Raw genomic sequence first — 55,956 nt, forward strand, 5'->3', positions numbered from 1 at the left:
GTCGGATATCCTGTGCGAGCATCTGATGTCGGGCAGGATCGACTTTGCAATCGGCCGCCTGCCCGAGGGTGCCAGCCCGGACCTTTACCAGATGACGCCGATTGCAACCGAACCTGTGGCGCTGGTCGTGCGGCGGGGTCACCCCCTGACGCGGCAAAGATCCCCGGTGCCCAGCGCGCTGATGACCTATGACTGGGTGATGCCGCCGGAGGATTCGATCCTGTCCCGTGCCGTTATGGCGCGGCTGCGCGCGCATGACCTGCCGCTTCCGCCGCTGCGGTTCTCCACCGCCTCTTTCTTGCTGACCTTTGCCCTGTTGCAGCAATCCAATGCCATCGCACCGCTGGCGCGGGCGGTGGCGACCAGCTTTTCGCAATATCCGGCCTCACCCTATGTCGAACTGCCGATCGACTTGGGAATCGAGGTGGAAACCTTCGGCCTTGTCACCCTTGCCGGGGCAATCCTGCCGCCTGTCGCGGCCCGTCTGGCCGAAGAAATCCGGCTCTGGACCCCCGCCGGCCCGGGCTGAACCGGACCGCCCGCAGGGCGGCCCGGCCTGCGGCAGTCAAAGCTTGCAGCCAAGGGCACCCAGCGTGCGGTCGATCCAGCTCCGGTCTACCCGGCCTGCCAGAATCTCTTGCAGATGCGCGGTTTCCTGCGCGTGTTTCTGCTCGGCCTCGGCGCAGATTGCTTCGGCCTCGGCGCGGGGCACGGCGACCACGCCGTCATCATCGCCCAAGATCAGGTCTCCCGGCATCACGATCATCCCCGACAGCGACACCGGAACGTTGATTTCGCCCGGCCCGTTCTTGTAGGGGCCGCGGTGGGTGACACCCGCCGCATAGACCGGAAAGCTCTTGGTGCGGATCGAGGCCAGATCGCGGATGGCGCCGTTGATCACCACCCCGGCAAGGCCGCGCGTTTCGGCATGGGCCAGCATCATCTCGCCCAGCATGGCATTGGTCAGATCGCCCCCGGCATCCACCACCACCACATCTCCCGGGCTGGCAAGGTCCAGCGCCTTGTGCAGCATGAGGTTATCGCCCGGCCGCGACTTTACGGTAAAGGCGGGCCCGGCAAGGATGCCCCCCGCGTGCAGCGGGCGCAGTTGCGGCCCGGCGGCCACCATGCGCGACATCACATCGCTGACATTGGCCACCGGCAATTCGGCGAACCGGCGCACCAGAGACGGGTCCACCCGCTGCTCGACCGGCAGAATCCTGAAACCGTTCATGGCTTGACTTCCCTTGCTGTGATTTCGTTGTTCAGAAGAAGACGGGCTTCACCCACCCCGCCGCCCCGCGCGACAAGCTGGCGCCCCGCGGGCAGCGGCATCGGCCCAAGCCGCGAGCCGGTGATGATCACCTGCCCCCGCCGCAGCGGCAGGCCCCGGCCTGCGGCATGGCCCGCCAACCAGATCACCGCCTCGGCCACCTGCGCGCTGCTTGCACCGCCGGGGGTTTCGGCCACGACCTGACCATCGCAGAGCAGGGTCAGCGGCACCTGCGCCATCTCGACCGCCGCCCATGGCAGGCCGGCCTCAGCGGCGGAAAAGGCCCGGTTGCTTTGCGCATCGGCCAGCGCCGAAAACGGCGAGACCGCCTTGCGATCGACAAAGCGCGAGTCGAGGATTTCAAACGCCATGCCGACCGTGCCGATGGCGGCCAGAACCTGTTCCGGCCCCGCCCCCTCCGGCACATCGGCGGCCAGACGCAGCGCCAGCTCCACCTCAAGCAGCGGCGCCTGCATGGGGTGCGGCAGCGCGCCGCCGTCGGCAATCCACCGCGAGGCGCCCAGCGGCGCGCAGCGGATCACCCCGTCACGGGCTGGCGCAACCTTCCAGCCGGCCACCGGCTCGCGGCCCAGAACGGCGGTCTGCACGGCATAGGCTTCGGCCTCGTCACGGGGCGCGACCTCGGGGGCAAGCCCGGGCAACAGCGGGCCGTGAAAGGCAGCCGTCAGGGCGGCGGCGGCTTGGGTGATGCGGTTGGTCATAGCCGTTCTCCTGCCCGGCGCTGCGGGCGATGTGTGGGGTCCGCCTTGGGGCTGGCGGCAAGCAGGGTGCGGGTGTAATCGGCCTGTGGCGCGGTAAAGACAGCGCCGGTCGGCCCCTGTTCAACGATCTGCCCCCGGTGCATCACCAGCACCCGGTCGGCAAAATCGCGCACCACCGGCAGGTCATGGGCGATGAAGATGAAGCTCAACCCGTATTGCTTCTGGATGTCCTTGAGCAACTCGATCACCTGCGCCTGAACCGACACATCCAACGCCGACACCGCTTCGTCGCACAGGATGACCTCGGGTTTCAGCGACAGCGCCCGGGCGATGGCGATGCGTTGCCGCTGCCCGCCGGAAAACTGATGCGGATGGCGGCGGGCATGGGCCGGATCAAGCCCGACCTGAACCAGCAGCTTTTCCACCGCGGCGCGGCGGCCCTCGGCGGGCAACGCCTCGGGGTGGATGGCCCAATGTTCGCCGATGATCTCTTCCACCGTCATGCGCGGGTTGAGCGAGGCGGTCGGATCCTGAAACACCACCTGCACCCGGCGGCGAAAGGCAAAGACCTGCTCTTTCGACATGGCAAAGACATCCTGCCCCCGGTAGCGGACGCTGCCCGACGACGGCTCCATCAGCCGCAAAAGCACACGGGCCAGCGTGGTCTTGCCCGAACCGCTTTCGCCGACGATGCCCAGCGTCTCGCCCTTGCGCAGGGCAAAGCTCACCCCGTCCAGCGCCCGCACCTCGCGCGCGGCTTCGCGCAGGAAGCGGCCCCGCAGATGGAAGCTTTTGACCAGACCCTGCACTTCAAGCAGCAGCTCGGCGGCCTCATCGGGAACGCGGAACGGCAACTTGCCCGGCGCCGCCCCCAGCAGGCGGCGGGTATAGTCATGTGCGGGCGCGCGGAACACATCGGCCACCCGGCCGGTTTCCACAACCTCGCCGTCTTTCATCACCACCATGCGGTCGGCATGTTGCGCCACCACGCCCAGATCATGGGTGATCAGGACAAGGCCCATGCCGGTTTCATCGCGCAACTCTGACAGCAGGGTCAGAATCTGTGCCTGCACCGTGACATCCAGTGCCGTCGTAGGTTCATCCGCAATCAGCAGATCGGGCTTCATCGCCACGGCCATCGCAATCATGATCCGCTGCCGCTGACCGCCCGAAAACTCATGCGGATAGGCATTCATCCGGGCGGCGGCATGGGGGATGCCCACCCGCTCCAGCAGGGCCACGGCGCGGGCGCGGGCCTCGGACGGCGGCACGCCATGCACGCGCATCGCCTCGGCCACCTGCCAGCCCACGGGATAGACCGGGTTGAGATGCGCCAGCGGATCCTGAAAGATCATCGCAATGCGGCGGCCGTTGATCTCGCGCCGTTCATCCTTGGTCAGGGTCAACAGGTCTTGGCCCTGAAACAGCGCCCGCCCCGCGGTGATATGCCCCGGCGGGCTGTCGATCAGACCCATCACGGCAGAGGAGCTTACGCTTTTGCCCGAGCCGCTTTCGCCAAGGATCGCCAAGGTCTCGCCCCGGTTCACCTGCCACGAGACATTGCGCACCGCCTGCACGATCTTGCCGCGCGCATGAAATTCGACGCTGAGGTTTTCAACCGTCAGAAGGGCGGGTTCAGCCATTGGAAGGCATCCTTCTTTCAAGGCGCCAGCGCTGGACCGGATCGGTCACCACGCGCAGCCAGTTGGACAGGAGGTTGAGCGACATGGTGACCAGCGTGATCGCCAGCCCCGGCCAGAAGGCCAGCCACCAGGCATTGGCCAGATAGTTGCGCCCCTCGGCCACCATCACGCCCCAGGTCACCTCGGGCGCCTGAACGCCCAGCCCCAGGAACGACAGGCTCGCCTCGGCCAGCATCACGAAGGCGAAATCCAGCGTGGCGATGGTCAGCAGCGTCGGCGCGATGATCGGCAGGATATGGCGCAGGATGATCCGCAGCGGCCCGGCCCCGGCCACCAGTGCCGCGGTGACGAACATCCGCGTGCGGACCTCCAGCACCTCGGCCCGGGTGGTGCGCAGGTAGATCGGAATGCGCGTCAGGGCCAGAACGAAGATCACATTGCCGATGGACGGATCAAAGACATACAGCACCACCATCGCCAGCAAGAGCGAGGGAAAGCTCATCAGGATATCGGTCAGGCGCAGGATGACATCGCCCACCCAGCCGCCGCGATAGCCCGCAATCAGGCCCAGAACGGTGCCGATCACCAGCGAACTCAGCACCGCCGAGGCGGCAATCATCATGGTGTTCTGGGTGGCCACGATGATGCGCGGCAGGATCCCCCGCCCCAGCGAGTCGCCGCCAAGGATATAGGCCAGCCCGCGTGCCATCTCAAACGGCGGCGCATTGCGGGCGCGCAGGTTCATCGTCGTGGCCGCCTCGGTCAGAAAGGCCGGGCCGATCAGCGCGGCAAACACCGTCACCAGCAGGATCAGCGCGGCGCAACTGGCGAATTTGTCACGCCACAGCATGGCCAGAAGGGGGGCAAGGCGGCCGGGTTCCGGGGCGGCAAGGGTCATGGCAGCAGGGCCCTTCATATCGGTTGAGGTCAGGGCCATCATGCGGCCCTCGTGCGCGGATCAAGCAGCGCATAGGCAATGTCGATCAGCACGTTCAGCAGGAAGATGGCGATGGCGGTGATCATCACCCCGGCCTGGATCACCGCGAAATCGCGGTAGCTGATCGAGTCGATCATCAGGCGGCCCACGCCGGGAAAGCCGAAGATCGTCTCGACGATCACCGCGCCGTTGATGATGCCCGCCGCCTGATCGCCGGCCACGGTGATCACCGGCAGCATGGCGTTGCGCAGCGCATGGACAAAGATGATGGCGCGGCGCGGCACGCCCTTGGCCTCGGCGGTTTTCACATAGGGCGCCGACAGGACCGAAATCATCGTGCTGCGCGCGACCTGCACGATCAGCCCGCAAGGCCGGATCGCCAGAACCGCAACCGGCAGCACCCATTGCACCACCGTCCCGGTGCCCGAGGTGGGAACCCAGCGCAGTTGCACGGCAAAGACCAGCACGCCGACGATGGCGACCCAGAAATTCGGCAGGCTGGCCCCGATCAGCGACAACAGCGTGGCGATGCGGTCAAAGATGCCGTTGGGCCGCCAGGCCGCCAGCGCCCCTGTGATCACCGCCACCATCAGCGCGATGCCGATGGACCAGAAGGCCAAGAGAAGCGTGGTCGGCAGCGCCTCAAGCACCAGATCAACCGCCGGGCGGCCCTGACGCAGCGAGTCGCCGAAATCGAACACCAGAAGGTCGCGCAGGAAGTTTGCGAACTGCTGCCACAGCGGCAGGTCAAACCCATGCAGCCGGGCAAATTCCTCGCGCATTTCATTGGGTGCGTCGATCGGAAGATAAAGATCGGCGGGCGAGCCTGTCAGCCGCGCCATGAAGAACACAAGGATCACCAGACCGATCAGCGATCCGGCACTCCACAGCATCCGTTTTCCCAGAAATCCGGTCATCGGGTTTCCTTTCCCAAAGGGACCGCGCCGGGCAAACGGGCGCCCGGCGCGGTGCAGGTCTTATTTCGGCGCGATATCCGCCAGCTCGATCAGGCTGCCGCTCAGGCTGTTGGGCGCATAGGAAATCCGCTCACCCACCCGCATGAAGCTGACCATGTGATACATCGGCACGGCGGGAACGATCTCGTCGGCGATGATGCGGTTGGCTTCCTGAAAGGTCTTGGTGCGCTCTTCGCCGGTGGCGGCCAGCGCCTTGTCCAGCAGGGCGTCGATTTCCGGCACAGCCATTTCTGATTGCTGCCCGGTCGAGTGATAGCGGAACTGCATGGTAAAGGCCGCGTCGCCGTTGTTGTTGTCATGCATCTCCTGGATCAGCATGGCCGGGCGGTCGTCGGCATAGGGCTTGTTCGCCAGTTTCAGCCATTCCGCCGATTCCATCATCTCGACCTTGACGTTCAGACCGATGGCCGCCCACATCTGCTGCATAGCCTGAAGGGCTTCCAACTGGTTGGGATAGAAGCCGATCCGCCCGACCAGCCGCAATTCCTGATCCACCGGCACCCCGGCTGCCCGGGCCTCGTCGATCAGCGCCTTGGCCTGTTCCGGGTCATAGGGCCAGACCTTGAGATCGGGGTTGTAGCCGTTGATCTTGGGCAGGAAATGCTGGGTCGAAAGCAAGACCTTGTCGCTGAAGAGCGTGCCGACCAGCGCCTCGCGGTCAAAGGCAAGGTTCAGCGCCTTGCGCACGCGGATATCGTCCAGCGGCGGCTTCATCACCATGCGGATGCGGGTGGTTTCACCGTTCAGGAAGGCGATGTCGGTTGCGGGGTTCACGGCATCCTGCGGCGCGATATCGGCGGCGATGTCGGCTTCGCCGATTTCCACCATCGAGGCCCGCAGCGCGCTTTCGCCACGGAAGATGTATTGCGCGGTCTCAAAGGCGGGTTTCTCGCCCCAGTAGCTGCCGCTTTGCGCCACGGTGATGCCGGCAGCATCCCATGCGACGAACTTCATCGGCCCGGTGCCGACCGGCGCCCGGCTCAACTGATCCGCCGGAGTATTGGGCGAGCCGACCCCGATGAACGACAGCAGCGTCGGCATCAGTACCTGCGGCGGGTCGGCGGTGATGTCGATGGTCAGGTCATCGACAACCGCCGTCTTCAGCGTGATGCCGCGGATCTTGGTGCGGTCGCGGCAGGCGATGGCTTCGCTTTGCAGCCGGGAGATCGAGTTGGCAACCGCTTCGGCGTTGAAGGCGGCGCCGTCATGGAAGGTCACCCCTTCGCGCAGGGTCACGCGCCAGGTGCCGTTGCCCTGATCGGTCCAGCCGGTGGCCAGCCGGGGTTGCACGGCGCTGTTTTCAGGGTTCAGCGTGGTCAGCGTCTCGACCACGTTTTCCTTGATGATGATGCCGATGTTGCTGACGGTCGTATTGCAGGCGTCGATGTCTGCCGGTTCGGACGGCAGCACGATGCGCAGCGGTGTATCCTGGGCTTGCGAGGCCGTTGCGAACAGGCAAGTGGCCATCGCCACCGCCCCCAGAAGTCTTGCCTTGGTCATTGCTCTCTCTCCCTTTGTCCGACAAGACAAGCCGAAACCACGCGCCGAAAGCACACCGCTTTCGACTGCCCGTCCTGCATATGCCTTGCCCAGTTGCAGAGGATCCGAAGGGGTTGCCCTTGGGCCAGCCCCCTCCCCCCGAACGCGCCCTCCCCCGGGCTGTTCTGGGGTTCCCTCATCTCCTCCTGCCCCCGGTTTAGGCGAGTGCCGCGACCGAGACTACTACAGAGAATTGATCCGTCCATAAATCCGTTGTATGGTTCAGGCCATGCGCATGGGGTTCCTCGATCTTCGCAGGCTACGCTACTTTGCCGCGATCACCAGACTGGGCTCGCTGTCGGCCGCTGCGCGCGAATTGAACATCGCGCAGCCTGCGCTGACCCATCATGTTGCGGAAATCGAACGGGATCTGGGCGCGCCGGTGCTGGTGCGGCACCAGTCGGGGGTGCGCCCGACCAGACTGGGCGAATTGCTGGCCCGCCATGCGGCAGAGGTCCTTGAGCGGGTGGCACAGGCCGAACGCGCGCTGATTGCCGAAGCCCGCCGCGACAGCCCGTTCGAGACGCTGCATCTGGCGATCATCCCCTCGCTCGCCTCGGCGCTGACGCCGGCACTGATCAAGGGATTCGCCCGCGCCATGCCCGGGCTGGACCTGCATCTGATCGAGGCGCGCAGTGGCTTCGGTGACCGGCTGATCGAAAGCGGCAAGGCCGATATCGCCATCCAACTGGTCAATCCCGAAGAGATGGAGGGCGAGGCGCTGATCTGGGAGACCCTGTTCTGGATCACCCCGCGCGCCGATTTTCCGCAATCGGTGCCGGTTGCGCTGGAAACCGTGCTGAAGACCCGGATGATCCTGCCCTCACCCGGCAACCCGCTGCGCCGCTGCCTTCAGGCCGAGGCGGATGCCCGTGGCCTGACACTGGAAGTCGCGCGGGAGGTGGACGGGCCGGACCCGCGGCGGCAGGCCGTTCTGGCGGGGCTGGGCACCACGGTCTTCGGCGCCCACAGCGTGGCGGCGGATTTGCTGGGGCCGCAACTGGTGGCCCATCCCATCGTGGACCCGGTGCTGACCCGGCCCATCGTAATGACCGCGCGGAAGGATTTCGACGCGGGCCTTGCCGCGCGCATCCGCGCCACACTGGTCGAGGTTCTGGCCGCCACCCCGCAGGTGAGCGCGCCGAAGTAGCACGCCGGGGTGCCCGGCGTGCTGTGGGCTCAGAAGGCCGCGCGGCTGTCGTGCCGGGCGATCCGCGACAGAAGATAGTCCACTTCGGCCCGGGCTGTGGGCGAAAGCGCGGGCCAAGGCTTGCGCTGGGTGTCCGAGGCGATCACCCCCCGCCGCATCAGCACATGTTTCCGCACCGCAAGGCCGATGCCCGGCTGCTGTTCATAACGGATCAGCGGCAGGTGCAGATCGAACAGGTCATGCGCGGCATCGCGGGCGCCCTGCCGGTGCAGCGCGTCCAGTTCCACCAGCATGTCGGGAAAGCCATAGCCCGTCATCGCCCCGTCCGAGCCGCGCTCCGGCTCGAAGTCCAGAAACAACCCGCCATTGGCCGTCAGGATCGAAAACGGCCGCAACCGCCCCTCTGCCTGCGCCTTGCGCAGCGCCGACAGCTTCTCCAACCCCGGCCAATCCTCGGCCTTGAGCATCACACAGCTGGGGTGGTCGCCCATGATCCGGCTGATCACCGAAACCGACATCTGCACGGTCAGCGTCAGGGGATAATCCTGCAACGCCCAGGGCACATCTGCACCCACCGCCTCGACCGCCTGCGCGAAATAGCCGGTGATCTGGTCATCGGTGCGCAGATGCGGCGCGGGGGCGATCATCACGCCAGCCGCGCCGGCCTCCATCGCCTCGCGCGCAAGGCGGCGCATGGCGGCAAAGCCCGGGGCAGAAACCCCCACCACCACCGGAATGCGCGACCGGGCCACCACCTGCCGCACGATGGCCAGCGACTCTTCCGGCTCCAGCTTGGGCGCCTCGCCCATGATGCCAAGGATGGTCAGCCCCGCTGCCCCGGCCTGATGGTAGAAATCCACCATCCGGTCGATGCTGGCGGTGTCCAGCGCGCCATCGGCATGAAACGGCGTGGCAGCAATCGGATAGACGCCCTTGGTGTCGATGCCGAAACTCATCTTGCCGCCTTCCACGCCGCATAGCGCACCTTGGTTTCTTCGTTCATCGGATAAAGCCCCGGCAAGGGCACACCCCGATCCACCTCGGTCATGATCCATGCCTCCATCTGTTCCTGCTCGGGCGCCTCGGCCAGAACCTGATCGAGGAAGGTCGCCGGGATCAGCACTGCACCATCCTCGTCCACCACGACCACATCGTCAGGAAACACCGCCACGCCGCCGCAGGCAATCGGTTCCTGCCAGCCGACAAAGGTCAGCCCCGCGACCGAGGGCGGCGCCGCCACCCCGTCGCACCAGACCGGCAGGCCGGTGCCCAGCACGCCAACCGCATCGCGCATAACGCCATCGGTCACCAGTCCGGCCACCTTGCGCTGCACCATCCGGGCGCAGAGGATGTCACCAAATATCCCGGCATCCAGCACGCCCATCGCATCAGCCACCGCCACGCAGCCCTCTGGCATCGCCTCAATCGCGGCGCGGGTGGAAATGGGCGAGGCCCAGCTTGCTGGCGTGGCCAGATCCTCACGCGCCGGAACGAAGCGCAGGGTGAAGGCGCGGCCCACCACGCGTTTCTGTCCGGGGCGGATCGGTTTGGTGCCGCGCATCCAGACATTGCGCAGCCCCTTTTTCAAAAGGATCGTGGTCAGCGTCGCGGTGGACACCGCCTGCAAGGTTTCGATGGCTTTCGGGTCAAGAGTCATGGCGGTCTCCTCAGATGCTGGCAATCAGGCCACCGTCGATGCGCAGCACCGATCCGGTGATGTATGAGGCGCGGGCGCTGGCCAGAAAGGCCACCGCATCGCCGTATTCGCGCGGCTCGCCGTAGCGGCCAACGGGAATGCTGCCGGTGCTTTCCGCCGTCACCTCGGCCACCGGGCGGCCTTCGCGGGCGGCTTTCTGTTCGTCCAGAAACACGATCCGCCCGGTGGCGATGCGCCCGGGCAGCACGATATTGGCGGTGATGCCATGGCGGCCCACCTCACGCGCAAGCGTCTTGGACCAGCCGACCAGCGCCAGCCGCAGCGCATTCGAGATGCCCAGATTGGCAATCGGCGCCACCACGCCGGAGGAGGTGGAGGTGATCACCCGCCCCCAGCCCCGCGCCTTCATGCCGGGCAGGACGGCATCGGTCACCGCGATGACCGACCGCACCATGCTGTCGAAATGTTTCGACCAGATTTCGGGCGGCTGGCCGTGGGCCAGCGTCGGCGGCGGGCCGCCGGTGTTGTTGACCAGAATATCGACCCCGCCCTGAAGCGCCTCAACCTCGGCCAGCCGGGCAGACAGCACCGAAAGATCGGCGATGTCCCACAGCATGGCCTGTGCTGCCCCACCTGCGGCGACAATCGCCGCAACCCTGCGTGCGGCCGCCTCGGCATCAATATCAGCCACGATGACCCGCGCCCCTTCGGTGGCAAGGCTTTGCGCAATCGCCCCGCCCAGACCGCCGCCCGCCCCGAACACCAGCGCGCTTTTCCCTGCGATTTGCAGATCCATTCTTCTCTCCTCATTTCGCGGGGCGAGGGTGACAGATGCAGAGGAAAAGAAAATATGGCGATACCTTGCTTCATAAGATAGATAATCTGTTTATGGACACCGCGTTTCTGGAAACTTTCCTGCTGGTTGCCGATCACGGCTCGATGGCCGAGGCGGCGCGGCGGCTGGGCATCACGCCCGCCGCCGTGGCCCAGCGCATTGCGGCGCTTGAGGCCGAGGTGGGCGCCCCTTTGCTCTTGCGGGCCGGGCGGCAGGTGCAGCCCTCGGATGCCGGGCGCGCGATCTTGCAGCAAAGCCGCCGCATTCTGGGCGATGTGCGCCAGTTGGGTCTGGTGGCGCGGGCCGATGCCGCCGTGGGCGAGTTGCGGCTGGGCGCCATCAGCACGGCCCTGACCGGCCTGCTGCCCCCGGCACTGCTGCGGCTGGCGGAAAGTGCCCCGGGGATCGACCTCTTCATCCTGCCCGGCACCTCGCCCGAGATTTACCGCCTGCTGACCGAAGAGCGGATCGACGCCGCCATTCTGGTGCGCCCACCCTTCGTGCCGCCCAAGACGCTGGAATGGCAGGTGCTGCGGCAAGAGCCGATGGTGCTGCTGTGCCCCGAGGCTTGGGCGGGCCAAGATGTGGCCAGCCTGCTGCGCGAGCGCCCCTTCATCCGCTATGACCGCAACAACTGGGGCGGGCGGCTGGCCGATGGCTGGATGAAGGCGAACCGTCTGGCGCCGCGCGAATGGCTGGAACTGGATCAGCTTGAGGCGATTGCCGTAATGGTCAGCGCCGGGCTTGGCGTGTCGGTCGTGCCCGACTGGGCCCCCCCATGGCCCGAGGGGCTGCGCCTGTGCCGGTTGCCGCTGCCCGGCACGCCGCCACCGATGCGGGAAATCGGCCTGCTCTGGCCGCGCAGCACGCCGGCGGGCCGGCTGGTGGCGCGGCTGCATGAGGCGCTGCGCTAGGGGCGGCGCCCCTGCCCCACCGCCCCGCGGGGCCGCGCCATCGCCGCCCCGAGGATCGCCACCCCCGACAGGGCAAAGGTGCCCGCCGCGCCGATGGGCGCCACGGCGACCCCCGCCCCCAGCGGGATGACGAATTGCGCCAGCCGGATTGCCGTCATCCGCATCGACAGTGCCGTGCCCCGGGCGCGGGGCGGTGCAATCTGGATCGTCAGCGCGACCGAACAGGTCAGCGCGATGCCCAGACCAAAGCCAAGCGCCGCCATGGCCACACCCACGGCGACAACCGGCAGCGGCACGGCAAGGGCCAGCATCGCAACGCCCCCCAGCCCCGCCGACAGCAAGGCCAGACGCATCTGCCCAAAGTGGCGCACCGCGCGGCCGAACAGCAGCCGCGACACCATCGCGGCGATGGCCCGCACACTCAGCAACACCCCCACCGCCATGGGTGTCAGCCCACGCTCGACCGCGTAGACCGGCAGGAAGGCCAGCAGCAAATCCTGCGCGGCCACGCAAAGCCCGCCGAACACGATGATCCACCACAGCCCGCGGGTTGCCGCGATCTCGCCCAGCGGCAGGGCGCCGCCGTGGACCGCCGCCCGTGGTTGCGGCAGGCGCCGCGCCAGAACGGCAAGCGTGGCCAGCAGCAGCACCGCCGCGCCGCAGGGCACTGCCGCCAGAAGCGGGCTGTCATGGCCGGCCCCGATGATCAGCGGACCGAATGCCTGCCCCAGCGAAATCGCCACCATGTAATTGCCAAGGACGGAATCGCGGTGCGCCCGGCTTGAGGCCCGGGTCGTCACAACCTGCAATCCCGCCAGAACGGCGGTCTGGCTGATGCCCAGCAGCGCATTGGACAACAAAAGCGTGCCCAAGCCATGCGGTCCCAGCCAGAACAAGAGGCAGGCCATAAGGCTGCCCGCTGCGCCACAGACGATCACCCGGCCCAGCGCGCCACCGTCGTTCAGGCGGCCAATCACCACCGTCAGAAAGACCGGCAGCAGGGCGAAAACGGCCGAGATGATGCCGATGGTTTCGGCGCTGTGGCCCAGCGCAAGCGCCTGATAGCTGGTCAGGATGCGCACCATCGGAACCAGCGCCTGCACAAGGAAACCGGCGATCAGCAGCGGCAGGATCACTGGTCCCAGAACCTGTTTGGCGGGCATGTCTTTCCCTTTGCGCGCGGCATCCGGGCCACGCCCGGAGGACTATGACCGCCCCGGCTCAGGAGCCAATACAGTGTTTCGATGGGCCTATAACCTGCCGTTATGGCCAGTTTCCAGCGGCGCAAGGGCGACATCCGCAAGGGTCGCGCGGTCAAGTGCCGCCAGAAAGGCGGTTTCGGCCAGCCGCAGCCGCGCCTTGAGGCGGCAACAGCCGACAATCGTGCAATCCCCGCCCGAGGTGCGAAAACAGGCCACCATCGGCTGCCCGGCCTCCAGCAGGCGCACCACCTCGCCCAGCCGGATTTCTGCCGCGGGTCGGGCCAGAGCCGCGCCACCACCCCCGCCGCGCCGGGTGGCGACGATCCCGGCCTCGACCAGAACCGCAATGATCTTGGCCAGGTGATGCCGCGACAGGGAAAATTCCGCCGCCAGATCGGCCGTCGAAAAGCTCCGCCCGGGATCGGAGGCCAGACGCATCAAGGCCCGCAGGCCGTAATCGGTGAAAGAGGTCAGGCGCATCGCGGCCCCGCATGAATTGGTATTTGAAATACCTATTACTGCGGTCTATCCCTGTGGCAAGACCCGAGTCTTGCCACCGCCCCCGTGGCGCCGCGAACCCGCATTCAAAAGAGGTGATCCGATGCCCGACGATCCCCTGCGCAGCCCGGTCTGCCACTTGCTTGGCTGTGACCTGCCGATCCTGCTGGCCGGAATGGGTGGCGTCGCGCGGTCCGAACTGGTGGCCGCGGTGGCAAAGGCCGGCGGCTATGGCATTCTGGGCATGGTGCGCGAAACACCCGAGCTGATTGCGCAAAACATCGCCGCTGTGCGGGCCGAGACCGACCGCCCCTTTGCCGTGAACCTGATCCCGTCAGCCACCGACCCCAAGCTGCTGGATGCGGAACTTGGCACCTGCCTTGAGCTTGGCATTCCCGCGATGTGCTTTTTCTGGGATGTGGTGCCCGCCGCTGTGGCGCGGGCCAAGGCTGCGGGCTGCCTCGTGCTGCATCAGGTCGGTTCGCTGAAGGCCGCCCTTGGCGCCGAGGCGGCGGGCGCCGATGTGCTGATCGTGCAGGGGGTAGAGGCGGGCGGCCATGTTCACGGCACGGTCGGCGCGCTGGTCCTGGTGGAACAGGTGGTGCGCCGGGTCAGGCTGCCGGTCATCGCTTCGGGCGGGTTTGCGACCGGGGCAAGCCTGATTTCCGCCATGGCCCTTGGCGCCGAAGGCATCCATTGCGGCACGGCCTTTCTGGCGACGGTTGAATCCTTTGCCCATGACGACCACAAGGCCCGCGTGCTGGCCGCGATGGCCGAAGACACCGTGCATACAGATATCTATGCCCTGAACTGGCCGCCGAACACCCCGGTCCGGGTGATCCGCAATTCGGTGACCGATGCCATCGGCCACAGATTGATGGGCCACAGGCCCGACCTTTTGCCGCGTGAGGTGATTGCCCGCGAAGAGGGCCGCCCGCTGCTGCGCTACAGCACCGATTCCCCGCTGCGCACGACCACCGGCGATCTTGAGGCGATGGCGGCCTATGCCGGGCAAAGTTCTGCGCTGATCGACACGCTGCCGACGGCGGCAGAGCGGATTACCACGATCATGGACGAGGCGCGCACGGCGCTTGCACGGCTTGCCGCCCTGACCGGCGGCCCTGCAACATGACGGGCAAGGATGATCTGCCGCGCGGCTATGCCTCGCCTCCCTGTCTCGCGCATGAGATTGATCCGGCCTATTTCGATCCTCTGGCGGTTGACCCGATACAGGCGCGCGACGTGGCGCGCTGGCGCAAGGCCGAGCGGCTGCGGTTGCTGGCAGAGCGCGCCGCCCTGCCGGTCGCCGTGCGGCACGAGGCCGCCGAACGGATCATCCCGCATCTGGAGGCGCTGATCCGCGCGCGGTTCGGGCAGCTTGAGGGGCTGACGCTTTCGGCATGGTGGCCGATCAAGGCCGAGCTGAACCTGCGGCACTGGCTGACCGATCTGGTCGGGCGGGGGGTGACGGTGGCGCTGCCGGTCGTCCTGGCACCCGCCGCGCCGCTGGTGTTCCGGGGCTGGACGCCGGATTGCCATATGGTGCAGGGGTTCTGGAAAATCCCCATCCCCGCCGAAACGGCCGAGGTGGTGCCGGATGTCACCCTTGCCCCGGTGGTGGGATGGGATGCGGCGGGGTTCCGGCTGGGCTATGGCGGCGGCTATTTCGACCGGACGCTGGCCGCCCTGTCGCCACGCCCCTTCGCCATCGGTGTCGGGTTGCAGGCGGCGCAGGTGGCGACGATCTTTCCGCAGCCGCATGACATCGCCATGGATGCCATCGTGACCGAAGCCGGGCCGCGCTGACCCTGGCCGTTCAACCCGCGCTGACCATGCGCCAGAAGAACACCGCACTCATGGCAAAGCCCACGGTGGCGATGACGCCGCGCACCACGGATTTGGGCAGCGCCCGCGCCAAAGGGGCGCCGGCATAGCCGCCTGCGGTGGCCGCGATCATCATGACCACCGCCAGCGGCCAAGCGACCATTCCGGCAAGGGCAAAGACCGCAACGGAAATGGCCGACAACAGAAAGCTCAACCCCGATTTCAGCGCGTTCATCCGGTTGAGGTCGGTCATCCCCCAAAGCGTGAAAAGCGCCAGCAGCACGATCCCAAGCCCGCCGTTGAAATAGCCGCCATAAAGCGCCACCGCGAACAGGCCCAAGGCGCCTTCGGGCCGAACGGCCCGGGCCCGCGTGGCAGCCCATTGGCGAAACCTGTCACCAAAAAGAAAGGCAAAGGTGGCCCCCAGCAGCAGGAAGGGCACCACTCTGGAAAAGGCCGCATTGGAGGACACCATCAGCAAACCGGACCCAGCCAGCCCCCCGGCAAGCGTGATCGCCACCAGCCGCACAAGCTGCGCCCGGCCAAAGCTGCGAAACTCGGGCCGAAAGCCCAAGGCACCGCCCAGATAGCCCGGAAAGACCGCCACCGTGCTGGTGGCATTGGCCATCACCGGCGGCAAACCGATGAAGACAAGCGCCGGAAAGGTCAGGAACGTCCCGCCCCCGGCAACCGTGTTCAGCACACCCGCGCCAAAGGCGGCGGCGATCAGCACCAGAATTTCCATGGCAACCTTCCCCTTAGAGCCCTAATCCTTGCCCGTCCGCGCGGCCCTTTCCCAGACAACAGCGACCAGAAGCGCCGGGTTTGCGCCCCTTTGGCCAAACGGCGCCTTTGCGCTCGGCTGCGGCGACCCTGCCCCGCTGCCGTTGACAGCCGGGCAGGCAATGCCCATCTTTGGCCGATGCTGAACTCTGCCATCCTGTTTCGGATTTTTCTGCAGAACCGCCCCCTTCCCGGGGCGGTTTGACCGCGCACAAGCGGCGCTGCTGCTCCGGGTTCCTCCACCACATCCCGAAACGATTGTCGAAAGGCGGCCAGATCGCCGCCCGAAGAGGGTTCATGCCGCTTTCCAGACTTCCCCAGCCGGTTGACCCGGCCTTTCCCAAATACGGCTATGCGATCTTGCGCGACCTGTCGGTCAACTGCCGCCTGAGCAGAACCGACCGCCGCGCCCTGGCCGACCATATCCAGCGCGCCGACCGGATTGGCACCGGCGTTCACATCATGCTGGCGCGACTGCTCAGTCAGAAGCTGCTTTATACGCCCGTGCTCGAGGATGACCGGATCGGTCCGCCGTTTGTCACCGGCGGCGCGCGGCTGACCTATGCGATAGACGATCTGGAACCGCGGTCGGGGCACCTGCGCCACGAGACCACCCCGGACTTTGGTCAGGACAGCATTCCGGTTGCAACCCTGCTGGGTGCGACACTGATCGGAATGCAGGCCGGAAGCCGGGCGCCACTGCTGCAAGCCGACGGTTCGTTCCGGCGGCTGTGGCTGATCGGCCTCGGCGACGGATGACCCCGGCCCGCACCCTGAGCCGTTTGCCCCCTGCCCCACAATTCAAGGATAGAAGACATGACAAACCCCACGTCGCAGATCAGGGCACGGCTGCCCAAAATCCACCTCGACAAGACTCAGGTCGGCAGGCTGGAGGCTCTCGCCTCGGCCATGATGCGCCGCTCACCCGAGGTCGGCGAGCGGCTTTTGGATGAAATCGCCCGCGCCAGACTGGTCGCGCCCGAAAAGCTGCAAAGTGACATCGTGACCCTTGGGAATGCAGTGACCTACCGCGATCTCAGCACCGGCCGCGAACAGACCGTTGTTCTCGTCTACCCGGAAGAGGCCGATATCGACCGGCATCGCATTTCTGTCGTGACCCCGGTCGGTGTCGCCCTTCTGGGGCTGCGGGCGGGTGCCACAATCTCATGGGTGACACGCGAAGGCGAAACCCGGCTGCTTGAGGTTATGCAGGTGCAACCGGCCGTTTCGGCGTGACGGGCCGCCACGCCCCCGGCAGGAACACCGGCTTGTCCGGGGGCGGGGCTGCCGCCCCGGCAAGCAGAAATCCCGCCACAGGCAAGGCAAGAAGAAAATGGCCCTAAATTGGCCATAATTTTCAACTTCGCTCCCTTAGAGGTTGAGCTATGGCGCAACACCTCTCCCAGACGGAGTTTGAGACGAGAGACGATCATGAAAATCCTGCTGGTAGACGACGACCCGGTCTTTCAAGACATCCTGACGCAATCCTTGCGCGCCCTTGGCCATGAAGACCTTACGCGGGCCTCTTCCGCAACCGAGGCGTTGATCACGCTCGAATCACAGACATCGCCCTTTGACTGCATCCTGCTGGACATCCAGATGCCCGGCATGGACGGCGTCAATCTGTGCCAGCTTTTGCGTGGTCTGCCCGAATATCGGCGCGTTCCGATTGTCATGGTCACCTCGCTTTCGGCGAAACGCTATATCGACGGCGCCTTTGCTGCGGGGGCGACCGATTACCTGACCAAACCGCTGGACCGGCTGGAACTGAAAGCCCGCATCGGCATGGTGGAACGGCTGGTCGAAGAACGCCTGCATGTCGAGTTGCTGACGCGTCAGGCCGGTCGGCGCAACGAAGCGGCCCATGCCGATGTCGAATTCGAAAGCGCGATCCACATCCCCGAGTTTGACCGCGGAATCGAGTTGCTGGCGCTGGAAAACTACCTTCTCACGCTGGGCCGCAAGGGCACCCTTTCCATGTCGGCCTTTGCCTTTCACATCGAAAATGCCAATGTTATCTATGGCAAGGCGCCCCGCTCGACCTTCGTCGATATGCTGAGTGATGTCGGACTGATCATTTCGGATGCCCTCAAGACCGACGACATCCACCTCGCCTATGCGGGTTCCGGCAACTTCGTTGGCGTCACGACCAAGGGGCTGTCGGCCACGCCCGAAGAGATCAGCGCAACCATCGAAATCGGCCTAGCGGGTTTTGAAAGCTTCTACAGCTCGCAACGCCTCCCAACACCCCGTGTCCGGGTCGGACCGCTGTGCAAGAGCCCGATGTTCTCCCTTGGTAACCCCACGCGCATCCTTGAACGGGCGGTGCAGCAAGCGGTGCAACGGTCAGGGCGTTCGGCAAATGCGGCGTGAAATGATGGCAATGGCTGGTCTGGCGGTGGCATCGGCCCTGAACGAAGAGATCGCGCCAGAACTGCTCCCGGCGCGCAAACGGTTCCGTGACCTCGCAATCGAGCGGATCATGATGCTGGAATCCCTGAGGATCAGGGTCACGACAGGACAGGAACCGCGCACCGCCATTGCGGGCATCGTCGCCCTGGCGCACAAGATTGCAGGCTCCGCCGGTTCGCTTGGATATGCCACCGCCGGAACCCTCGCCGCGAGCATTGATCAGCTTTCCCGCGATCAGGCCGAAGTCAAACTGCCGCTGAATGAATTGTGGCGGCAGATTGAACCCCGCCTGATCGCGTTGATGGACGAGCTTGAAGCCCTTCTGGATGAATAGAGGCTTCTGGCCGGGCTGAAACGACATTCCTGACCCAAAGCTTGCCAGAGCCACGTTTCAGATCGGTCCATTCCTATATTGGCGGGCTTTCTGCCTGTCATTCACCAAATCGCTCAATTCTGTGTAGCCCGTTCGGCCACATTAGAAGGTGGCGCGGCTTGTCTCAGGCCCGCGACCTTTCTGAAAGCAAACTTCTGATGCCAAATGCCAATTCCGCCGAGTCCAGAGGTTTAGCTAGGCACAAATCAAATCCGCTGGTCAGATACTCAGCGATCTGATGCGCCATCACATTGGCCGTAATTGCGATGATCGGCAACGGTGGCCGGCCGGCCTTCTGTTCAATCTCCCGAATTTCCCGCAAGGCCGTCATCCCATCCATCACCGGCATGGCAATATCCAACAGCACGACATCAAATGTCCCGGTAGAATAGGCATTGACCGCCTCTTGCCCGTCCGACACCAGAACAATCTCGGCACCACGACGACTCAACATCGCCTCAAGCACGGCGCGATTCGTAGAATTGTCGTCGGCGGCCAATATTCGCACACCTGCCAGATTGTCAGGCAAATCGGTCTGCGGCGGTGCTACCTCTGAATGCTCGGCCTTGGAGAGCAAAGGCAGCCAGACCTGAATGGTCGTTCCCGCCCCCAATTCGGAAGCCACCTCAATGGTTCCACCCATCTTTTCCACCAAGGTCCGGGTAATCGCCATGCCAAGACCCGTTCCGCCGAAACGGCGCGTCACCGAGACATCCGCCTGACTGAACTCCTCATGCAATCGCGTCAACTGCTCTGCCGTCATTCCGATTCCGGTGTCCCGAACCTCAATGAAAAGCTGAGTCCCGTTGCGGCCGGCAATCTTCACCTCGACTTCGCCTTGCTCGGTGAATTTGATCGCATTGCTGACCAGGTTGTGCAGAATTTGCTGAATGCGGTATGGGTCGCCGACAAACTGCATATCCGATCCCGCACCGACAAGGACATCAAGCTCGATCCCCTTTTCCTCGGCGCGCAACCCATGCAATTCCTCAACACGCTCGGCGAGGTCCTGCAGTTTGAACGGAACGTTCTCCAATTCCAGCTTTCCGGCCTCAATCTTGGAAATGTCAAGGATATCGTTCAGGATATTGAGCAGCGCCTCCCCGGACTTCCGAATGGTTCCGATCATACGCTTATGTTCAGGATTCGAAAGTGCATTATCCAGCACCTCCGCCATCCCTAAAACCCCATTGAGTGGCGTGCGAATCTCATGGCTCATATTCGCCACGAACATCGACTTTGTCCGGCTGGCCTCTTCAGCACGGGCTTTGGCCAGATAAAGTTCCGTAACATCAGAACCGACCCCGCGATACCCCATAAAGGCGCCTGCGGCATCAAAGATCGGCGTTCCTGTCATCCGCCGCCATCGCGTTATGCCGTCAACCGGCCGCGGCGCCCGGTAAATGAAATCCCGAAATGGTTGATTGGAATTGATTCTCTCCAGCAGGCTCGCCCAGTCAATCCCGGCATACATGTCAGGATGCGTGTCCAGCCATTCCTCCTGCGTCAGGCCAATCAGCCCTTCTTTGGGAATACCGCCGTCGTCAAAATATTCTCCATCCAAAACAAGGCTATACCGCCGATTGCTGTCCATCTCCCACAACCAACCATCCGACACGCTGGCAATATCGACCAACCGCTGCTCAACTTTCTCGCGCTCCGATATTGAACGCTCCAACTCCGCTTTGACCGCAGTCAGAGTCGCCTCACGCGCCTTTTGTTCACTGATATCAACCTGCACCCCCGCAATAAGCTCAGGCGTCCCATCCGGCCCTCGATGCAGGGTGCGGCCCGTGTCAAGAACCCATATCCAATGCCCCGATTTGTGGCGAAGCCGATACTCCGCCAAATAGACAAATTTGTCGTCCGAAACGGCCTTCTCAAACAGGGCCTCAGTCGCGGCAAGGTCGTCAGGATGGACCCGTGTCCGCCAAGTGTCGAATGTAACCGGCTGCAGGTCTTCCAATCTATAGCCCAGCAGGCTCGCCCAATATTCGTTGACGCTATGTTCACCCGTTTTGACATTCCATTCCCAGGTGCAGATCCGGGCGCCGTCGATCAGGTTTCGAAGCCGTCGCTCCGCCACCCGAATCGGCGTGATATCCCTATGGGTTTCTATCCGCACACCGTTTGGTAACTTTCGCTGTGCCACTTGCATGAAGCGGCCATCTGGCAACGTATATTCTGAACTTGTGTCGTCGACGGTTCTATGTCCGACTCGCTCCTCGATGGTTCCCAGCAGATCCATCGAGATCAAGTATTGATAGAGATGATTGCTGGCTAGAATTTGATCATTTTCATCATAAACGACAATCGCGTCTTCGGCCATATCAACGACGATGCGCAATTGATCTGATATGACAGGATTGCCTCGGGCTAGAGCATTCTTGGTCGATCCACCAATCACGTCCAAACGGCGAAGGCCAGAAAGAAAACCAGTCAATACAGGCAATGAAATCATCGCCTGCCAATTGGGAGGCAGTATACTTGATGGCGGCACCCGAAAGGCAATTGCGATGCCATCAGTCGCGGCGCCGAACCAAGCTCCTAGGAATCGACTAACTTTGGCTGCTTGATTCCCGATTTCAAGATCATGGAGCCGACCGGGCGGCAGATCTTGCAAGCCGCGAACCAAAAAAATCATTTGATTGGCATCAGGCAGCGCACCCACACGGACTGCCTCTGCACCTCCCTCACAAATCCAACTGGATATCAGTATTAAGTTGCCACTCTCGGTCAGACGGAATAACTGTGCTTCATTGGCGCCAAGCCGCAAGGAAATTTTATGAAGAATGCGCCGAGTCATGGCACTCAAATCAGCATCCGCGCACGACGCGATATCAGCAAGAGCATCCAAGCCAAACTCATGATCCATTGAGGTCGAGTCTATGTTCTCACACCCCTGATAATTGTCGGATGCCTCTGGCACATTGATCCTTTCAAACGGCGTTCTGATTGCATAGGATGAAGGCGCTGCAGTCAGAATGTAAATACAGAAATAAGATCGAGAGCTTACCCGGCTTCAAGCATTGCCAGAACGGTTGACAGCAGCACAGCTTTTCCCAACGGTTTTGGCAAAACTGCTTCCGCAACCCCATTTACCTGCTTAATCTCAAGAGGCTTCAAATCTGCAGCCGCCGTAAACCTGATGACCGGGGTCTTTGCATTCAAAGTTCTTGCTGCACGAAGATGCAGAAGCACGCGATCTCCAGTGATATGCGGCATCTGCTGATCGAAGATCATCAGATCATACTTCTTCACCAAGGCAGCTTCAAGCGCGGCCCGACCGTCAGAAGCCACAGTCAGTTCCAATTCCGGCGTTCCGGCCAAAAAAGCCTTTACGATGTCCTGATTCACCTCGTCGTCCTCGGCGAGTAAAATCTGATACCGCGCCATGGGGGCTCCCTCGATCATGACTGGCTCCTATCCTACAACTTCATCATCATAGCCGTCTCTGCGGTTTTTTACGTTCATCTTTGCGCCAAAACGAGGGCGCCTAACCGTTTGCTATCACATTGTGTAGTGATCGCATTGCATCGCTCCGACCGTCTGCCTCACCAGTGAGCAGAGAACTCAAAGCATGCAATAGATCCGCTCGCCGAAAAGGCTTCGCCAGATGTGTCGAGAAGCCCGCTACGATATAATCTGCCACCTGACTTGCAAGAACGTTGGCCGTAACAGCAATCGCAGGAACATGACGCCAGCCATTTTTTCTTTCGATTTCTCGAATTTCCGCCAAAGCGCCCAATCCATCACGAACGGGCATTGTAATATCCAAAAGCAAAACCGAGAACGGTGTTCCATCATGTTGTGCAGCCGCCCAGGCATCAACTGCCTGTTGCCCATTCTCCACCTCGCTGACGACAGCCCCCGATCGGGAAAGCATCTCTCTCATGACAAGAATATTCACATGATTGTCGTCAGCATAGAGCAATTTGACACCCGCCAGTGGACCGACTGTCGCAGGTTGATCACGAACGATCATGCCGGGCGCGGGGGGCAGATCGCTTTCGATCAAGGGCAGGGTCACGCGGATTTTGGTTCCCACGCCTTCCTTTGTGGTCACCGAAATCTCTCCGCCCATCAGCTTGATAAGCTGATTCACAATTGCTAAACCCAAGCCTGTGCCGCCAAAACGTCGGGTTGTGCTGCCGTCGGCCTGTTCGAAGCTTTCAAATAGCCGCGCGACCTGTTGTTGATTCATGCCGATCCCTGTATCGGATATCTCGGCGACAAGCGGCTTTCCAGGGCGGCAAGATATCTTCATCTGAACATTGCCATGCTCGGTAAATTTTATGGCATTGTTCAGGAGATTGCTTAGAATCTGGTTGATACGATGCGGATCGCCCAACCGCATCCTGTCGCATCCAACGGTTGAAAATGCTTCGAAGGACAAGCCCTTTTCTTCAGCCTGGATCGTATAGATTGCCTCCAACTGCCGGGCCATTTCCGATGGCGAGAACGGAACCGACTCAAGGTCCATCTTTCCGGCCTCTATCTTTGACATATCCAGAATGCCATTCAGTACCGTAAGCAGCGTGTCGCCGGACTTTCTAATTGTTTCGATCATGCGCTTCTGGTTCGGCTCGGCCACCAAAGTCTCAAGAACTTCGGCCATACCCAAGACGCCATTGAGGGGCGTTCTGATTTCATGGCTCATATTGGCCAGAAAGCGCGATTTTGCCCGGCTCATATCCTCAGCCCGGGAAAGTGCTTCTTCAAGTCTCGCGGTCGCGGCAACCTGATCGGAGATGTCAGAGAACGTCGTAACAACTTCGACCTGCCCCTCAGCCACGCTCAATTGCGCGGCATTGCAGGATAGGATACGCCGCTTGCCATCAGAGCGATATATGGCAAATCTGAGATCGCGCACCGGCGCCGTGCTACTGATTGCCCTGCTGAAAGGCATATCTTCTTCAGGTATCGGCTTGCCATCGATACCTTGCAATTGCCAGATCGGGTCATAGAAATGGCGCCCGATGATATCAGACCGTGGCAAGCCAAGAACGCGCTCCGCCTCGGCGTTTGCAAATGATATGATGCCTTCATCGTTTAGAACGGCGACTGCAGCCACGTTTGTTTCCATGACAAGCGACAGATACGTCTCGCTCGTCAGAAGTTCTTGCTCCAGCCGCTTTCGATCGCTGATATCGATATGAACTCCGGCCAACAGAATTGCCTTGCCGTCAGCATTGCGTTCAGTTACGCGGCTTCGGGACAGGATCCATATCCAATCACCGTCACGGTGCCGCATTCGAAATTCAATCTCTATGACATCACTGGCATTAGCGAGATCGTCGGAGCGATTCTCATCCATGATCTTCAGATCATCGGGATGCACAAACGATCGAAATTCGACCGAACTCAGGCAGGCAATTGTCCGTGTATCATAACCGATGATCTCTCCCCAGCGACCACCGACTTTTAGGCAATCCGTGACCGTATTCCATTCCCAAGTTCCGATATCGACGCCATCCAGAATCCTGATCAATCTTTGGCGCGCAGCATCGCGGTCTTGCAAGGCTAGAATGAGATCATTGTTTACCGCATCGAGGGCGGCCAGATGCTTCTTGGTTGCCGTAATGTCAATTCCGATAGCGATGCAGCCGCCATCCGAGGTGCGCATACTGATCCGGCGCAGCCATTTGCCGTTTGGCAATTGAACTTCGTCAACGTGCTCCTGCTGTCGATAGTCGGCCAAGCGGCGTTGCAGCGCCATTTCCAGGTCGTCACTATTGATATCATTATGGAAAAGACGTTTCCGAAATCCCGCGCGCAGTAAATCCGTCAGGCTGACTCCGGGCACGGCAATATCTGCGATTTCAGGAAATGTTCTGTGATATGCGCCATTTACGGCGATAACACGATCATCTGCATCCAGAACGACGACACCGTCGGGCAAGGCCATCAGGGCGTTTTCCAAGCGGGTCTGTGCGGCAGCGGCTTTGTCAGCGAGGTCTTTCATGGCTGCTTCCTGCTCTTTGAGCCGGGAAACGACCGTTTCCACCGAAACATAACCTTTGAAATCGCCATTCTCGTCATAATATGGCCAAATATTGAAATCGACCCAGTATTTATGCCCGTTGCGGTCTTTATTGACGTTTTCGCCTTTGTATGTTGCGCGCGCTGCAATTGCTTCGGACACCGCCACTGCGACCGCCGGATCACTGGCATCGCAACGGACCAAGGATGCCAGATCTGTCCCTATAATTTCCTTCAGCGACCAGCCGGTATGCCGTTCGAATGCCGCATTGACCCAAGTCAACCGCCCATCCGCATCCGTAATTGCAACCAGATTGTCCATTACTTCGACAATCTTGCCAAGGTGGCGCAGCTCTTGCCGCAGATTGGTCTCCTGTGTGATATCCCGCACAAGAAATATTACGCTTGGCAAGCCGTCAGATTTCTCGGCCGATTTTCGGGCCCCCGTCATTTCAAAATCATGCGGGCCGTCGGGTAAGTCGAGTCGATAGCGGGTTTCACTGGCGCGCCCGGTTGCCATGATCTCGGCAAGCGCGCGCTCGGCCACTTCGGCTGCAGAGGGCGGCAAAAAAGCCGAAAGGGTGGCGCCGACCAATGAGCCTGTTTCGATTGACGCCATACGTTCAGGCCCGGCAACGAAACTGGTGCAACGCCCATCTGAATCGACTTCGAGAACAAGATTTGGCAACGCCTCAACGGTGTCGGACCTGCGGCCTGACATCGTGACCCGCCTCGGGTGTTGCCCGGCCCCGCCCAGAATTGAACCGATCAGCGCGGCTATTGTTTCCAACAGCCGAAAGTTGGTATCCGATTCGGGATAATCTTTGTCCGTGGTGCAGAAGGCAGCAAAACCGAATGCATGGCCTTCATTTTGCAGCGGAACTGTGATGAGCGTTCCGCCCCTTTCCGGCAATATGGCCCGCGCGATTGAACCGCCCTGATGATCGCCTATTCCCCGGAGCGTGACCGGCCGGATCAGGTGATCCTGCGCAACAATATCAGCCGATATGCTTTGAGGTGCCTGTATGCCCGATGGCTCAGAGCCGATCTTGCAATTGTGGGTTCGTTTGAAGGAACCGTTGCCGGTATCCTGAAATACCGAAGCGGTTTCAACCTGTGTTTCAACGCAGGCCCAGCGCAGGATGCGCTGCACCGAAGCGTCTTGATCGGCCGCCTCTCCTTTCAGGAGGTCAAGCATGATCTCGACAAGTTGTATTTTCGCCTGCACCCAAATCTCCCGCAAAGGTAGAAATATCCTACCAGTATTTCGACCGAAGGCATAGCACCGTCTGGGGCAGAGGCAAGTGGCGCGGGTCCGTTCTGGCCGCGCGTCTGCGCAACACCGCCGAACCGGGGTAGATCAGCCCAGAAGCCTTGTGCATCGGCGCGCCTTCGCGGCGCTTGGCCGGCTGCAGAATCTGCGCGTCACGCCTAAAATTAGCATATTCAATAAGTTGCCTTGGCGGAAGCGGTGGGATTCGAACCCACGGTGGGGTTCCCCCCACGCTGGTTTTCAAGACCAGAGCCTTAAACCACTCGGCCACACTTCCATCCGGGCAGGCGCCGTCGTGGAGTTTCCCCCGGTGCGGCTTGCCTTGGCCGCTTGTAACCACATTCCCTTTTCGCCGTCCAGCGGATCGGTCCGGCCAGAGCAACCGGCATCGCAAATCTTTGCATTGGGGCTTGTGGTTCCCGCCCTTGCACGGTGGTATCGGCTGCGCTGCCGCCCCGGATGAGGAAACCATGGCCGACCAAGCCCCGCCCCGACACCCCCCGCGTATTCTGATCGTCGATCTGCTGGGCCTTGCCCCCGCGGCCGATGGCGGCACCGACCATTCGGCGGCGCAGCGCCATGTCGAGGCGCGCGGCGGCGTCTTTCACATCGGATCGGCGCGGGGTCTTGCAGCGCCACAGGACGGACGCCCGCAGTTTCATTACCTGCCCATGCTCTCGACCGAGGCGGAATTGCTGGCCGAGGCGGGAGACGGGCTTTACGATGCGGTGATCGCGGCAGCGACGATCCTGCCCGCAGGTTGCCGCTTCGACCGGGGTGGCGTGCGGATCGGTGCGGGCACCGGCAACATGCGTTCGGCCAGTTGGGGTGGCGGCGATGGCGCGGGCGGCGTGGCGCCGCTGATGAACACGCCCGGCATCAACGCCCGCGCCACGGCTCAGATGGCAATGAAGGCGCTGTTGCGGGTGCGGCCCGACCTGCCGGTGGAAGAACTGAACCGGCTGGTCGGAGAGGGTCGGTTCGACACCGGGCGCGATCTTGTCCGTTATCCCACGGCCAAGCTGGAAGGTCAGGTGATGGCCGTGATCGGCTATGGCAACATCGGGCGTGAGGTGGCCAAGCTGGCCCGCGCTTTTGGGATGCAGGTGCGGATTTTCGCCCGCGCCCGGCACCGCGACTGGATCGAGAGCGAGGGGTTTGACCATGCGGCAACCCCGGTGGCGGCGGCACGCGGCGCCCATGCGATCAGCGTGCATACCGGGCTGGGGCCGATGGGCCCGGCGGGCTATGCCAATGCCGGGCTAATCGGGGCCGAGGTGATGGCGGCACTGGCACCGGGGGCGGTGGTGATCAACTATGACCGTGGGGAACTGGTCGATGTGGCGGCGCTGGGGGCGGCGCTGGCTTCGGGGCAGGTCGGTCATGCGGCGATTGATGCCGACCTTTTCCGCGATGCGACGAGCGGGGCACTCTCGGGGCCGATGCTGCCCTATCTGAGCCTCTTGCCCGCCCATGCTGCGCGGCTCTCTCTTCTGCCCCATGCGGCGGCGGATACCGACCATCCGACGCGGGTGGCAGGGGCCATTCAGGCCATCGACCAGATACTGGACGCGCTGCAAAAGGGCGTCGTCCGCAACCTAAAGGGTGACCTGCCCACAGGTTATACCGATGGCGGGCCGACGCGGATTGCCGGGATGGGCAGCGTTTCGGGCGCCGATCTGGCGGTGCTGGCGGCGGCGGGGCAACTGGACCGGCTGCGCGCCCTCGCCGCCGAACTGACGGCAGAGCTTGACAGCCGGTCAAACCCCGAGGCGCTGCTGATGGCCTGCAACCGGCTGGCGGCGCATCTGCGCGCCTGCGGGCTTGAGGGGCGCTACAGCGATCAGGGCTGACGGCGGTCAGCCCAGCTTTGCCTCAAGCGCGGCGATACGGGCCTCAAGCGCGGTGTTCTCTTCCCGCGCCTTCTGGGCCATGGCGCGGACGGCATCGAATTCCTCGCGGGTGACGAAATCGCGGTCGGCCATCCAGCGGTCGATGAAGCTTTTCATCGCGGTTTCCGCTTCGGTCCGCGCGCCCTGCGCCACGCCCATGGCCGAGGTCATCAGCTTGGACATGTCGTCAAAAAGCTTGTTTCCGGGTTGCATGGCAGCCTCCTGTTCTGTGCGGCCTATATGGGCCAGCGGGGGAGCCGTGGCAAGGCGGCGGGCTGCCCCAGCCCCCGTTCACGCACCGATCAGCCGCGACCGCGCCTTGAGCGCCTGCAACCAGGCGAGCCCATGCACCGTGGCCCGGGCGGGGCGGTATTCGGCGGCGATCCAACCGTCATAACCCGCCGCGTCCAGTTCGGAACACAGCCCCGTCAGGTCGAACCCGCCGCCGCCCGGTTCGTTCCGGCCGGGGAAACCGGCGATCTGCACATGGGCAACGCGGGCGCGGTGGCGATCCCAGACGGCTTGCGGATTTCCGTGGATGCGGGCGGCGTGCCAGAGGTCGAATTGCAGCCCCACCGTCGGCAGGGCAAGATCATCCAGAATCCGCCCCGTCTGATCGAAGTCGTTCAGGAAATAGCCCGGCCAGTCATCGGGGTTCAGCGGCTCCAGCACCAGTTGCTGCGCCGGGGCCTGAGCTGCGGCCCAGGCAAGGTTTTCGGTGAACACCGCCTCGGCCTGCGGCCCGCGTGCCACGCCCGCCATGATATGGATAGAGCGCGCGCCCAGCCGCCCCGCCACATCGGCGGCGCGCAGAAAGCTGTCGCGGAACCGCCCCTCTTCGCCCGGCACGGCGGCAAAGCCCCGGTCACCCGAGGCCCAGTCGCCCGGCGGCGTGTTGATCAGGGCCAGCGGCAGCCCCGCCAGCGCCGCCTCCCAGTCCTTGACTGGCTGGTCATAGGGGAACAGGATCTCGGCCCCGTCGAACCCCGCCTGCGCCGCAAGGCCCGGCCGATCGAGCGCGGGAACTTCGGTGAAGAGCATCGTCAGGTTTGCGGCGAAACGGGGCATCAGGCCAATTCTGCAGAAGGGATGATCGGAAAGAAACGTCCCTGCGACCAGAGGCCGAACCAGTCCTGCCCGTCAAGCCTTTCATGCGTGCCAAGCTCGATCAGCCGGTAGAAGCTTTTGCGGTCGATCAGCGCCTCAAGCCCGCGGCGGACGTGGACATAGGGCGCAGGCTCGCCGGTTTCGGGGTCGCGCACCACGCGGATGGGGTTTTCGGCGCTGGCCGTCACCTCATCCTCGGTCTTGGTGAAAAACCGCAGCGATTGCGCGGCCCCCTGACCCGTCACCTCGAAATCGACGGCCAGAAGCGGGGCGTCATCCACCTTGATCCCGACCTTTTCAACTGGGGTGACAAGGTAATAGCGGCCGTCTTCCAGTTTCAGGATCGACGAGAACAGCTTGACCAGCGGCATCCGCCCGAAAGGCGTGCCAAGGTAATACCACGTCCCGTCGCGGGCGATGCGGATGTCGAGGTCACCGCAGAACGGCGGGTTCCACAGATGCACCGGCGGCGGTCCCTTGCGGCTGGCCGCCTTGACCGAAGCGGCCAGCCCTTCGGCCGAGGGCGGGGGGGGGTTGGTGTCGCTCATGCCGCAAACCTAGGGCCTTGGCGCCGGAATTGCCATGCCCCCGTCAGCCAAGGTGAAAGTTCACCGGCCGCAGCGGCGGTGGGGCCGTCTCGCCCAGATGCGGCGCAAGGCTGATCTCGGCGGCGCGGCAGATGGCATCCAGCGGCAGCGCGTTCAGCGTGGTGCCAAACGGGTGGCTCAATTCCTCGGTCACCTCGGCCAGCCCAAGGAAAACATAGGCCACGATGCCGACAAAGACCGGCGTCAGCCAGCCCGCCGGCTGGATCAGCGCGAGCGGCAGCAGAAGGCAATAAAGATAAGTCGTGCGGTATATCAGCAGCGAATAGACATAGGGCAAGGGCGTAACCGCAATCCGCTCGCACCCCGCCTGTTGCAGCGCGATGCTGGCCAGCCGCCCGGTCAGGCTGCGCGCGCCGAAGCCGTCGATGCGGCCATCGGTGCGGGCGGCGGCAAGCTCACGCGCCATCAGGTCCAGCGCGCCGCAGGGTGGGTGCGGATGCTCTTGCAGCCCCGGCGCCCGCGCCAGCACCTCGGCATCGCCGGTCAGGCGGCGCAGATTGGCGCGGTGGAGGTGGATGAAGGCAAGCGCCTGACGCAACAATCCCTGCCGCAGCGCGGGGTCGGGAACGAAGACCTCGACCTCGCGCGCAAAGGCCCGCAGATCGGCCAGAAGCCCGCCCCAAAGCTTGCGCGCCTCCCACCAGCGGTCATAGGCGGCGTTGTTGCGGAACCCCAGAAACAGCGACAGCGCGATACCGAACACCGTGAAAGCCGTGCCATCGGCATGGGGCAGCACCTGCCAGCGCCGGTCCACCCAGACCATGGCCGCCGTCACCCCCATCAGCACCAGAAGGTTGGGCAGGATATGCGGCAACACCGATCCGCGCACCGCCAGAACCAGATCGCGCAGGCGCGGCTTGTCTCGGATGATCATGGGCCACCTCCGGGCAGGTTTCCGCCCAAGTCCTGCACCAGCCGGGCAGATTTCACAATCAATTGTCGGTGGCATTTCGCCCGGAATGCGTTTGGCATTTGTGCCCGGGCCCCGGATTGGCTCATATGGCGGCAATTGCCCCTTGCGGAGACCCGAGATGACCGATCCCACCCAGCTTGTCGCCGAGATCGAAGCTTTGGCCGAGCGTCTGGGCCGTGCCCGCAGCTCGGTTGCCGGACGGTTCATCGGGCAGGAAGCGGTTGTGGATCAGGTGCTTGCCGCGCTGGTCTGCGGTGGGCACGCGCTGCTGGTGGGTCTGCCGGGGTTGGGCAAGACGCTTTTGGTCGATACCTTGGCCACAGTGATGGGGTTGCAGTCGAACCGCATCCAGTTCACGCCCGACCTGATGCCCGCCGATATCCTTGGCTCCGAAGTGCTGGACAGCGCCGCCGACGGCAGCCGCGCCTTCCGTTTTATCGAGGGGCCGGTGTTCTGCCAGCTTCTGATGGCCGATGAAATCAACCGGGCCAGCCCGCGCACCCAATCGGCCCTGTTGCAGGCGATGCAAGAGCGCGAGGTGACGATCGCCGGGCAGCACCGCCCCCTTGGCCGCCCGTTCCATGTGCTGGCCACCCAGAACCCGATCGAGCAGGAAGGCACCTATCCCCTGCCCGAGGCGCAGCTTGACCGTTTTCTGTTGCAGGTCGATGTCGCCTATCCCAGCCGCGCGGCGGAACGCGCAATCCTTCTGGCCACCACCGGCGCGACCGAAAGCAGCGCCCATGCCGTCTTTGATGCCGAGGGTCTGATTGCGGCGCAAAGCGTGATCCGTCGGATGCCGGTGGGCGAAGCGGTGGTCGAGGCGATCCTTGACCTCGTGCGCGCCTGCCGCCCGGGCGAAGCCGAGGGCAGCAGCGTTGCCGGGTCGCTGGCATGGGGTCCGGGGCCGCGTGCGGCGCAGGCTCTGATGCTGACAGTGCGGGCGCGGGCGCTCTTGGAGGGGCGGCTTGCCCCCGGCATCGCCGATGTCGCCGCCATGGCCAAGCCGGTGCTGGAACACCGCATGGCGCTGTCCTTTGCCGCGCGGGCGCGGGGCGAAACCCTGTCGGGGCTGATCGACCGCATGGTGGGGCAGGTTCTGCGGCTTGAGGCTGCGGCTTGATCCAGCCCGCCGATCTCCGCGCCGACCTTCGCGCCCGGGCCGAAGCACTTGGCCAATCGCTGCCCGCGCTCTTGGCCGAAGCGGACCAACTGGCGCGCTCGGTGCAACTGGGCGCCCATGGCCGCCGCCGCGCCGGGCAGGGGGACGAGTTCTGGCAATACCGCCCCGCCCATGCCGGGGATGCCGCGCGCAGCATCGACTGGCGCCGCTCCGCCCGGTCTGACACGCATTTCGTGCGCGAACGCGAATGGCAGGCGGTGCAATCCGTCACGCTCTGGGTGGACCGCGCCCGCGCCATGGGCTTTTCCGGCGATGCCAACCGCCCGGCCAAGGCCGACCGTGCCCGGCTTCTGGCGCTGGCGCTGGCGGTTCTCTTGCTGCGCGGAGGGGAGCGGGTGGGCCTTGCCGGCGGCGATCCGCCGCGCCCGGGACGTGCGCAACTGATGCCGCTTCTGGCGCAACTCGATGGCGACGCGCCCGAGGATTTCGGCGCACCGCTGACCGCCGGGCTGGTGCCGCATGGCCGTGCCGTCTTCCTGTCGGATTTCCTCGGCCCCCTCCCTCCGCTTGAGGCGGCGCTGGCCGAAGCAACCGAACAGGGCGTGCGCGGCGCGCTGTTGCAGGTGCTGGACCCGGCCGAAGAGGAATTTCCCTTTGGCGGGCGGGTGATCTTCGCCTCGATGGGCGGCACCCTCAGCCATGAAACCCAAAGTGCCGCCGAATTGCGCGCCCGCTACCTTGACCGTCTGGCAGAGCGCAAGGCGCGGCTGGCCGATCTGGCCCGTTCGGCAGGTTGGCATTTCAGCACGCATCACACCGGGCAACCGGCGCAATCGGCGCTGCTGTGGCTCTATCAGGCGCTGGAGGGCGGGCGGTGATCGCAGGGCTGGCCTTCACCACGCCCTGGCTTTTGCTGGGGCTGCTCGCCTTGCCGGTGCTGTGGCTGCTGTTGCGCGCCATTCCGCCCGCGCCGATCCGCCGCCGCTTTCCGGGTGTCGCCCTGCTTCTGGGGCTTGAGGACAAGGACCGTCAGGCCGACCGCACGCCTTGGTGGCTTTTGCTGCTGCGGGCGCTGGCGGTGGCGGCGGCGATCCTCGGCTTCGCCGGGCCGATCCTGAATCCTGAACCCGGCCAGCCGGGCACCGGGCCGCTGGTGATCCTGCTGGACGGTGGCTGGGCCGATGCCCGCGACTGGGCGCGGCGGCAAGAGCGGGCACTTGCCGCGCTGGAAGAGGCGGGCCGCGCCGGACGCCCGGTGGCGGTGGCTTCGCTGGCCGACACGCCGCAAGCCCTGCTGCCCGGCACGGCGGCCGACTGGCAGGGCCGCCTTGGCGCGCTGCAACCCAAACCCTGGCTGCCGCAGGATCTGGCGGCATGGGGCACCAACCTGCCGGAAGGCGGGTTTGAAACCCTTTGGCTCTCGGACGGCCTCGCCCATCCCGGGGCCGACGATCTTGCGGCGGCCCTTCTGGACCATGGCCCGCTGCGCGTTGTCGCCTCGCCCCGGCCGCTTTACGCCCTGCATCCCGCCCTGTTCGACGGTGGCAAGATCAGGCTGGCCGCCAGCCGCAGCCCGGCGACCACCGAAACCACGGTTGAAATCAGCGCCCGCGGCCCCGATCCTTCGGGCACGGACCGCGAACTTGCCCGCCTGCCCCTGACCTTTGCCGCAGGCGCCCCGCGCGCCGAGGCCGAACTGGACCTGCCGCCGGAACTCCGCAACCGCATCACCCGCTTTGAGATTCTGGGCCAGCGCACAGCGGGGGCGGTGTCGCTGACCGATGACACGCTCAAGCGGCGCAAGGTGGCAATCCTGTCGGGCGGAGCCGACCGCGAGGGGATGCAGCTGCTGTCGCCCACCCATTACCTGCGGCAGGCGCTGTCGCCGGTGGCCGATCTTCTCGACGGCAGCCTGTCCGATGTGTTGCCGGCCAAGCCGGATGTGATCATCCTTGCCGATGTCGCCCGGTTGACCCAATCGGAACAGGACGGGCTGCTGGACTGGCTGGACGGCGGCGGGTTGCTGTTGCGCTTTGCCGGGCCGCGTCTGGCTGCTTCGGACGTGGCGCGCGGCGACGAAGACCCGCTGATGCCGGTGCGCCTGCGCGAAGGGGGCCGCGCCGTCGGCGGCTCGATGAGTTGGGGGGAGCCGAAGACGCTGGCCCCCTTCCCCGAAGGTTCGCCCTTCCACGGGCTGGCGGTGCCGCCCGAGGTGACGGTGACCGAACAGGTTCTGGCCCAGCCCGACCCCGAGCTTGCCGGGCGCACCATTGCCGCGCTGGCCGATGGCACGCCCCTTGTCACCCGCAAGGCTGTGGGCGCCGGGCAGGTGGTGCTGGTGCATGTGACCGCCAATGCCGAATGGTCCAGCCTGCCGCTTTCGGGCCTTTTCATGCAGATGCTCGAACGGCTGGCAGTTTCGACCCGCGCCGGTGGCGGGGCGGAACAGGTGCAGGGCCTGACCTGGGCACCCGAGCGGCTGCTGGACGGCTATGGCCAGTTGGCCGATGCCGGGCAACTGGCGGGCGTGCCGGGAGAGACGATGGCAAAGGTTCTGACCACGGGCCCCGGCCCCGCCGCCCCGCCCGGGCTTTACCGCAATGAAGAGCGGCGGGTGGCCGTGAATGCCGTCAATGCGGAAACTGCGCTGACGCCCGCAAGCTGGCCCCTTGCCGCCACGGTCGAGGGGCTTGAGACCGCCCGCGCGCTGGCGCTCAAGGGCTGGCTTCTGGCAGGGGCGCTGGTGCTGCTGGCGCTGGATGTTCTGGCGGCGCTGGCGCTTTCGGGCCGGTTGCCGGGCCTGCGCCGGGCGGTGACGGTGCCGATGCTGGCCGCAACCCTGCTGGCCGGGGCCGTTCTGGCGCCCGGGAGCCTGCGCGCGCAGGAGGCGGCCCCGCCGCCCGACCCCGCCGCCGATGCCCGCGCCATCGAGGCGACGCGCGGCGTGGTTCTGGCCCATGTGCTGACCGGCGACGCCAAGGTGGACGAGGTGGCCGATGCGGGCCTGCGCGGTCTTGGCGAAGAACTCTGGCGCCGCACCGCGATCGAACCCGAAGAGCCGATGGGCGTCGATCTGGAAACCGATGAGCTGGCCTTCTACCCCTTCCTCTACTGGCCCGTCACGGCAAATCAGCCCCTGCCCTCGCCCGCCGCCTATGCCAAGCTGAACCGCTTCTTGCGCACCGGCGGGATGATCCTGTTCGACACCCGCGATGGCGATGTTGCAGGTTATGGCGGCGGCGCCACGCCCGAGGCGCAGGTGTTGCAGGTCATCGCCGCCGGGCTGGACATTCCGCCGCTGGAACCCCTGCCGCGCGACCATGTGCTGACCCGCAGCTTCTATCTCTTGCAGGAATTTCCCGGCCGCTACAACGCGCCCGACCTCTGGGTCGAGGCGGCGCCACCCGATGCCACTCTGGAAGACGGAATGCCCTTCCGCCGCCTGAATGACGGGGTGACGCCGGTCATTCTGGGCGGCAATGACTGGGCCGGGGCCTGGGCCATCCGCCCCGATGGCAGCCCGATGTTCGCCGTGGGCCGCGGGGCCGCTGGCGAACAGATGCGCGAAATCGCCTATCGCTTTGGCATCAACGTGGTGATGCATGTGCTGACCGGCAATTACAAATCCGATCAGGTCCATGTGCCTGCACTGCTGGAAAGGCTGGGGCAATGAGCCGCTCGGTCCTCTTTGACCCTCTGCTGCCGCTGCCGCTCTTCTGGGGCCTTATGGCGCTGGCGGTGCTGCTGGTGGGGCTGGCGGCGCTGCGCGGCCTGCGCGGCTGGCCGTTTCGCGCACTGGCGGCGCTGGCGTTGCTGGCCGCACTGGCCAATCCGGTGCTGCAAGAGGAAGACCGCAAACCCCTCAGCGACATCGTGATCGCCGTGGTCGATGACAGCGCCTCGCAGCGCCTGTCGGACCGCCCCGCCCAGACGGAAGAGGCGCTGGCCCGGCTGACCGCAGCCGTCGCCGCGCTGGACAATACCGAATTGCGCGTCACTCGCTTTGCCGATGGCGCCGACGATGCCGGAACCCTTGCCATGACTGCGCTGGCCGAGGCGGTGGCCGCCGAGCCGCAGGCGCGCATCGCGGGGGCCGTGCTGATCAGCGACGGGCAGGTGCATGATCTGGCGCTGGCGCCGTCGCTGCCCGCGCCGCTGCATGTGCTGCTGACTGGGCGGCAGACCGATTGGGACCGTCGCCTGATCGTCACCGACGCCCCCGCCTTTGCCATTCTGGGCGAAGAGTTCACCCTGAAACTGCGGATCGACGATCAGGGCGCCCTGCCGACCGATCTGGGGGCTTCGGTGGACCTCACGCTTTCGGTGGATGCCGAAGAGCCGGTCACCTTCACCGTGCCCACCAACACCGACCTTGAACTGCCGGTCACCCTGCCCCATGCCGGGCAGAACGTGCTGCAATTCTCGGTCGCGGGGGTCGCGGGGGAACTGACTGACCGCAACAATGCCGCCGTGGTGCAGATCAACGGCGTGCGCGACCGTCTGCGGGTTCTGCTCGTCTCGGGTGAGCCGCATACAGGCGAGCGGGTCTGGCGCAACCTTCTGAAATCCGACCCTTCGGTGGACCTCGTGCATTTCACCATCCTGCGCCCGCCGGAAAAGCAGGATGGCGTCCCGGTCGAGGAACTGTCGCTGATCGCCTTTCCCACGCGGGAGTTGTTCGTTGAAAAGATCACCGAATTCGACCTGATCATCTTTGACCGCTACCGGATGCGGGGCATCCTGCCGATGGAATACATCGACAATGTGGTGCGCTATGTGCGCGGCGGCGGCACGGTTCTGGTGGCGGCGGGACCCGAGTTTGGCGCCGTGGACAGCCTCTGGCGCTCGCCTCTGGCCGAGATTCTGCCGGTCGAACCCACCTCGCGCGTGATCGAGGGCGGGTTCCGCCCGGCGCTGACCGAAATCGGCCGCCGCCATCCGGTGACCGAGGGGCTTGAGGCGCTGGCGCCCGAAGGCGGCTGGGGCCGCTGGTTCCGGCTGATCGACGTGCGCCCGATTGCCGGGCAGGTGGTGATGTCGGGGCCGCAGGACAAGCCGCTTCTGGTGCTGGACCGGGTGGAACAGGGCCGGGTGGCGGTTCTCGCCTCGGATCAGGCATGGCTCTGGGGGCGCGGGTTTGAGGGCGGCGGGCCGCAACTGGAACTCTTGCGGCGGCTGGCGCATTGGATGCTGAAAGAGCCGGAGCTGGAGGAAGAAGCGCTGATGGCCGCCGCCAATGGCGATGTGATGACCATCACCCGCCGCACCCTGCAGGCCGAACCGCCGGGGGATGTGACGATCACCGCGCCGGATGGCACCGCGCAGCCGGTGCCGATGGTGCAGCAAAGCCCTGGCCGCTGGACGGTGGAGTGGAAGGCGCCCGGCGTCGGGCTATACCGGCTGGAACAGGGCGATCTGGTGCGGGTGGTGGCAGTCGGCCCGCCTGCCCCGCGCGAATTTGTCGAAACGCTGGCCAGCGCCCTGCCGATGACGCCGGCGGTGGCGCCCATGCAGGGCGGCATCCTGCGGCTGGAAGACGGCTTTCCCACCCTGCGCGAGGTGCGCCCCGGCCGCCCCGCCGCCGGGCGTGGCTGGCTGGGCCTGACGCCGCGCGGCGCCTCGGTGACCGAGGATCTGCAGGTCTCGCCGCTGATGCCGGGCTGGGTTCTGCTGCTGGTCGCGGCGGGCTTTGCGCTGGGGGCATGGCTGGCCGAGGGGCGGCGGCGGAGCGCATAAGGCCGGGGGCGCGCAGGTGGCAAATGGCGATGCCTCCGGCGGGAGTATTTCGAAAGGTGCAAATCCGGGGCAGGCAGGCGGGAGGGCAATCTCAGGCTTTGCGCAGCATGATCGCGCGCGATTGCGAGGCGAATTCGCGGCGGATCAGGATGGCGGTGGTCGCCAGCGTGGCCCCGATCAGCCCCCATGGCCCCAGAAGCCAGCCCAGCCCGCCCAGCGCGAAATAGATCGAGCGCAGGCCGCGGTTGAAGCTTTTGGCGGCATGGATGTTCACCTCCCCCGCCTGTTCGGCCCGGTGATAGGCTTGCGGGTCGGCCGGATCGTTGGGCACCGAGGCCATCAGGATCGCGCAATAGCCGAACAGCCGGTGCGCCCAGATGAACTTCAACAGCGCATTGGCGAGCAGGCCCACCACCAGCAAGCCGCGCATTTGCAGGCCCGACGGCTCGGTCGGCAGGGTCAGGTCGCGCGCAAGGCCCAGCACCGGCGCGGGATTGCCGATCAGCGCCACCCCGCCGCCAATGGCGATCATCGAGGCCGAGGCGAAGAACGCCGTGCTTTGCCGCAGGTTGTCGATCATCGTCGCGTCAAAGATGCGGGGCTGGCGCGTCACGAACTGGCGCATCCAGTCATGGCGATAGCTTTGCATGATCAGGCTGACCGAGGGGCGGCTGGCGGGTGGATGCTCGATCAACCGGCCCACGATCAGCCATGCCGCCAACAGCGTCGCCAGGGCGATCAGGTCAAGGGGTGACAGCGGGCCAAGATGGATCAGGTCGGGCATAGCCAAGGCTAGGCCAGCGCCCGGCGCGGGAAAAGCCGGAAAACGCAGCGGGGCGCGGGAAAGACTTGCCTGAATGGCGAAATTGGTTATATTTTCTTACCAGAACAGGGAGGTTCGCCATGGAAATGCCTCTGCCCGATCCGTCGGTGCTGTCGCGCCGCGCGGCGATTGTCGCCGGGCTGCGGGCGATCCTGCCCGGCGATGCCGTGATCGACGATCCGGCCGAAACCCGCGCCTATGAATGCGACGGGCTGGCCGCCTATCGCTGTGCGCCGCTGGCCGCCGTGCTGCCGCGGACCACGGGCGAAGTCGCGGCGGTTCTGGCCTTTTGCCATCGCCAAGGCGTGCCGGTGGTGCCGCGCGGGGCGGGCACCTCGCTTTCAGGTGGAGCGATGCCAACGGCGGATTGCGTGATCCTTGGTGTGGCGCGGATGAATGCCGTGCTGGAAACCGATTACGACAACCGCTTTATCCGCGTGCAGTCGGGCCGCACCAATCTGTCGGTGACCGGCGCGGTCGAGGCGGAGGGGTTCTTTTACGCCCCCGATCCGTCCAGCCAGTTGGCCTGCGCCATTGCGGGCAATGTGGCGATGAATTCGGGCGGGGCGCATTGCCTGAAATACGGGGTGACGACGAACAACCTCTTGGGCGTGACGCTGGTGCAGATGGATGGCACGGTGGTCGAATTGGGCGGGCCTTGGGCGGAAACCGCCGGGCTGGACCTGCTGGGCGTGGTCTGCGGGTCCGAGGGGCAGTTGGGCGTGGTGACCGAGGCCACGCTGCGCATCCTGCCCAAGCCCGAAGGGGCAAGGCCGGTGCTGGTCGGCTATGCCTCGAACGCCGTCGCGGGCGAATGTGTATCGGACATCATCAAGGCGGGCATCCTGCCGGTGGCCATTGAATTCATGGACCGCCCCTGCATCCGCGCCTGCGAAGCCTTTGCCAAGGCGGGCTACCCGGATTGCGAGGCGCTGTTGATCATCGAGGTCGAAGGCAGCCCGGCGGAAATCGACGAGCAACTGACCCGGATCAAGGCCATCGCGCTGCGCCACAACCCGGTGGAGCTGCGCGAGGCGGCGGATGAAGAGCAGGCCCGGCGCATCTGGCTGGGCCGCAAATCGGCCTTTGGCGCCATGGGGCAGATCAATGATTACATGTGTCTGGACGGCACGATCCCGGTCTCGGCCCTGCCGCATGTGCTGCGCCGCATTGGCGAGATGAGTGCGGAATTCGGCCTTGAGGTCGGCAATGTCTTTCACGCGGGCGATGGCAACATGCATCCGCTGATCCTGTTCGATGCCAACAAGCCCGGCGATCTGGAACGGTGCGAGGCTTTTGGCGCGGAAATCCTCAAGCTTTGCGTCGAGGTCGGCGGCTGTCTGACGGGGGAGCATGGTGTGGGCATCGAGAAGCGCGACCTGATGGGCGTGCAGTTCGAGGCGGCGGATATGGAGGCGCAGATGGCGGTGAAGGATGTGTTCGATCCGCGCTGGCTCTTGAACCCGGCCAAGGTATTTCCGCTGGAGATCAGCGCCGGGCGGCGCGCCGGTTGAGAGCGCAGGGGGCCGTCTGCCCCCGGACCCCCGAGGATATTTGGGAACAGATGAAAGGGCAGCAGATGCGGCCTGCCAGCGAGGCGGAACTGAGTGAGACGATCCGGGGGGCGGGCGGCCCCTTGCGCGTGGTCGGCGGCGGCACGCGGGGGCCGGGCAATCTGCCGGGTGTGGCGCTGGAAACCGGCGGTCTGGCGGGAGTGCGGCTTTATGAACCCGGCGCGCTGACGCTGGTGGCGGGGGCGGGCACGCCTTTGGCCGAGGTCGAGGCGCTTCTGGCGGGGGAGCGGCAGCGGCTGGCCTTTGAGGTGCCGGATCTGCGCCAGCTTCTGGGGCGCGAAGGGGTCTCGACGCTGGGCGGGGTGGCGGCGGCCAATGCCGGCGGGCCGCGTCGGGTGCAGGCGGGGGCGGCCCGCGACAGCCTAATCGGGCTGCGCTTTGTCGATGGCGCGGGCCATGTGGTGAAGAACGGCGGGCGGGTGATGAAGAATGTCACCGGCTATGATCTGGTCAAGCTTCTGGCGGGCAGCCATGGCACGCTGGGCGTGATCACCGAGGTCAGCCTGAAATTGCAGGCGATGCCCGAGGCCGAGACCACGTTGATCGCCGAAGGGCTGGATGATGCCACGGCGCTGACGCGGCTGCGGGCGGCGCTTGGCACGCCCTATGACGTGTCAGGCGCGGCGCATATCGGCGGGCGGACGCTGTTGCGGATCGAGGGGCTGGAAGGCTCGGTCGCCTATCGCGCCGGGGCGTTGCGCTCGGTTTTGGGCGGCGATTGGGTGCTGGCGAGCAGAGCGGAAAGTGCCGCGCTCTGGCGGCAGGTGCGCGATGTGGCACCCTTTGCCGGGGCCGCGGGGGCCATCTGGCGGCTGGTGGTGCGGCCTTCGGCGGCGGCAGGGATTGTCGCGGCCCTGCCGGGGGCGCGGGCGGTCTATGACTGGGGCGGCGGGTTGATCTGGCTGCTCACGGAGGCCCGGGCCGATGTGCGGGCGGCGGTGGCGGGCCATGGCCATGCCATGCTGATCCGCCCGCTGCCGGGCATGACGGTGCCGGTCTTTCCGGCCGAGGCGCCTGCCGTGGCGGCCTTGTCACGCGGTTTGCGGGCGAAATTCGACCCGCGCGGCATTCTGAATGCGGGGGTCATGGGCTGATGCAGACCAATTTCACCGAGGCCCAACTGGCCGAGCCGGGCATTGCGCGGGCCAATGACATTCTGCGCGCCTGCGTGCATTGCGGCTTCTGCACCGCGACCTGCCCGACCTATCAGGTTCTGGGCGATGAACTCGACAGCCCGCGGGGCCGCATCTACCTGATCAAGGACATGCTGGAGCAGGGCCGGCCTGCCGATGAAAAGACCGTCAAGCACATTGACCGCTGCCTGTCCTGCCTTGCCTGCATGACGACCTGCCCTTCAGGCGTGCATTACATGCATTTGATCGACCACGCCCGCGCGCATGTGGAAAAGACCTACCGCCGCCCGCTCTCGGACCGGCTGCTGCGCTGGGTGCTGGCGCGGGTGATCCCCTATCCGGGCCGCTTCCGGCTGGCGCTCTTGGGGGCGAAGATGGCGCGGCCTTTTGCCCGGCTTTTGCCTGATGCCCGGTTGCGGGCCATGGTGGCGATGGCGCCCAAGGTGGTGCCGCCGGTCAGCCGCAATGACGATCCGCAGGTCTTTCCGGCCAAGGCCGAGCGGCGGATGCGAGTGGCGCTGATGACGGGTTGCGCGCAGAAGGCGCTGAACACCGATATCAACGATGCCACGATCCGCCTGTTGCGCCGTCTGGGCTGCGAGGTGGTGATCCCCAAGGCGATGGGCTGCTGCGGCGCGCTGACCCATCACATGGGCCGCGAGGATGAGGCGCATGGCTTTGCCGCCGCCAATATCGCCGCCTTCATGGCCGAGAAACGCGCGGGCGGGCTTGATGCCATCGTCATCAACACCTCGGGTTGCGGCACCACGGTCAAAGATTACGGCCATATGCTGGGCACGGCAGAGGCGGCCGAAGTGGCGGCGCTGGCGATGGATGTCAGCGAGCTTCTGGTGAAGCTGGGCCTGCCGGAAGGGGCGCCCAAGGGGCTGCGGGTGGCCTATCACGCCGCCTGTTCGCTGCAACACGGCCAACAGGTGAAGACCGCGCCGAAGGATTTGCTGAAACGGGCAGGATTTACCGTGGTGGAGCCTGCCGACAGCCATCTGTGTTGCGGTTCGGCGGGCACCTACAACCTGTTGCAGCCCGAGATTTCGGCGGAACTCAAGCGGCGCAAGGTGGCCACGCTGGAGGCGAAGACGCCCGACGTGATCGCAGCGGGCAATATCGGCTGCATGATGCAGATCGGCTCGGGCACCGGCATTCCGGTGGTGCATACGGTAGAGCTGCTGGATTGGGCCATGGGCGGGCCAAGGCCGCGTGCCTTGCCCTGACACCGGGATTGCCACGTTTTTGCCGCATTCCGGGTCTAGCCCGGACCTCTGAATTCGGAGGACCGATGCGGCGATTGCCCGTCTTGCTTGCGGCCCTTGTGGCCTTTCCTGCCCTTGTCGAGGGTCGGGGGCTTGTCAGTCTGCAGACCGGCGACGACCAGCGCGGCTGGGAGGCGGTGGGGCGGCTGGAGCTGGGCAGCCGGGGCTTTTGCACCGGCACGCTGATTGCCGATGATCTGGTGCTGACCGCCGCGCATTGCCTGTTCGACAAGGCGACGGGTGCGCGCCACGACATCGGCGATATCGAATTCCGGCTGGGCCTGCGCAATGGCCGCGCCGAAGCCTATCGCGGGGTCAAGGCGGCGGCGGTGCATCCCGATTACGTCTATGCCGGGGTCGATAACCTTGACCGGGTGGCCTATGACCTTGCGCTTTTGCAACTGGATCAGCCGGTGCGCCTGCCGCAGGTCCATCCCTTTGCCACCGGCGCACAGCCCCGGACCGGCGATACGGTTGGCGTGGTCTCCTATGCGCAGGACCGGGCCGAAGTGCCCGCGCTGGAACCCGATTGCGGCGTGCTGGACAAGGGGCCGGATATTCTGGTGCTGTCTTGCGATGTCGATTTCGGCTCCTCGGGTGCGCCGGTGTTTCATGTGGGGCCAGACGGGCGGGCGGTGGTCGTTTCGGTCATTTCCGCCAAGGCCGAGGTCGAGGGCCGCAAGGTCGCGCTTGGCACCGCGCTGGACAGCGGGCTGACGCTGCTCAAGGCCGAGTTGGGGCTGGATGCGCCGGGCAAGGTGCGGCTTCTGTCGGCGGGCGGCAGCGGCGGGGCCAAGTTCATCAAGCCGTGACCCCGGGCGCTATCGCCCCTTGAAACCGCGCAAAAGCCTCCCCAGATCAATCATGCTCCGGTGCCAATCCGGGCCGGGGCGCCTGAACCGCCTGCGCCCGGATGGGGCAGGCCCCTGACATCGCTTCCCAAGGAGGATGACATGCGTGGTTTCGACTTCGCTCCGCTTTACCGTGCCACCGTCGGCTTTGACCGCATCGCCGATCTGATGGACCGCGCGCTGACCGCCGATGTGGCCCAGCCCACCTATCCGCCCTACAACATCGAAAAGACCGCCGAGGATGCCTATCGCATCTCGATTGCCGTCGCCGGTTTCACGCCCGAAGAACTCTCGGTTGAGGTGAAGGACGGCGCGCTGCATGTCGCCGCCCGCAAGACCCCCGATCAGGCCGAGAAAGCCTATCTGCACCGCGGCATCGCCACCCGCGCGTTCGAGCGCCGCTTTGCGCTGGCCGATCATGTCCGCGTGACGGGTGCCGCGCATGAGCATGGCATGTTGCACATCGACCTTGTGCGCGAAACGCCCGAGGCGCTGAAACCCCGCCGCATCGAGATTGGCCGCCCCGCCGCGACCGAACCGAAACAGGTTGAGGCCAAGGCACTGGAAGCGACCGTCTGAGCCCTCTTCCCCGCAAAACCGAAGGCCCGCCCCCGAATCGGGGCGGGCCTTTTCCTGTCGGAACTGCGGGAGCGGCGGCCCGGGTCAGCCTGGAACCGGCACCAGCCCGTGCCGCGCCATCACCTCGCCGACGCGCGCGGGGTCGGGCGGGCCGCCCACCGCCATCAGCGCCGCAAGGTCGCGGAAATATTCCGACCCCAAAACGCCGGGCGCGATCATCACCAGCGCACGCGCCGGGGCCTCGCTGCGGTTGATGAAGTGATGAACGGCACCGCGCGGGATAAAAAGATGCCCGCCCGGCGCAAGCTCGGTCGCGGTGCCAGAGAGGGTCCAGATCATGCTGCCCTCAAGCCCATAGACGGTTTCGTCCCAGTTGCTGTGGTAGTGCGGCGCGGGCACCTTGGCGCCGGGAGGTACGGTCAGCTCAAACAGCGCCATGCTGTCCTTGCTGTCGCTGCGGTCGATCAGGAAACGGATGGTCAGTTGGCCGATACGGATCGGGTCATGCACGTTGGGCCTCCGGTAAACTGCGAATGTGGAATCGGGAAAATGCAGGGCAAGGCTAGCCGCGCCTCGCTGCGGCAGGCAAGGGCGGCGTTGGCCCGGCCCGCCGCCGCCCGAACCGCAGTCAGTGGTCAAGCGCCATGGCCAGCCGCATCAGCGTCACCGCCTCGGCGCGGTAGCCGAAGGGGTCTTCGCCCCGCGCCCCTTGGGCCAGGGCGATCATCTGCGGCCAGCCCCAGTCGCCCAGATATTTCGCGCCGCGCAACTGCTGGCCAAAGCCCGCGATGGCCACGGCAAAGCGGGCATCATCGCCGGGCGCGGCGGTTTCAGGCAGGATCGGGGTTTCCTGTAGCGTGCTGGCCGTTTCCCCCGGCGCCACCGAGCGCAGGCGCAGAAAACCCAACTCCCCCCCGCCCGTGGCCGGTGCTGCAGCGCCATAGCGCAGCGGATCGTTCAGCAGGGCCGGGCTGCCCGGTGCCGTCACCTCATAAATCGCGGTGACCTGCGCCCCGGCGCCGATATCGCCGGCATCCACCTTGTCATTGTTGAAATCCTCGCGCGCCAGCGCCCGGGTTTCATAGCCGATCAGCCGGTATTCCGCGACCTGCGCAGGGTTCCATTCGATCTGGATTTTCACATTGTCGGCAATGGGATAAAGCGCGCCCGAAAGCTGATCGACCAGCACCTTGCGCGCTTCCGACAGCGTATCGATATAGGCGGCCGTGCCATTGCCGTTCTGCGCCAGCGCCTGCATCGTGGCGTCGTCCAGATTGCCCCGGCCAAAGCCCAGCACCGACAGATAGCTGCCCGAGGCGCGCTTGCCTTCGATATAGGTCTTCAGCGCGTCGGGGTCGTCAATCCCGACGTTGAAATCGCCATCGGTGGCCAGAAGGACGCGGCTGACCTCACCCTGCCCTGCCATCCCCTCGGCCACCTGATAGGCCAGCCTTATGCCCTCGGCCCCGGCGGTGGAACCGCCCGCCGCCAGTTGATCCAGCGCGGCAAGGATGGTCACCCGCTCGCCCGCCGCCGTGGGCGGCAGCACCAGCCCGGCGGACCCGGCATAGGCGACAATGGCCACCTGATCATCGGCCCGCAATTCCGGCAGCATCAGCGCCAGCGACTGTTTCAAGAGCGGCAGCTTGTTGGCGTCCTCCATGCTGCCCGACGTGTCGATCAGGAACACCAGATTCAGCGGCGGGCGTTCGGTGACCTGCGCGCCCTGAATGCCGATATGCACCAGACGGGTGCCCGCATTCCAGGGCGTCGGCATCACCGTGACGGTGGGGCGGAATGCTTTACCCGCTTCGGGTGCCGGATAGGCATAGGGGAAGTAATTCACCATCTCCTCGACCCGCACCGCTTGCGGATCGGGCAACACACCCGCCATCAGCGACGAGCGGACAACGGCATAAGAGGCCGTGTCCACGTCGATGGAAAAGGTCGAAACCGGCTCTTCTGCCGTCACATGCACCGGATTGACGGCGGCATTGGCGAAGGTCTCGGTGTTTTCCGGCGGCGGCAGTGGCATGTCCGGCAGGATACCACCCGCCGGAGCGGCGGCAGCGATGGCACCCGTCATGGCATCGGCCATGGCATCAGGGGCGACTTCGGCCATCGCCTGGGGTGCGGCGGCCCGCTTGGCAGCGGCCTTGGGCGCCGGGGCGGGAACGGGCTCGGGTGCCGGTTCGGACGCGAGCCGGGCAAGCGCCTCGGGCGGCGGGGCGGCATCGGTCTCTGCATCCGCAGTTTCGGCCAGAACCGGCGCCTCGGGGCGCTGGCGCGGCTTGGTCTCGGCAACCGGCGCCTGCGCGGTGGGACGTTCGCCGCGGCCCGGCAGATGGTCCGTCAGCGGCAACACAACGGCAAAGCCGATCAGCAGCGCAGCGGCAGAGGTAGAGGCGGCAAGAAGCGGTCGGGTATTGAAGGTTTTCAGCATGGCAATCACTCCGGCAATGACCCCCGCCTGTGCTGGCGGGCTGTCATTGGAACGGGCGGCTGCGGCCGATCCTTGGAGCCGGTCGAAATTTTCCATCGCCTGCGCCATGGCGCGGGCGCGCGCCTGCGGGTCGGGCGCCGGGGGGGCCTGTTTCAGCGCGGCGCGCAGGGCGTCGAAATCATCCGTCATCGGGCCTCCTCGGCGGCCATCGCCTTGAGCCGTTTCTTCACATCCGACATCCGCCAGGCAATGGTGCCCTCGGACACGCCCAGCACCGCCGCAGCCTGCGCCTGTGTCAGTTCCTCGCCCAGAACCAGCGCCACGGTGTCGCGCAACTCGGGCGAAAGCCGGGTCATGGCGGCCGTCAGCCAGTCAAGCGCCTCGGCCTCTTCGGCGATCTGGTCCTGCCGGGCGATTTCCCAATCGCCCCAGCCCGCAGCGGCACGGCTGCGCACCGCCTGACGGCGGCGCAAGTCATGGGTGGCATTGACCACCACCCGGTAAAGCCATGTGGTAAAGCGCGCTTCTGCCCGCCAGCGTGCCAGTTTCGCCGGCAGCGCGGCGCAGATTTCCTGCGCCAGATCCTCGGCATCGGCGCGGCTGCCGGTCAGCCGGAAGGCCAGCGCGAAGATGCGGTCATAATGCCGGCCCAGCAGCACGGCAAAAGCCGCGCGGTCACCGCCCGCAGCGGCTTCGGCAAGGGTTTCGTCGGGCGTATCCATCAACATGACAATGCTTCGACGCGGGCCAGGAGGCAATCCTTGGCCCGCGCCGGGAATTCTTCGCGCTTAATACAGCAGCCCGTCCAGCACGGCAAAGCTGCCTGCGGTGGTGCGCAGCATGGCGCCGTCGCCGCTGTCGCGGGCATAGCCGGTGATGGCCGAATAGGTGCCCGGGCCAAAGGCGCCGTCCAGCCCGCCACGGTAATAGCCATAGCGGCTAAGCTGACGCTGGATCGCCTTGCGCTCGCTGCGCGAATAGCTCTGGAACGCCTCGGCAACCGGGGTGCGCCAGATCGAGCCGCCGCTGTATTGGCCCGGCGCGGGCTGCGGCGCGGGATATTGCGGGCGCGGGGTGGGATAAGGCTCGGGATAGGGTTGCGGCACCGGGCGCGGGCGGTTCTGCCGCTCAAGATCGCGCAGGATGCCCTGCAGCAAGAGCGTGCCGGCGATGCCGGTGACAACCCCCTGTTCGCGGTCGCCCCAGGCAAGCGCAGGGGCAGCGGGGACCAGCGCCACGGCAAAGGCGGTGGCAAGGGTCAGGGCGCGGGTGGCAGAGATCAGCTTGGCAGCCATGATGGTATCCTTTCACATCGGCCCCAAAACGCAGAAGTCAGCGGGCCATGGCGCCAAACTGGGCCAAGGCGCCGCGCTAGACAAAATCGCCGGGGTGCTATGGGATATCAGCGCCTAAACTTGGCACCCAAAGCCCTGGAAACAAAGAAAAACGGGACCAGAAGGCCCCGTTTTCGCACTGCCGCCCGATCCGGTGCGGATCAGATGCTCAGGCAGATGTATTTCATTTCCAGATAGTCTTCCATGCCGTGGCGGCTGCCTTCACGGCCCAGCCCCGATTGCTTGACCCCGCCGAACGGCGCCACCTCGGTCGAGATGATGCCGGTGTTCACGCCGACGATGCCGTATTCCAGCGCCTCTTGCACCCGGGTCACGCGGGAGATGTCGCGGCTGTAGAAATAACTGGCCAGCCCGAAGATCGTAGCATTGGCCTTTTCCACCACTTCCTCTTCGGTCTCGAACCGGAAGAGCGGCGCCAGCGGGCCAAAGGTTTCCTCGTTCGTCACCATCATCTCGTCAGTGACGCCGGTCAGGATCGTCGGCTGGAAGAAGTTGCCGCCCAATTCGTGCCGCGCGCCCCCCATGGCCACCTGCGCGCCCTTGGCGGTGGCATCGGCGATATGCTCTTCGACCTTTTCCACCGCCGCGATGTTCACCAGCGGACCGAACTGCACATCCTCGGACAGGCCATCGCCCACCCGGGTCTTGGCCACCGCCGCCTTCAGCTTTTCGGCAAAGGCGTCATAAACGCCCGACTGGACGTAGATCCGGTTGGCGCAGACGCAGGTCTGCCCGTTGTTGCGGAACTTCGACATCATCGCGCCCGCGACAGCCGCATCCAGATCGGCGTCGTCAAACACGATGAAAGGCGCATTGCCGCCCAGTTCCATCGAGCATTTCATCACCTGTTCCGCCGCCTGCCGCATCAGGATGCGACCCACTTCGGTCGAGCCGGTGAAGGTCAGCTTGCGCACCAGATGGTTTTCGCAGAACTCCTTGCCGATGTCGGAGGACCGTTTCGAGGTGATGACCGAGAAGATGCCGGCAGGCAGGCCCGCCCGTTCGCCCAAGACCGCCAGCGCCAGCGCCGAAAGCGGGGTTTCGGCCGCAGGCCGGGCGACAAAGCCGCAGCCGACGGCAATCGCCGGGCCGCATTTGCGGGTGATCATCGCATTCGGGAAGTTCCACGGCGTGATCGAGCCGACAACGCCGATCGGCTGCTTGATCACCGTGATGCGCTTGTCGCGCTGATGGCCGGGGATGGTTTCGCCGTAAACCCGCTTGGCCTCTTCGCCGAACCATTCGATGAAGCTGGCGCCATAGGCAATCTCGCCCTTGGCCTCGGCCAGCGGCTTGCCCATTTCGGCGGTCAGGATGGCGCCCAGATCGTCCTGATTGGCCATCATCAGATCGAACCACTTGCGCATGACCTGCGCGCGTTCCTTGCCGGTGCGGGCGGCCCATTCCTTCATTGCCGTATTGGCGGCGGCAATGGCGCGGGCGGTCTCGGCGCGGCCAAGGTTGGGCACATGGCAGATCACATCGCCCCGGGCGGGGTTGATCACCGGAAAGGTCGTGCCATCATCGGCCTCGATCCATTCCCCGGCCACATAGGCTTTGGTCGCCAGAAGCGAGGGGTCTTTCAACAGGTCGCGCAGGTTGGTGACGGAATCGAGCATCGGGGCCTCCCATTTCTCGGACGTTCATGCAATGGCTGATGGGGGGCCAAAAGTCCACATGGCGCAGGGCGTCTGGCCTGATTTGTAGGATAGAACTGGCATTATCCCAGGGAGGGGACTGCGCATGGATTGGGATCGTGCCTATCAGAACGGCGCCTTCATACCGGGATCGGAAACGCTGCCTGCGGATCTGGCGCGCGATGCCGCCGCCTTTCGCGCCACTTTGGGCGGGCGGCTGCGGGCGGACCTGCCCTATGGGCCGGGCGCGCGGCAGCAGCTTGACCTGATCCGGCCCGAGGGCACGGCGCGGGGGCTGATGGTCTTTGTCCACGGCGGCTATTGGCTGGCCTTCGGGCGGGAAAGCTGGACGCATTATGCCGCTGGCGCATTGGCGCGCGGCTGGGCGGTGGCGCTGCCGTCCTACACGCTGGCCCCCGAGGCACGGATTGCGCAGATGACGCAAGAGATTGCGGCGGCGGCGCGGGTGGCGGCGGCAGAGGTGGCCGGGCCTGTGGTGGTGACCGGCCATTCGGCGGGCGGGCATCTGTCGGCGCGAATGGCCTGCACCGATATCGACCTGCCCCGGCTGGCGCGGGTGGTGCCGATTTCACCGCTGGCCGATCTGGAGACGCTGACGCTGACCGGCATGAACGAAAAGCTGCGGCTGGACGCTGCCGAAGTGGCCAGCGAAAGCCCCGCCCGCCTGCCCCGCAAACCGGGGGTGGACGCGCATGTCTGGGTCGGCGGGGAGGAGCGGCCCGCCTTCCTGTTTCAGGCGCGCCTGCTGTCGGAAGATTGGGCTTGCCGCTGGACGGTGGCGCCGGGGCGCCACCATTTCAACGTGATCGACGATCTGCGCGACCCGTCCTCGGCCCTGATGGCGGCCCTTCTGGACGGGCTTTGACCCCGGTCAAGGTTTGTCGAAAGCGGCGAGCTTTTCAAAGTCGATCTGCCCCAAGAGGGCGATGACCTGCTCGGGCGTGCCGCCATTGGCCTGCACCAGCACCCGGTTGGCCAGAAGCGCCGAAAAGCTGCCTTCCTGATTGAGGAAGGCGGTGCCGTTGATCGTCTCGGTCTTGCCCATCATCGCCATCATCGCCGGATTGCCCAGCATCCCGGCCATCGAGGACACCATCATATTGTCGGCAAAGGCGGTCAGGGTGATGGTGCTGCCGTCGGGCGTGGAATAGCTGGCCTCGGCACCGGCACCGCCGCCCATCATCGACAGGCCCGCCGCCATATCGGTGTTGTCGCTGCGGGTCCAGCCATCGGGCGCCGGCGGGAAAAGCGCCATCAACATGCCGCTCTGCGCCTCGGCAAGGGCCTTGGTCGCGGTGATAAGCTGCGCCGAAGTCTGCGACAGGTCGCCTGCGGCATAGGCTTCGCTCGCGGCGGCCAGCGCATCGGAAACCGCATCGGCATGGGCCATGGGGGCTGCGGCAAGGGCCGCCAGAAGGGCAAGACGGGAAATCAGGGACATGAATGGCTCCGGTTGATATGCCGGGGCAGTTTGGCACGAATGGCGCAGGGGGCAAGTCTGGATTGCCTGCCCCCTGCCCCGTCAGTGGCCGAAAGCCGGATGGAGCCCGATCACGCTGCCGGCGGCATCCGCCGCCGATTCCTTGCGAAGGATCATCTCGCCCTCAACGATTGTCGGCTTGGGCACGGACGGACCTGCGCCCTGCCATGGAAATGCGGTAAGGCCCGCCCGCAGCCGAGGCGATCAGCCCCTTGCGCCGCAGGCTGAGGAAAACCGACAGAGTGCAATCGCTGAGGACAAAGCCGTCGCGGGTGCGGCACAGCACGGTGGCAACCTTGCGACCGCCCTCGCGGTCATGCTCGATCAGGCCACCCTGCGCCAGCGCGTGCAGCACGCGCTGTTCGTAACGTGAGATATTCATGGGAAAGTCCAGAAAGCCGGATGTAACAAAAGAGCGGGCTGGCCCAAGGCCGCCCCGTTCCGCCCTCACTCCCCCGTCAGACGCGGGGGGTGGCGTTACACAAGCTCAGACATCCACGCTCCATCTGCGCATATCGCGCCGGGCAAATATCGGCGCGCAAAGTGGCTGCGTCAAGCCGCCCGCTCAGGAATTGGCGTGCATCCGTTCGATATAGGCGCGCATTTCCTCGGCTTCGAGACGGGCATCGCGCAGCCCCTCCATCGCGGCGCGCAACTCCGCCTCGCCCTGCGCTATCTGGTTCAGCAACTCGGCCTCGCGGCTTTCCAGATAGATGATCGCCTGATCGCGGATTTCCTCGGCCTCGTGCAGCGATTGCGCCAGACGGTCCATCTCACCCATGTCGCCGCCGGCGACGCGGGTGAAGCGGTGCATCAGCCAATAGGTGAACCAGCCCATGGCAAAGGCCAGAAGCAGCACGATCGCGGTGGCGATGATGAATTCGATGCGGTTCATGGGTGCTGGTCCTGCTGCAACTCAATCGGCCTTGGGGCGCTGTTTGGGGCGGATGGTTTTTTCGGTGGGCGCCACCGAGGGCGAGGTATCGGCCGAGAAATCCGGCCCGCCCGCAGCCGTATCGGCCCCCGTGGCGGCGGTGGTGGCGTCATCGGCATCGGGCGCCGCCGGGGCGGCGGCACCGATCAGGTGGAATTCGATCCGCCGGTTCGCCTCGCGCCCCCCCTCGTCGGCATTGTCGGCGATCGGCACCGCCTCGCCATAGCCTTTGGCGACAAAGCCGGAGACATCCACCTGCCGCCCCTGCAACGCCAGCAGCACCGCTTCGGCCCGGGCCTGGCTCAGGGCGCGGTTGCCCTCGTCGGACCCCTGCGCATCGGTATGGCCCGCAATTTCCATCCGCGCACCCGGGCAGCGCGTCAGAACATCGGCCAGCGCCTGCATCACGCCATTGGCGCCCGCGTCGATTTCGGCAGAACCGGGTGTGAAGGTGATCTTGCCGCGTTTCAGCACCTCGGCCACGTCTTCGGCGCATTCCTGCGGCGTGGGAACCGAGGCGATCGGGTCCAGCGCCTCGTCATAGCGGACATCGACGCGGAAGGTCTCGCCCTGCCCCAATTCGTCCGACAGCACCTGTGAGATGCGCGCCTTGGCCATCTGCGAGCCGGTCACGCCCGAGACCAGAACCGTTTCCGCGCGCACCACCAGATTGCCCTCTTTCAGCTCGGCCAGCGCCTCGAGCCCGGCCAGCACCCGCACCGGCCAGCCATCGGGCAGGCCGGGGTCAAGCCGGGTGGCAAGGTAAACCTTGCCCGTCCCGAAGAGCGAGGTGGCAAAGCTGTCCACCGCGGCGCGCTGCGCCTCATCCGTCAGACGGCCCCGCAGTTCGACGCGGCCGGTCTCGCCGTTCAGAACGGCGGTGAATTCGGCCGGGCCAGCCACGGCATCGGCCTTTTTCTCAAGCGTCGCCTCCAGCGAGAAGACATCGGGCAGGCCCGCCTCAAGATCGCCCGCCACACGGTCGAAATCGGCCTGCGCCACATCGCTGCCCGCCAGAAGCGTGACATCGGCATCCTTGAAGGTCACCGTCGCGGTGGGCAGCGCCGCCACCGCCGCAATCCCCGCTGCCGCCGCCTCGGCCCATGAGGGCGAAGGCACGCCCAGCCCGACCGTGCAGACGATGCGCCCGGTGGCCCCCGCCCGCGCCGCCGCGGCGATGATCCGGTCGCGCGCCCGGTCGCTGTCGGCCGAGCAGGCATCGAACCGCGCGCCACCCGCATCCTTGACAAAGCGCAGGGTGAAGGGGGTGATCACCGGCCGCGGCGCCGAAATCTCGATGCTGACCTCCAGCCCCTCGGGGCGGTCGGCGGCAAGGCTGGCCTCAAGGCTGCGCTTTTCGGCGTCGCTGGCGGCAATGGCGGTGATGGCCACCTTGTCGGCGGCCACCGAAATCTTGGAGCGCGGCAGCTTTTTCAGCGCCGCCACCCCATAGGCCAGCGCCGCCTCCCAGCCTTCAGGCGCGGGGTAGCTGGCGGTTTCCAGCATGTCCTGCAAGGCGATATCGGGTTGCAGCGTTTCGGCCATCGCCATCAACTCGTCCTTGGCACCGCCTTCGGGCAGAAGGCCGATCAACTGGATGCCATCATCATTGCGCAGCATTTCCAGCGAAAAGCGCGGCGCCTGCACCGCCTTGACCGGGATCACCTCCATCCCGTCGCGGATGCGGCCATTGTCCACCAGCCCCGCCGTCAGGTTCACCACGCGAAAGCGCGCCGCCTCGTTCGGGGCGGTGCCGCTCAGATGCACCTGCAACCCGTCCGCCGACACATCGACCCAGGTGATCCCCTCGGTCAAAAGGCGCGAGCGCACGGCCGAGGTGCTGACCCGCTCGATGATGAGAGAGGCGCCAAAGGCGATCAGCGCCGAAACCAGCGCAGCCGCGACGAAGGCGGCCCAGGCCAACAGCGTTGGCGTCAGGCGAAGGGGGGGCAACTGCAACACGGGGCGGGGATTCTTCATTTCGGACAAGGGCCCGGCCTGCTTAGAACGCGCCCGGGCCTTGATCAATCAAACGAGTGCGGCAACGGCAAGAAACAGCGCAGCAATCAGCCCGGCATCCCGGTTGGCCAGAAACCCCGCGCGGCACGAGGCGGGATCGTCAAGGTCCAGTCGCCGCATCTGCCAGACCATATGCCAGCCCATCGCCCAGACCCCGGCCAGCGCCACCAAGGGCGCCCAGACCCCGTGCAGCGGCGTCAGCACCACCGCCAGCGCCATCAGCAGCACCGTTGCCGCCATGAACCCCCAAAGCCATTGGCGCGAGCGGTCGGCAAAGAGCCGCGCCGTGGATTTCACCCCGATCAGCGCGTCATCCTCTTTGTCCTGATGGGCATAGATCGTGTCGTAATAAAGCGTCCAGACGATCCCCGCCGCATAAAGCGCAACCGCCCCCACGGTGACGGTTCCGGCATGGGCGGCAAAGGCCAGAAGTGCGCCCCAGTTGAACGCCAGCCCCAGAAACACCTGCGGCCACCATGTGAACCGCTTGGCAAAGGGATAGATCGCCACCAGCCCCAGCGAGGCGGCCCCCAGCGCGATGGCAAGGCTGTTGTAGCTGAGAAGGATCGCCGCCCCTGCCAATGCCTGCAAGACCATCCAGACCAGCGCCCCCCGGACGCTGACCTGACCCGAGGGGATGGGCCGCGACCGGGTGCGCGCCACCTGCGCGTCAATGTCGCGGTCGGCAATATCGTTCCAGGTGCAGCCCGCCCCCCGCATCACGAAAGCCCCCACCCCGCAGGACAGCGCCAGCCACAGATCCCATGCCCGGAACCCGTCCGACATCGCCGCCAGCGCAATGCCCCAAAGGCAGGGGATCAGCAACAGCCAGGTGCCGATCGGCCGGTCCGCCCGGCTGAGGCGCAGATAGGGCCGCGACCATGCAGGCGCGTAACGGTCCACCCAGTTTCCCGCCACCGCATCCGCGACGGTTCCCTGCGGGTCTGGCATTCCGGGCGTCTCGGACATAGGTTCGCTTTCATGGAACAGGCTAAGGTCAGGCTTTATGTAGATCAGCCGCTCGCCCCGGGGCAAGCGGTGGCGCTGAACGGCGATCAGGCGCATTATCTTTTTGCGGTGATGCGGCTGGCGGTCGGCGCCCGGGTGGCGCTGTTCAACGGGCGCGACGGCGAATGGCAGGCCCGCATCGCCGAGGCGGGCAAGCGCGGCGGGATTGCGCTGTGCGAGGAATGTTCGGCGCCGCTGCGATTGCCGCCCGACCTCTGGCTGATGTTCGCGCCGATCAAGAAGGCGCGCACCGATTTCATTGTGGAAAAGGCGGTGGAGCTGGGCGCTGCGCGCATCCTTCCGGTGCAGACCCGCCACACCAATTCCGAACGCATCCGGCAGGACCGCCTGCAGGCCCATGCGGTGGAGGCGGCCGAGCAATGTGCAGCCACCTATGTTCCCGAAGTGGCCGACCTCGTGGCCTTGGATCGCCTGTTGCGCGACTGGCCCGCCGACCGCCGCATCCTCTGGGCCGATGAGGGTGCGCGGGGGATGGGCAGCATTGCCCATCCTACGGAGACCGGCCCCTGGGCCATTCTGATCGGCCCCGAGGGCGGTTTTTCGGAAGATGAACGCAAACGGCTGCGGGCCATGCCGCAGGTGGTGCCCGTCACCCTTGGCCCGCGCATCCTGCGCGCCGATACGGCGGCGGTGGCGGCGCTCACGCTCTGGCAGGCAGCGCTGGGGGATTGGCGGTGATCCGCCCCGAGGCCCGCGCCGCCCTGATCCGCTGGCGCGAAGTGATGGCCAGCGCCCTGCTGGCGGGGCTTGGCCTCTGGCTGATCGCGCTTGGCGGCTGGGTGCTGATTCCGGCGGGGGCGGGGCTGGTGGCGCTGGCCGCGGGGCTGGCGCTGAATGCCTGGCGGCGGCTGCGCTTTGCCCAAGGGGGCGAGGCGCCGGGGCTGGTCGAGGTGGACGAAGGCCAGATCGGCTATCTCGGACCCGGCATCGGTGGCTTTGTCGCCCTGCCCGATCTGGTGGAAATCAAGCTGATCACGCTGCGCGGACGCCGCCTGTGGCGGCTGAAACAGGCCGATGGCCAGACGGTGCTGATCCCGGTCGAGGCGACAGGGGCCGAACGCCTGTTCGACGCCTTTGCCAGCCTGCCCGGCCTTGACGGTGCCGCCCTGATCGCCGCGCTGGAACCCACGGGCACGGGTGGCTCTGCCGCGCTGGTGCCCGAGGGCATGGCCGGGATGCGGCTGATCTGGCGCCGCCCCGGCGCCGGTCTGATGCGGGGCTGACGGCCGGGTCGCAAAGCCCCACCCGTTCCGCCAAGGCGGCGCGCGGGGGCATGAATGCCCCCGCGCGCCGCCTTTTCCAGAATGATCCTTCCAGCGCCACCCTTGACTTGCCCGCGCCAAGGCGACACCTCTGTCGCCCCAAGGTGCCAGCAGAAAGGGCCGCTCCCATGTCGATTCCCCAATCGGGCGGAGGTCTGATCGAACATTTCGC

Annotated in this window: 53 protein-coding genes and 1 tRNA gene (2 of these 54 running past the window's edge); 23 read left to right on the forward strand and 31 right to left on the reverse strand. The window is 65.4% G+C overall.

Annotated features, from left to right (window positions below; all coding sequences use genetic code 11):
* Positions 1 to 529, forward strand: the 3' portion of a protein-coding gene (locus HS053_RS06740) for a LysR substrate-binding domain-containing protein (protein WP_174210445.1). Its footprint begins 419 nt before the window's first position; only the last 529 of its 948 coding nucleotides appear in the window; its start codon lies beyond the left edge, outside the window; its stop codon occupies positions 527 to 529.
* A 36-nt stretch (positions 530 to 565) separates the two neighbouring features.
* Here the strand turns inward: HS053_RS06740 and HS053_RS06745 are convergent, their stop codons facing one another.
* Genes HS053_RS06745 through HS053_RS06770 form a run of 6 tightly spaced genes read right to left on the reverse strand, consistent with a single transcriptional unit; the run spans position 566 to position 7,052 of the window.
* Positions 566 to 1,234, reverse strand: a complete 669-nt coding sequence (locus HS053_RS06745; RefSeq protein WP_174210446.1) for an RraA family protein — start codon at positions 1,232 to 1,234, stop codon at positions 566 to 568.
* The gene (locus HS053_RS06750; protein ID WP_174210447.1) at positions 1,231 to 1,995 is read right to left on the reverse strand and encodes a hypothetical protein; all 765 of its coding nucleotides are present in this window, start codon (positions 1,993 to 1,995) and stop codon (positions 1,231 to 1,233) included. Before HS053_RS06750 ends, HS053_RS06745 begins: the two co-directional genes overlap by 4 nt.
* On the reverse strand, positions 1,992 to 3,638 hold the full coding sequence (locus tag HS053_RS06755; protein WP_174210448.1) for an ABC transporter ATP-binding protein: 1,647 nt from the start codon (positions 3,636 to 3,638) through the stop codon (positions 1,992 to 1,994). The genes HS053_RS06750 and HS053_RS06755 overlap by 4 nt, the downstream gene beginning before the upstream one ends.
* The gene (locus tag HS053_RS06760; protein ID WP_241699766.1) at positions 3,631 to 4,578 is read right to left on the reverse strand and encodes an ABC transporter permease; all 948 of its coding nucleotides are present in this window, start codon (positions 4,576 to 4,578) and stop codon (positions 3,631 to 3,633) included. Before HS053_RS06760 ends, HS053_RS06755 begins: the two co-directional genes overlap by 8 nt.
* On the reverse strand, positions 4,575 to 5,492 hold the full coding sequence (locus HS053_RS06765; protein ID WP_174210449.1) for an ABC transporter permease: 918 nt from the start codon (positions 5,490 to 5,492) through the stop codon (positions 4,575 to 4,577). Before HS053_RS06765 ends, HS053_RS06760 begins: the two co-directional genes overlap by 4 nt.
* Before the next feature lie 60 nt (positions 5,493 to 5,552).
* The gene (locus tag HS053_RS06770) at positions 5,553 to 7,052 is read right to left on the reverse strand and encodes an ABC transporter substrate-binding protein (protein ID WP_174210450.1); all 1,500 of its coding nucleotides are present in this window, start codon (positions 7,050 to 7,052) and stop codon (positions 5,553 to 5,555) included.
* A gap of 268 nt (positions 7,053 to 7,320) precedes the next feature.
* Between HS053_RS06770 and HS053_RS06775 the strand changes: the two genes are divergently transcribed.
* Entirely contained in the window at positions 7,321 to 8,241 is a 921-nt protein-coding gene (locus HS053_RS06775; RefSeq protein WP_174210451.1) for a LysR family transcriptional regulator, read from the forward strand.
* 29 nt (positions 8,242 to 8,270) lie between these two features.
* Here the strand turns inward: HS053_RS06775 and HS053_RS06780 are convergent, their stop codons facing one another.
* From HS053_RS06780 to HS053_RS06790, 3 genes are read right to left on the reverse strand one after another with little or no spacing between them, the layout of a single operon-like run.
* A complete protein-coding gene (locus tag HS053_RS06780; RefSeq protein ID WP_174210452.1) occupies positions 8,271 to 9,197 on the reverse strand; it encodes a dihydrodipicolinate synthase family protein in 927 nt (308 codons plus the stop codon).
* Positions 9,194 to 9,898 (reverse strand): ribonuclease activity regulator RraA, encoded by a 705-nt coding sequence (locus HS053_RS06785; protein WP_174210453.1) that lies wholly within the window; start codon positions 9,896 to 9,898, stop codon positions 9,194 to 9,196. Before HS053_RS06785 ends, HS053_RS06780 begins: the two co-directional genes overlap by 4 nt.
* A 10-nt stretch (positions 9,899 to 9,908) precedes the next feature.
* Positions 9,909 to 10,694, reverse strand: coding sequence for an SDR family oxidoreductase (locus HS053_RS06790; RefSeq protein ID WP_174210454.1), 786 nt, complete (start codon positions 10,692 to 10,694; stop codon positions 9,909 to 9,911).
* 92 nt (positions 10,695 to 10,786) lie between these two features.
* On the opposite strand from HS053_RS06790, the gene HS053_RS06795 reads away from it, so the two are divergent.
* Complete coding sequence (locus HS053_RS06795) at positions 10,787 to 11,647, forward strand: LysR family transcriptional regulator (protein WP_174210455.1); 861 nt, start codon at positions 10,787 to 10,789, stop codon at positions 11,645 to 11,647.
* Here the strand turns inward: HS053_RS06795 and HS053_RS06800 are convergent.
* Positions 11,644 to 12,810, reverse strand: a complete 1,167-nt coding sequence (locus tag HS053_RS06800; protein WP_174210456.1) for an MFS transporter — start codon at positions 12,808 to 12,810, stop codon at positions 11,644 to 11,646. The genes HS053_RS06795 and HS053_RS06800 overlap by 4 nt on opposite strands.
* A gap of 87 nt (positions 12,811 to 12,897) precedes the next feature.
* Entirely contained in the window at positions 12,898 to 13,329 is a 432-nt protein-coding gene (locus tag HS053_RS06805) for an Rrf2 family transcriptional regulator (protein WP_174210457.1), read from the reverse strand.
* Positions 13,330 to 13,450: 121 nt separating this feature from the next.
* Here HS053_RS06805 and HS053_RS06810 point away from each other — a divergent pair, with 121 nt between their 5' ends.
* Positions 13,451 to 14,479, forward strand: coding sequence for an NAD(P)H-dependent flavin oxidoreductase (locus tag HS053_RS06810; RefSeq protein WP_174210458.1), 1,029 nt, complete (start codon positions 13,451 to 13,453; stop codon positions 14,477 to 14,479).
* Positions 14,476 to 15,153: a 5-formyltetrahydrofolate cyclo-ligase gene (locus HS053_RS06815; protein ID WP_174210459.1), complete on the forward strand. Its 678-nt coding sequence runs from the start codon at positions 14,476 to 14,478 to the stop codon at positions 15,151 to 15,153. Before HS053_RS06810 ends, HS053_RS06815 begins: the two co-directional genes overlap by 4 nt.
* A 10-nt stretch (positions 15,154 to 15,163) precedes the next feature.
* On the opposite strand, the gene HS053_RS06820 is transcribed toward HS053_RS06815, so the two are convergent.
* Positions 15,164 to 15,916, reverse strand: coding sequence for a sulfite exporter TauE/SafE family protein (locus tag HS053_RS06820; protein ID WP_174210460.1), 753 nt, complete (start codon positions 15,914 to 15,916; stop codon positions 15,164 to 15,166).
* Positions 15,917 to 16,086: 170 nt separating this feature from the next.
* On the opposite strand from HS053_RS06820, the gene HS053_RS06825 reads away from it, so the two are divergent.
* The 4 genes from HS053_RS06825 (at position 16,087) to HS053_RS06840 (ending at position 18,700) form a co-directional block, all read left to right on the forward strand.
* Positions 16,087 to 16,713, forward strand: a complete 627-nt coding sequence (locus tag HS053_RS06825; RefSeq protein ID WP_174210461.1) for a hypothetical protein — start codon at positions 16,087 to 16,089, stop codon at positions 16,711 to 16,713.
* 57 nt (positions 16,714 to 16,770) lie between these two features.
* On the forward strand, positions 16,771 to 17,190 hold the full coding sequence (rnk, locus tag HS053_RS06830) for a nucleoside diphosphate kinase regulator (RefSeq protein ID WP_174210462.1): 420 nt from the start codon (positions 16,771 to 16,773) through the stop codon (positions 17,188 to 17,190).
* 195 nt (positions 17,191 to 17,385) lie between these two features.
* Entirely contained in the window at positions 17,386 to 18,327 is a 942-nt protein-coding gene (locus HS053_RS06835) for a response regulator (RefSeq protein WP_174210463.1), read from the forward strand.
* 1 nt (position 18,328) lies between these two features.
* On the forward strand, positions 18,329 to 18,700 hold the full coding sequence (locus tag HS053_RS06840; RefSeq protein WP_174210464.1) for an Hpt domain-containing protein: 372 nt from the start codon (positions 18,329 to 18,331) through the stop codon (positions 18,698 to 18,700).
* A gap of 163 nt (positions 18,701 to 18,863) precedes the next feature.
* On the opposite strand, the gene HS053_RS06845 is transcribed toward HS053_RS06840, so the two are convergent.
* From HS053_RS06845 to HS053_RS06860, 4 genes are all read right to left on the reverse strand, one after another.
* Positions 18,864 to 21,614, reverse strand: a complete 2,751-nt coding sequence (locus HS053_RS06845; RefSeq protein ID WP_174210465.1) for an ATP-binding protein — start codon at positions 21,612 to 21,614, stop codon at positions 18,864 to 18,866.
* Positions 21,615 to 21,751: 137 nt separating this feature from the next.
* The gene (locus HS053_RS06850; RefSeq protein ID WP_174210466.1) at positions 21,752 to 22,153 is read right to left on the reverse strand and encodes a response regulator; all 402 of its coding nucleotides are present in this window, start codon (positions 22,151 to 22,153) and stop codon (positions 21,752 to 21,754) included.
* A gap of 82 nt (positions 22,154 to 22,235) precedes the next feature.
* Positions 22,236 to 25,919, reverse strand: a complete 3,684-nt coding sequence (locus HS053_RS06855) for a PAS domain-containing protein (protein WP_174210467.1) — start codon at positions 25,917 to 25,919, stop codon at positions 22,236 to 22,238.
* 262 nt (positions 25,920 to 26,181) lie between these two features.
* Positions 26,182 to 26,271: transfer RNA gene (locus HS053_RS06860), tRNA-Ser, on the reverse strand.
* A 193-nt stretch (positions 26,272 to 26,464) separates the two neighbouring features.
* Between HS053_RS06860 and HS053_RS06865 the strand changes: the two genes are divergently transcribed.
* Positions 26,465 to 27,847, forward strand: coding sequence for an NAD(P)-dependent oxidoreductase (locus HS053_RS06865; RefSeq protein WP_174210468.1), 1,383 nt, complete (start codon positions 26,465 to 26,467; stop codon positions 27,845 to 27,847).
* Between the two features lie 6 nt (positions 27,848 to 27,853).
* Here HS053_RS06865 and HS053_RS06870 read toward each other — a convergent pair whose 3' ends face one another.
* From HS053_RS06870 to HS053_RS06885, 4 genes are all read right to left on the reverse strand, one after another.
* The gene (locus HS053_RS06870; RefSeq protein ID WP_174210469.1) at positions 27,854 to 28,099 is read right to left on the reverse strand and encodes an accessory factor UbiK family protein; all 246 of its coding nucleotides are present in this window, start codon (positions 28,097 to 28,099) and stop codon (positions 27,854 to 27,856) included.
* Positions 28,100 to 28,177: 78 nt separating this feature from the next.
* Complete coding sequence (locus tag HS053_RS06875; RefSeq protein WP_174210470.1) at positions 28,178 to 28,954, reverse strand: hydroxypyruvate isomerase family protein; 777 nt, start codon at positions 28,952 to 28,954, stop codon at positions 28,178 to 28,180.
* Entirely contained in the window at positions 28,954 to 29,541 is a 588-nt protein-coding gene (locus HS053_RS06880; RefSeq protein ID WP_174210471.1) for a DUF1285 domain-containing protein, read from the reverse strand. The genes HS053_RS06875 and HS053_RS06880 overlap by 1 nt, the downstream gene beginning before the upstream one ends.
* 43 nt (positions 29,542 to 29,584) lie before the next feature.
* Complete coding sequence (locus HS053_RS06885; RefSeq protein WP_174210472.1) at positions 29,585 to 30,475, reverse strand: bestrophin family protein; 891 nt, start codon at positions 30,473 to 30,475, stop codon at positions 29,585 to 29,587.
* Between the two features lie 157 nt (positions 30,476 to 30,632).
* Here HS053_RS06885 and HS053_RS06890 point away from each other — a divergent pair, with 157 nt between their 5' ends.
* Genes HS053_RS06890 through HS053_RS06905 form a run of 4 tightly spaced genes read left to right on the forward strand, consistent with a single transcriptional unit; the run spans position 30,633 to position 37,373 of the window.
* Positions 30,633 to 31,637: an AAA family ATPase gene (locus HS053_RS06890; protein WP_174210473.1), complete on the forward strand. Its 1,005-nt coding sequence runs from the start codon at positions 30,633 to 30,635 to the stop codon at positions 31,635 to 31,637.
* On the forward strand, positions 31,634 to 32,515 hold the full coding sequence (locus tag HS053_RS06895; protein WP_194245508.1) for a DUF58 domain-containing protein: 882 nt from the start codon (positions 31,634 to 31,636) through the stop codon (positions 32,513 to 32,515). The genes HS053_RS06890 and HS053_RS06895 overlap by 4 nt, the downstream gene beginning before the upstream one ends.
* Positions 32,512 to 35,310 (forward strand): DUF4159 domain-containing protein, encoded by a 2,799-nt coding sequence (locus HS053_RS06900; RefSeq protein ID WP_347233303.1) that lies wholly within the window; start codon positions 32,512 to 32,514, stop codon positions 35,308 to 35,310. Before HS053_RS06895 ends, HS053_RS06900 begins: the two co-directional genes overlap by 4 nt.
* The gene (locus HS053_RS06905) at positions 35,307 to 37,373 is read left to right on the forward strand and encodes a hypothetical protein (RefSeq protein WP_174210474.1); all 2,067 of its coding nucleotides are present in this window, start codon (positions 35,307 to 35,309) and stop codon (positions 37,371 to 37,373) included. Before HS053_RS06900 ends, HS053_RS06905 begins: the two co-directional genes overlap by 4 nt.
* Before the next feature lie 91 nt (positions 37,374 to 37,464).
* Here HS053_RS06905 and HS053_RS06910 read toward each other — a convergent pair whose 3' ends face one another.
* Positions 37,465 to 38,157: a DUF599 domain-containing protein gene (locus tag HS053_RS06910; RefSeq protein ID WP_174210475.1), complete on the reverse strand. Its 693-nt coding sequence runs from the start codon at positions 38,155 to 38,157 to the stop codon at positions 37,465 to 37,467.
* Positions 38,158 to 38,276: 119 nt separating this feature from the next.
* Here HS053_RS06910 and HS053_RS06915 point away from each other — a divergent pair, with 119 nt between their 5' ends.
* From HS053_RS06915 to HS053_RS06935, 5 genes are all read left to right on the forward strand, one after another.
* A complete protein-coding gene (locus HS053_RS06915) occupies positions 38,277 to 39,710 on the forward strand; it encodes an FAD-linked oxidase C-terminal domain-containing protein (RefSeq protein WP_174210476.1) in 1,434 nt (477 codons plus the stop codon).
* A 65-nt stretch (positions 39,711 to 39,775) separates the two neighbouring features.
* Positions 39,776 to 40,864 (forward strand): FAD-binding protein, encoded by a 1,089-nt coding sequence (locus HS053_RS06920; RefSeq protein WP_174210536.1) that lies wholly within the window; start codon positions 39,776 to 39,778, stop codon positions 40,862 to 40,864.
* On the forward strand, positions 40,864 to 42,135 hold the full coding sequence (gene glcF, locus HS053_RS06925; protein ID WP_174210477.1) for a glycolate oxidase subunit GlcF: 1,272 nt from the start codon (positions 40,864 to 40,866) through the stop codon (positions 42,133 to 42,135). Before HS053_RS06920 ends, glcF begins: the two co-directional genes overlap by 1 nt.
* Before the next feature lie 65 nt (positions 42,136 to 42,200).
* Complete coding sequence (locus HS053_RS06930; protein ID WP_174210478.1) at positions 42,201 to 42,986, forward strand: trypsin-like serine peptidase; 786 nt, start codon at positions 42,201 to 42,203, stop codon at positions 42,984 to 42,986.
* Positions 42,987 to 43,127: 141 nt separating this feature from the next.
* Positions 43,128 to 43,604 (forward strand): Hsp20 family protein, encoded by a 477-nt coding sequence (locus tag HS053_RS06935; protein WP_174210479.1) that lies wholly within the window; start codon positions 43,128 to 43,130, stop codon positions 43,602 to 43,604.
* 84 nt (positions 43,605 to 43,688) lie between these two features.
* Here HS053_RS06935 and HS053_RS06940 read toward each other — a convergent pair whose 3' ends face one another.
* The 5 genes from HS053_RS06940 to HS053_RS06960 form a co-directional block, all read right to left on the reverse strand.
* Positions 43,689 to 44,114: a cupin domain-containing protein gene (locus tag HS053_RS06940; RefSeq protein WP_206677583.1), complete on the reverse strand. Its 426-nt coding sequence runs from the start codon at positions 44,112 to 44,114 to the stop codon at positions 43,689 to 43,691.
* Positions 44,115 to 44,232: 118 nt separating this feature from the next.
* Positions 44,233 to 46,236: a vWA domain-containing protein gene (locus tag HS053_RS06945; protein ID WP_174210480.1), complete on the reverse strand. Its 2,004-nt coding sequence runs from the start codon at positions 46,234 to 46,236 to the stop codon at positions 44,233 to 44,235.
* Positions 46,233 to 46,769, reverse strand: coding sequence for an RNA polymerase sigma factor (locus HS053_RS06950; RefSeq protein WP_174210481.1), 537 nt, complete (start codon positions 46,767 to 46,769; stop codon positions 46,233 to 46,235). Before HS053_RS06950 ends, HS053_RS06945 begins: the two co-directional genes overlap by 4 nt.
* Before the next feature lie 66 nt (positions 46,770 to 46,835).
* Positions 46,836 to 47,342 (reverse strand): peptidoglycan-binding domain-containing protein, encoded by a 507-nt coding sequence (locus HS053_RS06955; RefSeq protein WP_174210482.1) that lies wholly within the window; start codon positions 47,340 to 47,342, stop codon positions 46,836 to 46,838.
* Between the two features lie 200 nt (positions 47,343 to 47,542).
* Complete coding sequence (locus HS053_RS06960) at positions 47,543 to 49,021, reverse strand: NAD-dependent succinate-semialdehyde dehydrogenase (protein ID WP_174210483.1); 1,479 nt, start codon at positions 49,019 to 49,021, stop codon at positions 47,543 to 47,545.
* 124 nt (positions 49,022 to 49,145) lie between these two features.
* Between HS053_RS06960 and HS053_RS06965 the strand changes: the two genes are divergently transcribed.
* Entirely contained in the window at positions 49,146 to 49,925 is a 780-nt protein-coding gene (locus tag HS053_RS06965) for an alpha/beta hydrolase (RefSeq protein WP_174210484.1), read from the forward strand.
* A gap of 6 nt (positions 49,926 to 49,931) precedes the next feature.
* On the opposite strand, the gene HS053_RS06970 is transcribed toward HS053_RS06965, so the two are convergent.
* The 5 genes from HS053_RS06970 to ubiA all read right to left on the reverse strand — a co-directional run bounded on the left by HS053_RS06970 (position 49,932) and on the right by ubiA (position 54,462).
* Positions 49,932 to 50,501 (reverse strand): hypothetical protein, encoded by a 570-nt coding sequence (locus HS053_RS06970; RefSeq protein ID WP_174210485.1) that lies wholly within the window; start codon positions 50,499 to 50,501, stop codon positions 49,932 to 49,934.
* 163 nt (positions 50,502 to 50,664) lie between these two features.
* Positions 50,665 to 50,922, reverse strand: a complete 258-nt coding sequence (locus HS053_RS06975; protein WP_174210486.1) for a YjhX family toxin — start codon at positions 50,920 to 50,922, stop codon at positions 50,665 to 50,667.
* 183 nt (positions 50,923 to 51,105) lie between these two features.
* A complete protein-coding gene (locus HS053_RS06980) occupies positions 51,106 to 51,435 on the reverse strand; it encodes a hypothetical protein (RefSeq protein ID WP_174210487.1) in 330 nt (109 codons plus the stop codon).
* Positions 51,436 to 51,456: 21 nt separating this feature from the next.
* Positions 51,457 to 53,454, reverse strand: coding sequence for an OmpA family protein (locus HS053_RS06985; protein WP_174210488.1), 1,998 nt, complete (start codon positions 53,452 to 53,454; stop codon positions 51,457 to 51,459).
* A gap of 48 nt (positions 53,455 to 53,502) precedes the next feature.
* A complete protein-coding gene (ubiA, locus tag HS053_RS06990; RefSeq protein ID WP_241699767.1) occupies positions 53,503 to 54,462 on the reverse strand; it encodes a 4-hydroxybenzoate octaprenyltransferase in 960 nt (319 codons plus the stop codon).
* Between the two features lie 12 nt (positions 54,463 to 54,474).
* Here ubiA and HS053_RS06995 point away from each other — a divergent pair, with 12 nt between their 5' ends.
* The 3 genes from HS053_RS06995 to HS053_RS07005 form a co-directional block, all read left to right on the forward strand.
* Positions 54,475 to 55,200: a 16S rRNA (uracil(1498)-N(3))-methyltransferase gene (locus tag HS053_RS06995; RefSeq protein WP_174210490.1), complete on the forward strand. Its 726-nt coding sequence runs from the start codon at positions 54,475 to 54,477 to the stop codon at positions 55,198 to 55,200.
* A complete protein-coding gene (locus HS053_RS07000; protein ID WP_174210491.1) occupies positions 55,197 to 55,745 on the forward strand; it encodes a hypothetical protein in 549 nt (182 codons plus the stop codon). Before HS053_RS06995 ends, HS053_RS07000 begins: the two co-directional genes overlap by 4 nt.
* Before the next feature lie 167 nt (positions 55,746 to 55,912).
* A protein-coding gene (locus tag HS053_RS07005; protein WP_174210492.1) for a glutamate--cysteine ligase crosses the window boundary here: on the forward strand, positions 55,913 to 55,956 show its 5' portion. 1,303 nt of this gene lie beyond the right edge of the window; only the first 44 of its 1,347 coding nucleotides appear in the window; the start codon lies at positions 55,913 to 55,915; its stop codon lies beyond the right edge, outside the window.

The organism is Tabrizicola fusiformis, from assembly GCF_013328815.1.
Lineage (GTDB): Bacteria > Pseudomonadota > Alphaproteobacteria > Rhodobacterales > Rhodobacteraceae > Fuscibacter.

Excerpts from the sequence above, each read along its gene's own strand:
- HS053_RS06745 (WP_174210446.1), bottom strand. The coding sequence starts at position 1,234 with ATGAACGGTTTCAGGATTCTGCCGGTCGAGCAGCGGGTGGACCCGTCT.
- HS053_RS06750 (WP_174210447.1), bottom strand. The coding sequence starts at position 1,995 with ATGACCAACCGCATCACCCAAGCCGCCGCCGCCCTGACGGCTGCCTTT.
- HS053_RS06755 (WP_174210448.1), bottom strand. The coding sequence starts at position 3,638 with ATGGCTGAACCCGCCCTTCTGACGGTTGAAAACCTCAGCGTCGAATTT.
- HS053_RS06760 (WP_241699766.1), bottom strand. The coding sequence starts at position 4,578 with ATGATGGCCCTGACCTCAACCGATATGAAGGGCCCTGCTGCCATGACC.
- HS053_RS06765 (WP_174210449.1), bottom strand. The coding sequence starts at position 5,492 with ATGACCGGATTTCTGGGAAAACGGATGCTGTGGAGTGCCGGATCGCTG.
- HS053_RS06770 (WP_174210450.1), bottom strand. The coding sequence starts at position 7,052 with ATGACCAAGGCAAGACTTCTGGGGGCGGTGGCGATGGCCACTTGCCTG.
- HS053_RS06775 (WP_174210451.1), top strand. The coding sequence starts at position 7,321 with ATGCGCATGGGGTTCCTCGATCTTCGCAGGCTACGCTACTTTGCCGCG.
- HS053_RS06780 (WP_174210452.1), bottom strand. The coding sequence starts at position 9,197 with ATGAGTTTCGGCATCGACACCAAGGGCGTCTATCCGATTGCTGCCACG.
- HS053_RS06785 (WP_174210453.1), bottom strand. The coding sequence starts at position 9,898 with ATGACTCTTGACCCGAAAGCCATCGAAACCTTGCAGGCGGTGTCCACC.
- HS053_RS06790 (WP_174210454.1), bottom strand. The coding sequence starts at position 10,694 with ATGGATCTGCAAATCGCAGGGAAAAGCGCGCTGGTGTTCGGGGCGGGC.
- HS053_RS06795 (WP_174210455.1), top strand. The coding sequence starts at position 10,787 with ATGGACACCGCGTTTCTGGAAACTTTCCTGCTGGTTGCCGATCACGGC.
- HS053_RS06800 (WP_174210456.1), bottom strand. The coding sequence starts at position 12,810 with ATGCCCGCCAAACAGGTTCTGGGACCAGTGATCCTGCCGCTGCTGATC.
- HS053_RS06805 (WP_174210457.1), bottom strand. The coding sequence starts at position 13,329 with ATGCGCCTGACCTCTTTCACCGATTACGGCCTGCGGGCCTTGATGCGT.
- HS053_RS06810 (WP_174210458.1), top strand. The coding sequence starts at position 13,451 with ATGCCCGACGATCCCCTGCGCAGCCCGGTCTGCCACTTGCTTGGCTGT.
- HS053_RS06815 (WP_174210459.1), top strand. The coding sequence starts at position 14,476 with ATGACGGGCAAGGATGATCTGCCGCGCGGCTATGCCTCGCCTCCCTGT.
- HS053_RS06820 (WP_174210460.1), bottom strand. The coding sequence starts at position 15,916 with ATGGAAATTCTGGTGCTGATCGCCGCCGCCTTTGGCGCGGGTGTGCTG.
- rnk (WP_174210462.1), top strand. The coding sequence starts at position 16,771 with ATGACAAACCCCACGTCGCAGATCAGGGCACGGCTGCCCAAAATCCAC.
- HS053_RS06835 (WP_174210463.1), top strand. The coding sequence starts at position 17,386 with ATGAAAATCCTGCTGGTAGACGACGACCCGGTCTTTCAAGACATCCTG.
- HS053_RS06840 (WP_174210464.1), top strand. The coding sequence starts at position 18,329 with ATGATGGCAATGGCTGGTCTGGCGGTGGCATCGGCCCTGAACGAAGAG.
- HS053_RS06845 (WP_174210465.1), bottom strand. The coding sequence starts at position 21,614 with ATGGATCATGAGTTTGGCTTGGATGCTCTTGCTGATATCGCGTCGTGC.
- HS053_RS06850 (WP_174210466.1), bottom strand. The coding sequence starts at position 22,153 with ATGATCGAGGGAGCCCCCATGGCGCGGTATCAGATTTTACTCGCCGAG.
- HS053_RS06855 (WP_174210467.1), bottom strand. The coding sequence starts at position 25,919 with ATGCTTGACCTCCTGAAAGGAGAGGCGGCCGATCAAGACGCTTCGGTG.
- HS053_RS06865 (WP_174210468.1), top strand. The coding sequence starts at position 26,465 with ATGGCCGACCAAGCCCCGCCCCGACACCCCCCGCGTATTCTGATCGTC.
- HS053_RS06870 (WP_174210469.1), bottom strand. The coding sequence starts at position 28,099 with ATGCAACCCGGAAACAAGCTTTTTGACGACATGTCCAAGCTGATGACC.
- HS053_RS06875 (WP_174210470.1), bottom strand. The coding sequence starts at position 28,954 with ATGCCCCGTTTCGCCGCAAACCTGACGATGCTCTTCACCGAAGTTCCC.
- HS053_RS06880 (WP_174210471.1), bottom strand. The coding sequence starts at position 29,541 with ATGAGCGACACCAACCCCCCCCCGCCCTCGGCCGAAGGGCTGGCCGCT.
- HS053_RS06885 (WP_174210472.1), bottom strand. The coding sequence starts at position 30,475 with ATGATCATCCGAGACAAGCCGCGCCTGCGCGATCTGGTTCTGGCGGTG.
- HS053_RS06890 (WP_174210473.1), top strand. The coding sequence starts at position 30,633 with ATGACCGATCCCACCCAGCTTGTCGCCGAGATCGAAGCTTTGGCCGAG.
- HS053_RS06905 (WP_174210474.1), top strand. The coding sequence starts at position 35,307 with ATGAGCCGCTCGGTCCTCTTTGACCCTCTGCTGCCGCTGCCGCTCTTC.
- HS053_RS06910 (WP_174210475.1), bottom strand. The coding sequence starts at position 38,157 with ATGCCCGACCTGATCCATCTTGGCCCGCTGTCACCCCTTGACCTGATC.
- HS053_RS06915 (WP_174210476.1), top strand. The coding sequence starts at position 38,277 with ATGGAAATGCCTCTGCCCGATCCGTCGGTGCTGTCGCGCCGCGCGGCG.
- HS053_RS06920 (WP_174210536.1), top strand. The coding sequence starts at position 39,776 with ATGCGGCCTGCCAGCGAGGCGGAACTGAGTGAGACGATCCGGGGGGCG.
- glcF (WP_174210477.1), top strand. The coding sequence starts at position 40,864 with ATGCAGACCAATTTCACCGAGGCCCAACTGGCCGAGCCGGGCATTGCG.
- HS053_RS06930 (WP_174210478.1), top strand. The coding sequence starts at position 42,201 with ATGCGGCGATTGCCCGTCTTGCTTGCGGCCCTTGTGGCCTTTCCTGCC.
- HS053_RS06935 (WP_174210479.1), top strand. The coding sequence starts at position 43,128 with ATGCGTGGTTTCGACTTCGCTCCGCTTTACCGTGCCACCGTCGGCTTT.
- HS053_RS06945 (WP_174210480.1), bottom strand. The coding sequence starts at position 46,236 with ATGACGGATGATTTCGACGCCCTGCGCGCCGCGCTGAAACAGGCCCCC.
- HS053_RS06950 (WP_174210481.1), bottom strand. The coding sequence starts at position 46,769 with ATGGATACGCCCGACGAAACCCTTGCCGAAGCCGCTGCGGGCGGTGAC.
- HS053_RS06955 (WP_174210482.1), bottom strand. The coding sequence starts at position 47,342 with ATGGCTGCCAAGCTGATCTCTGCCACCCGCGCCCTGACCCTTGCCACC.
- HS053_RS06960 (WP_174210483.1), bottom strand. The coding sequence starts at position 49,021 with ATGCTCGATTCCGTCACCAACCTGCGCGACCTGTTGAAAGACCCCTCG.
- HS053_RS06965 (WP_174210484.1), top strand. The coding sequence starts at position 49,146 with ATGGATTGGGATCGTGCCTATCAGAACGGCGCCTTCATACCGGGATCG.
- HS053_RS06970 (WP_174210485.1), bottom strand. The coding sequence starts at position 50,501 with ATGTCCCTGATTTCCCGTCTTGCCCTTCTGGCGGCCCTTGCCGCAGCC.
- HS053_RS06975 (WP_174210486.1), bottom strand. The coding sequence starts at position 50,922 with ATGAATATCTCACGTTACGAACAGCGCGTGCTGCACGCGCTGGCGCAG.
- HS053_RS06980 (WP_174210487.1), bottom strand. The coding sequence starts at position 51,435 with ATGAACCGCATCGAATTCATCATCGCCACCGCGATCGTGCTGCTTCTG.
- HS053_RS06985 (WP_174210488.1), bottom strand. The coding sequence starts at position 53,454 with ATGAAGAATCCCCGCCCCGTGTTGCAGTTGCCCCCCCTTCGCCTGACG.
- ubiA (WP_241699767.1), bottom strand. The coding sequence starts at position 54,462 with ATGTCCGAGACGCCCGGAATGCCAGACCCGCAGGGAACCGTCGCGGAT.
- HS053_RS06995 (WP_174210490.1), top strand. The coding sequence starts at position 54,475 with ATGGAACAGGCTAAGGTCAGGCTTTATGTAGATCAGCCGCTCGCCCCG.